Below are 54,999 nucleotides of genomic sequence, written 5' to 3' on the forward strand. Positions count from 1 at the left end.
GCACGGCATGGGCCACCGCCTCCCGCGCGATCTCCAGAAGCGTCTGTCGATCCTCTTCCCCCAGCGGGGGATCCGGCGCGCGGGCGAAGCGGATGGCCGCGTAGCCCACCACGTGATCCTTCCGCCTGTAGGGGACATCGCTGGAGTTGGCGTATTTCAGCAGGCTGGCGTGGACCGCGCCGGTGCGCCGGGCGTAGGCCATGGCGGTGCGCACGGGCCCCTCGCCGCACATCAGCGTCGCCAGCCCGGGGATCCGGCGGGCCATCCATTCCGCAATGGTGTGACGGAGCAGATCGTCGTCTAGGGAGAGGATGGCGCCGATGGCGTTGAGATCCACCTGGCGGGCGTGCTCATCCCGCGGGTAGTGGGAGAGATCGCTGCTGGCGATGACGATCGCGCGACGCCCCGCGAGGGCCCGGGCCAGGGCCTCCGCCAGGGCTTCGATGTTCTCCAGAGAAGGCTCCCCGATCATCACCGGGACGAAGCGGAGGTCCGGGAACAGGCGCTGGAGGAAGGGGAGCTCGACCTCGATCGAATGCTCCTCAAGGTGCACCTCGGGGACGAAACGGAGGGGCGGGCCGGCGGCCAGCAGGGCATGGGCCAGCTCCTCATCGATGGGGATCTCCCCCAGAGGGGTCCGCCACGCCCCCCGGGCCCAGACGGAGATCTCGTGGAAAAAGGGCTCCACGTGATTGGTGCCCAGAACCACCACCGCATCGTAGGATCGGCCCGCGAGCTGTTTGAATCCCCACGCGGCCACATGGCCCGAGTAAATGTAGCCGGCGTGGGGGACGATCAGGGCCGCGGGCTCCGGGTCGTAGCGCGGAGCCTCCGCGAGCAGGCGATCCACCATCTCGGCCAGCGCCTCTGGATCCGCCGGATAGAAGGCTCCCGCCACCGCGGGTTCCCGGATCTCCATCTTCCCGCGCGTCATGTCCGTTCCTTTCCTGGCCCAGACAAGCTCACCGGGAAGCCGGTGCGTTCAGGGCTCCCCCTTCGCGGGGGCCCTTTACATGATCGCGATCTCCCAATCCACCACCATCACATCCGGCCGATTGGTTTCGATCCAGCGGACCGCGCTTTCCAGGATCGCGTGGGTGTGCCCGGCATCCGTGGAGATCGTCGCCAGGCCCAGGCGAGCCGACTGGGGGAAGTCCTGATGGTCGATCTCAGCGGCCGCCACGTTGAAGGCCTGACGCAGATGGGCGATCAGGGACTTCATCACGCTGCGCTTGTCCTTCAGGGACAGCGCGCCCGGCAGATGCAGATCCACCATGCACGTGCCGACGACCATGAGACATATCCTCAAAAGAGTTCAGCGGACCGGACCCCCGCCTGCCGGAGAACGCTGAGGCGCTCCCGCCATTCCGGGATCCGGCGTCGCTCCTCGGGGGTCAGAGCCCCGGGCTGCGCCTCGATGGCGAGGAGGCGCCGGAACGCCGCCACGATCGCCGCGGCCGCCTCTTCGAAGGTCACGGGACGGCCGGCGGCCTCCCGAAGGGTGATGGCCCGGCGTCGAAGCCGCTCGGGGTCCGGCCCGTTCCTGAGATAGGCCGCGATCGCGCCGGGATCCCCTTCCAGAGGAAGCGAGCCGTGCTGAAGGACCACGCCGCGGTGACGCCACTGGGCGCTTCCCATGATCTTCCGCCCGCCGATCGTTACCTCGTAATCCGTCGGCGTCTCAAAACAGACAAAGCCATCCCCCCGGGCGGCCGGATCGAGGCGGGGAGCTAAGGCGACCCCCGAGATCCCCAGATCGCGCAGGGCCTGAACGAAAGCCTCCGCGAACCGGCGGAACGTCTCCAGCACCCCGCCCGCCGCGCGGGGGTCCGTCTCGGGGAAGACGAGGCTATAGGTCAGCTCCCCCGCGTGAAGGATCGCCCGTCCGCCGGTGGGCCGCCGGACCACCTCCACGCCATCCATCCGGCAGCGGGTGAGATCCACTTCATCGACCGGCTGGCGACGCCCCAGGCTCAGGCAGGGCGGATCCCAGCGATAGAACCGCAGGGTGGGCGGCGCCTCGCCCTCCGCCACCGCCTCCACGATCGCCACATCGATGGCCATGTTTGTCGCCCCATCCGCGGGGGGCGACCAGAGCAGGCGCCAGCAGGCAGTAGGGAAGCTCACGGTCGGGACAGGCGATCCTGCAACCATTCGATGAGGATCTCCTCCAGCTCCTGACGGCACTCTTCGAGGGTCCGCCCCGTGGCGTAGACCTCCGGGTAAACCTCGATCTCCCCATAGTAAGTGCCATCTTCCAGCTGGCGGTAACGCGCCCTCTCCATGGCTGCTTCAACCAGCGCAGAAAACATCGAGTGTCTCCCGGATCATGAAGATCTCATATCCATTTTAACGCACCCATCCGTTTCCCTCCGCAACAGAGCTCCCGATGTTCATCCTCTCCCGGCGTCCTGCTCAGCCCCGTAACTCCGTCATCTTCCTCTGAACCCGGGTTGCCCGATCTCCACGGGATCCAGCACGCCATGCACTAAAATACGAAGAGCAACTCCCCTGCCGGAGGTGCGGATGCGCGCTTGCGCGACCTTCTCCATCGTCGCCTTCGATCCTGCCCGCCAGGAGTGGGGCGTGGCCGTGGCTTCCAAGTTCCTGGCGGCCGGAGCGGTGGTGCCCTGGGCCCGGGCCGGCGCTGGGGCCGTCGCCACACAGTCCTACGCCAACACCCGCTTTGGGCCAGAGGGGCTCGCGCGGATGGCCCAGGGGCTCTCCGCCGAGGAGACGCTGGCCGCCCTCCTGGCGGAAGATCCCGAGCGGGAGAAGCGTCAGGTGGGCCTGGTGGACCGTCAGGGGCGTGCCGCGGCCTTCACCGGCTCCGAGTGCCTGCCATGGGCTGGCCATCGGATCGGCGAGGGGTTCTGCTGTCAGGGGAACCTGCTGGTGGATGAACGCACCCTGGAGGCGATGGCCGAGGCCTTCGTGAACGCTTCCGGGGAGCTCGCCGATCGCCTGGTGGCCGCCCTGCTGGCCGGAGACCGCGCCGGCGGCGACCGGCGCGGCCGCCAGTCCGCCGCCATCCTGGTGGTCCGCGAGGGGGGCGGCTACGGCGGCTTCAACGATCGCTACATGGATCTGCGCGTCGATGATGACCCGGACCCGGTGGTGAAGCTGAGGGATCTGGTGGAGCTGCATCATCTCTATTTCGGGACCCCTCGGCCGGAAGACCTCCTCCCTATCGACGAGGCCCTGGCCCGGGAGATCCAGCGTTTGCTGCGACACACCGGCCACTATTCCGGCGAGATCACAGGGGTTTACGATGAAGCCACACGGCGCGCCCTGGAAACCCTGTTCGGGATCGAGAACCTGGAGGAACGCTGGCAGCCGGGGGATCGCATCGATCGGGTGGCCTGGGAATTCCTCCGCCGCCGGTTCGGCATGGGATAAGATCCCGGTTCACGTCCAGAATAGGGGTGGGTCGCCTCCGGCGACCCACCCGGTCTCGAGGGGCAATCCGCGGCGTGGCTCCATGCCCCTTCGCCAAGAAGCGAGCAAGATCGGCAGCGGCCTCATTGTGTGGGATCTTCAGAACGGCTCCCCAGCAGGAACCCGCACAGGCGCAACGGGAGCGGGCACGTGCCTCCTGTGGGCCGCCAGATAGGCGTTTACCACCAGATCCATCAGACCGCTCACCCGCACGCCCAGGCCGTAATACTCACTCAGATCCCCCAGCTGCAGACGGCAGTTATCGCATGAAGCCACCACAACCCGGGCGCCCGTCTGGCGGATCTGCTCCACCTTGCGGCGCCCGGCCCGCATGCGCTTCTCATACCACTCGGGAACCGCCACCAGGCCGGCCCCGCCGCCGCAACAGAAGTTCTCCGCCCGGTTGGGGGTCATCTCCCGGAAATCCTGAACGACCGCCCGCAGGATGATCCGGGGCTCCTCCAACAGGCCGCCGTTCCGACCCAGGTTACAGGAATCGTGATACGTGACCGGCTCCGGGTTCGCCGATGGATCCAGCGGCAGGCGGCCCTGCTGGATCCACTCCGCTGCCGCCTCGATGATGCTGCGGACGCGGAAGGGGAAATCCTCGAACCAGTTCGGCGCCTCCCAGCGCAGAACCGTATACGCGTGGCCGCACTCGGCCAGGATGATCTCCTTCACGCCCAGCCGTCGCGCTTCATTCACAATTCGCTGAGCGATCGCCCGGGCGCGCTGGATATCGGCCAGGAAGTATCCATAATTGGCCGCCTCGAACATGCTCAGGGTCCAGTTCGCCCCGACCGCGTGGAAGAGGATCGCCGCCGGCAGGATGGTATGGGCACCGGAGAGGGCGACATACAGGATCTCCGCCCCTGCCTTCTCCACCGGGATGCGGGCATCCGGATCGCCGGTTTGCTCCTGCAGCTCCCGTTCCAGATCGCGGATCTGATCGATATAGAACTCCCGGAAGAACTCCAGGTTCTCCTCCCGGGCGATCGCCGCGTCGGCGAGCTGCATGAGCATCTCGGGGGCCTTTCCGGCGGCCGTCAGCATGGCACGAGCTGCCCGCATGATGAGCGCCGTATCCACCCCCATCGGGCAGTTCATTGTGCAGCGCCGGCAGAGGGTGCATGCGCCGAAGGCGATCTCTGCCAGTTCCTCCAGATCGGCCTCAGTCAGATCCTTCGCCCCCACCCACCATGGGAACCAACGGCCGATGGGGTCATGAAGACGCCGGTAGAAGCGACGGACCGCCTCGGCCTTGGCCGCGGGGGCGTGGCGAAAATCGGGCTCGGCAGCGAACACGTGGCACGATTCCGCGCAGATCCCACAGCGCGCGCAGACCTCCAGAGCGGTCAGCAGCCGCCGGTCCAAGGACCGCTCAAAAACGGCCAACGCTCGCTGCACACGCTCGCTCATTCGGGTCCTCCTATCCCAGCACCGCTCGTCGGCCATAGAAGAGGCCGAAGAAGAACCGGGAGAAAAAGAAATAGAGGCAGTGCCGGATCTTGGTAAGGGGGATAGCGATCAGGGTCAGCGCAGACAGGGCGTAGAACGCCCCCGTCCAGCGCGGATCCGCCCAGAACGCCATGCCTGCCGCCTGCCATACCGTCACCAGGGCCACCGCGGCATAGTCATCCGGGTGGCTGAGGGCCCGGAGCCGCTCATCGAAGATCCGCATCATGATCCCGATCAGGCCGCCTGCGGCTCCAATCCCGGTGAGAACCAGGCCGGCCGGGGCGATCGAGGCCGGGAGGGAGAGCCGCCAGGGGCTGATCGCCAGCGTGGCCAGCGTGGCGAAGATCCCAAGGTGGAAGAGCACTCCCCGCAGATAGGGGAGAAGATGTCGTCGGGTGCTCTCCTTCGCCCAGGGCATCATGCCCCAGGTGAACGCGTAGACGACGCCCCGCCATGCGGGGCCCCGGGGCGGGGCCCGATCCGGCCGGTAGGGACGGGCCAGCAACCCGTAAAGCCGCCAGCCCAGCCCCCCGATGCCCAGGCCCAGCGCAATGAGGACGATCCATCCCCACAGCGCGGTCGTGCTCATTTCAGCCTCCGCACCACGAAGCGAATGACCTTGTCCTGCTTCTCCATGGTCACCAGTTCGTTGCCCGTGCTCCGGCACCACGCCGGGATGTCGGCCATCACCCCCGGATCCGTCGCGTAGGCCTCGATGATCCCTCCGATGGGAACATTCTTGATGGCCTGGTTGATCTTCACCACCGGCATCGGGCACAGCAAACCTTTGAGGTCCAGGGTGAGGTCAGCTTTCACCTCCATCACGCACCTCCTGAAGAGGGATCCGGCTCTTTCGGGATGTAAGGAAACCGTCCATGGTTAGGGGGCTGTCGAGGCCAGCCCCTCAACCCCGCCCACCCCAGAGAAGGGAGAGCGTGCGCGCCAGAGGTTTCAGATGAACAGCGTGATCTTCGAACGCGAAGCCTCCTCTAGGAATGTAGCTACGCCCACCACATCCTGGACCTCGTCGATCAGATCCTCCCGACGGATCTCCATCACCTCCATGCTCATCTGGCAGGCCAGCATGCGGACCCCGAGCTCGGCGGCCAGCTGGCGCAGCTCCGGCAACGACGTCACGTTGTGCGCTTTCATCATCTTCTTGAACATCCATCGGCCCAGGCCCCCGAAGTTCATCTTGCTGGGCCCCACCCCGTTGATGTCTTTCAGGAAAACGCCCAGCATCCGGCCGAACAGGCTGCGCCCCGTGGGGGTCTGTTTCTTGATGGCCTGCAGACCCCAGAAGGTAAAGAACATCGTGACGTCCATTCCGGAGGCCGCCGCGCCCGTGGCGATGATGAACGCGGCCATCAAGCGATCCATGTCGCCGCTGAACACGACCATGGAAAGCCGATTCGGAACCTCCCGCTCCGAATGCATCGCGGCCGCCTCTGCGACCTGTTCCAGAGCCATCGAGACCTCCTCCCAGGGTTAGCCAGCCATGCGCTGGTAAAGATGGATTCGATCCATCAGGACCGCCCGCATCAGATCCAGCGCCTGGATCACCCGGTGATCCGCCAGGGCGTATTCCACCATCCCGCCCCGGCGGGTGGGGATCACCAGACCTTTGGAGGCCAGCACCCGGAGGTGACGGGCCACCGTGGACTGGGGAAGGCCCAGTGCCCGGGCCAGCGCCGTTCCGGTTTGAGGTCCGTCTGCCAGTTCGTAGAGGATCAGGATCCGCGTGGGGTCCGCCAGCCCGGCACAGATCTCGGCATGAAGCTGGTGGATCTCCTGTCGCGTCGGTCGCTCCATACCTTCTCTTCCTCCGGTTAACAGGATAACCGGAAAGCCGCCCGACGGGTTGCGGATTTCGTCACAATTTCTCGTGCATAAAATCACAGCGTCGCCTCATTTTGGATTATCGGGGATATCGAAAATCGGGCGGGCTTTTTGCCCCATGGATTTTTGGAGATGCGGGGGGACTTGCCGGGCTCTCAGGCCTCCACTATAATTCCGTATAGGCCCTGGCCCTTCAACCTCAAGCAGGAGGAGAGGAGGCTTCCATGTCAAAAAAAACACAGAGCCTGTTGCTGATCCCGGTTGTCCTCTCTTTGTTGCTGGCTGCCTGCGCGCAGCCGGCCGGACCAGCTCCCACCCAACCGGCCAAGAAAGCTTTCCGGGTCGGCCTGGTGACGGATGTCGGGAAGATCGATGACAAATCCTTCAACCAGGGCACCTGGGAAGGTGTCCAGAAAGCGGTGAAGGAGCTGGGCGCGGAGGCGAAATATATCGAGACCCAGGATCCCAACGACTATATGAAGAATATCGCCCAGTTCGCCGACGCCGGCTTTGATGTGATCGTCACTGTCGGGTTCGCCCTCGGAGAGGCCACCCGCGAGGCAGCCAAGAAGTATCCCAACGTCAAATTCATCGGCGTGGATCAGTTCCAGGAGACTCCCATTCCGAATGTGGCCGGGTTGATCTTCGAGGAAGATAAGGCCGGTTTCATGGCCGGGGCCCTGGCCGCCATGATGAGCAAGACAGGCAAGATCGGCGCCGTGCTGGGCACGGACGCCGTGCCGCCCGTCTGGCGGTTCGGCGAGGGTTACCGAGCTGGTGCCAAGTATGCCCGCCCGAACGTCGAGGTGCTGGTGGTCTATCACAACGACGTGGGGCTGGACAAGACCTTCACCGACCCCGAATGGGGGAAGTCCACCGCCCTCTCCCTGGTGGATAAGGGCGTGGATGTGATCTTCGGGGGGGGCGGCAAGACCGGAAATGGCGCCCTGATCGGCTGCGCGGAGACCAAGAAGTGTCTGGCCATCGGCGTGGACGTCGATCAGTATTACACGGTCCCCGAAGCCAAGAGCGTCCTGCTCACCAGCGCGATGAAGGATCTCACCGAGGGGACCTTCAATCTGATCAAGGCGGCTTACGAAGGGAAGTGGCAGGGCGGAAACGTCATCGGGCCAGTCCGCCTGGCGCCCTTCCATGATCTCGAGAGCCAGGTGCCCCAGGAGGTCCGCCAGAAGCTGGCGGAGATTGAGAAAGGGCTGAAGGACGGCACAATCAAGACCAACGTTCCGCCGGCGAAGCCGCAGTGAGCTGCGGGGCGATCCGCTGGGCCAGGGCATCATCGGGGCGGGAGATCATTTCCCGCCCCGATTTTTATTCGGGCTTGTATCTTCTCCTTGTATGATCATCCGCAGGTGGGCGGCAGCCCGATTTCCCCTCCCCGAAACGGGGAGGGGGTTTCTTAGGCGCCCCCTTCCCTCGTAGGAAAGGGGGCCGGGGGTTAGGTCCGAGGACCTCCTCCCCGGATGGGGGCAGACGCGCTTCCCTCGGGGCTTTGAACCGGTATAATCTCTATGGGTGAGGGGGCGGTTGGCCTCTGGTGAGGCCCCCGGTCTTCAAAACCGGTGTCGGGTCGCGGGACGGCCCGGGGTGGGTTCGATTCCCATCCGCTCCCGTCTGGAGGAGTCGGGATGCCTCACATCCCAGCCCTTCGGACCCCTACCCTGGAGGCTGAAGGCCATGCGCGCTATCCGCATTCACCAATTCGGTGGTCCCGAGGTCCTTCAGGTCGATGAAATCCCCACCCCTACCCCCGGCCCCGGCCAGGTGCTGGTCCGATTGCGCGCCATTGGGGTGAATTTCATCGACACCTATCACCGAACCGGCCTTTACCGGATCTCCCTCCCCTTCATCCCCGGCCAGGAAGGAGCAGGCGAGGTGGCCGCGGTAGGTCCGGGGGTCACCGAGTTCCGGGAAGGCGATCGGGTCGCTTACGCCGGCGTCTCCGGATCCTATGCGGAATACATCGTCGTCCCTGCGGAACGCCTCGTGAAACTTCCCCCAGCGATCGATTTCCCTCAGGCCGCCGCCGTCCTGCTGCAGGGGATCACGGCCCAGTTCCTGACCCAGAGCACCTATCCCCTGAAACCGGGCGAGACATGTCTCATCCACGCCGCCGCCGGCGGGGTGGGGACGCTGCTGGTTCAGATGGCCAAGCGCCGGGGCGCCCGGGTGATCGGCACCGTCTCCTCTCCCACCAAAGCCGATATCGTCCGCTCCCTGGGGGCCGACGCAGTCATCGTCTACACCGAACAGGATTTCGAAGCGGAGGTCAAACGCCTCACGGACGGCCGCGGAGTTGATGTCGTTTACGATTCGGTGGGCAAAGACACCTTCGAGAAGAGCCTGAACTGTCTCCGGCCGCGGGGTTATATGGTGCTCTTCGGACAATCCAGCGGCCCTGTTCCCCCGATGGACCCGCAGATCCTGAACCAGAAAGGCTCGCTCTTTCTGACCCGGCCCTCCATGTGGCATTATCTGCTCACCCGCGAGGAACTGCTCTGGCGGGCTGGAGAGGTGCTCCATCTGGTGGCCACAGGACAGTTGAAGGTCTTCATCGACTCCACGTTCCCGCTGGAACAGGCGGCGGACGCCCATCGCCGGCTGGCCTCCCGCCAGACCGTGGGCAAGGTGCTCTTGATCCCATAGAACTTGTACGGCCGGGCACGAAGGGGGAAGACGGGGATCGCCCCTCCCTCTTTCCCCCTTCCCAGGGCCTTTGAGCCACGAAGATGGGGAGATCCGCTGTGGAACTCCTGTAAAGAAAAAAGAGGGGGGCGGGTCGCCTTCAGAGGGCCCGCCCCTCGGGAGCGCTCCACAGAAAAACCATTATCATCGAATGGGATAATTGTCTTCATTCCTTATTTGGTAAGGAGAAGGATGCTCATCTTCACAGACCCCTCCGGCATCCACTGGCCCACCGGGATGGCCCTGGAAGCGACCGATGGATCTACGTGGCTTCCTTCCGCATGGCGCATGATCGGGGAATCCTCCACCGCCGGGCAGGATCTCCATGGGGCGTTTCAGGAACAGCAGGAGATCCTTCAGGCGGACGGATGGGAAGCGGTGCGGATCATGCGTCGTTACGCGGGGGCCACAGGGGTTCGGTTGCAGATCCGCCGAACCGGGAAGTCCCCTGTTTCGCTGCGCCGCATGGTGGTTCTAACCGGCGATCTCCAGGCTCCCCTCCCCCCTCCCCGCTGGCGGTTCTATCAGAACGGATTCCACTCCTGGAGCTTCAGCGGGACCACCCCCGCGGCCGCCTCAGACTCCGGTACACGATGGGGACCTCTGGGCGCGCCGATGACCTTCGATGTCGCCCTCCCCCCGGGACCTCGAGGGGTCCGCCGGAGCGATCTGGTGGCTGCCCTGATCATCGGCGAGCGCGCGCTCATCCTCGGCCAGATCACCACGGCAGACCAGTTCGTGAAGATCGAGCTGGATCTGCGAGGCGCTCCCCGGCTCCGCGTTTACGCCGAGCTGGATGGGATCCCGATCGGCCCGGATGAGGAGATCGCCTCGGAGTGGATCTGGGTGGAATGGCGGGACGCCACGGACCCGGACCCGTTCGGGGGCTATGCGGAGGCGGTCGCCCGCGAGATGCGCCCCCGGGCGCGGGCGCAGGCGCCCTCCGGCTGGTGCTCCTGGTATTTTTACTACACCGGCGTGCAGGCGAAGGATATCCTGGAGAATCTGAAAGCGTTGATTGAGCATCGCGATCGACTTCCTGTAGATCTGATCCAGATCGACGATGGGTTCCAGGCAGCGGTAGGGGATTGGACGCAGTTCAGCCCTCGCTTCCCGGAGGGAGTGGCTTCGCTGGCCCATGCGATCCAGGAGGCTGGCTTCACCCCGGGGCTGTGGCTGGCCCCCTTTCTCGCCTGGCCGGAGGCCCGGGTCGCCCGGGAGCATCCGGACTGGTTGTTGCGGGATGCCCGGGGACGGCCGGTCTCCGCGGGCTTCAACTGGTATCGCTGGCTTCGCGCTCTGGATCCCACCCATCCAGGCGTCGAGGAATGGCTCCGGGAGCTCATCCATACGGTGGTCCACCGTTGGGGGTTTCCCTATCTCAAGCTGGACTTCCTGTATGCGGCCGCGCTGCCTGGGCGTCGCTATGATCCCAGAGCCACGCGGGCCCAGGCCCTCCGGCGGGGCCTGCAGGCCATCCGGGAGGCCGCTGGCAAGGAGGCCTTCCTGCTGGGATGCGGATGCCCCCTGGGCCCGGCCATCGGTCTGGTCGACGGCATGCGGATCGGGCCGGATGTCGCCCCCCACTGGGCGCCCCGTATGTTTGGCCTGAGCTTCCCTTTCCAGCGCGAACGCAGCCTCCCCGCCGTTCGCAACGCTGTCCGCAACACGCTCACGCGGGCCTGGATGCATCGCCGCTGGTGGTGGAACGATCCCGATTGCCTGCTGTTGCGTTCGGAATCCACGCTCCTTTCCGAAGAGGAAATCCACCTGCTGATCACCGCCATCGCGATGAGCGGCGGGATGGTGATCGACAGCGATCCGGTCTTCAAACTGAAGGAAAATCGCCGGACATGGTGGTCTGCCATGCTCCCCCCTCACGGGCAGCGGCCGCAGGTGATCGATCTGCTGGAGCGGGAGTTCCCCCGGGTCCTCCTCCTGCGCCGGGAACTCGCCGGGGCGCCGATGGTATGGATCGGCCTGCTGAACCCGGAAGATCATCCGTGGCTAACGGAGATCCCCCTCCAGGCCCTGGGGCTCCCGGAGGCCGTGTGGGGGTTCGAGTTCTGGTCCCGGATAGCGCAGCGGCTGGAGGGGCGGCTTTCCATCGCGTTGCCTCCGCACAGCGCGGCCCTCTGGACCCTGCGGCCCATCCAGCCGGGATTCCAGTGGATTGGATCCACCCTCCGTCTGCCGCCGGGGGAAGAGATCATCGGGCTGGAGGAGGGAGAGGAAGGGGGATACTGGGAGCTCCTCCGGAGGCCATGGACCGAGGGAGAGATGTGGATCTACAGCCCGACGTCGGATTTCGACCTGCGCTGGGAAGGACAGCCGATGATGGCAGCCGCGGCAGGGCCCGGATTGTATCGCGTGGCGGTCGCCTTTCAGGGCCGGGGGCGCCTGGAGGCGCGGAGGGTTCGGCCGCATAATGGCATCTGATCGGAGAACTTCCCCATTCGTGAACCAGGAGAGCGCATCGATGCAGTGGAACCGGCAGAGCCCATGGACGATCGTGGTGATGGAAGGGGATCAGACGGGGCAGGAGCTCCTGGAGGAAGCGCTGCGGGTGCTGGATCCAGGGGTCGTCCGCGTTCCCCTGCGGTTTCTCCGGTTCGACCTGAGCCTGGAAAACCGGCGGCGCACCCGCAACGGGGTGGTGATCGAAGCGGCGGAGGCCATGAAGGAGACGGGGCTGGGCCTGAAGGCTGCCACCATCACGCCGGAGGATCCTTCCGATGTGGGCAGCCCCAACGCCCTCCTTCGGGAGCACATCGATGGGAAAGTGATCCTCCGGGTTGGCCGCCGCATCCCGGGGGTGCGGCCGATCGGCGGGGTAGTGGGGCCGGTGGCCATCGTGCGCATGGCGGTGGAGGACGCCTACAACGCGCGGGAATGGCGGGAAGGCGAAGGGCTGGAGGAGGTCGCCTATCGACTGGATCGCATCACCCGCGGGACATGCCGGGCGGTGGCCGAGTTCGCCTTCTGGTATGCCCGGCGCATCGGAGCGAAGGTTTTCGGGGGGCCCAAGTGGACGGTGAGCCGGGTATATGAGGGGATGTTCAAGGAGGAGCTGGATGCGGCGGCCCGTCGCTACCCGGACGTGCGCTACGAGCCCCAGCTGATCGATGCCACGCTGGCTCTCCTGTTCACTCGGGCGGCCGAGCCGCTCGTGATCCCATGCCTCAACCGCGACGGGGATCTGCTCAGCGATCTGATCCTCCAGATGTTCGGCTCCATCGCGGGGAGCGAGTCGCTGCTGCTTTCCTTCGACGATCGCCTCCAGATCCGGGTTGTGATGGCGGAAGCCCCCCACGGCACCGCCCCCGCCCTTTACCGGAAGAACATCGCCAACCCCATGGCCATGATCCTGGCGGGAGCCGCCCTTCTTTCATTCATTGAAGACGAATCCGCCCAGCGGGCCAGCCGCGCCATCTATGAGGCGGTCTTCGAAAGCGTCTACGATGGAATCGCCACGGCAGACCTGGGCGGATCGGCGACCACCACCGAGTTCACCGATGAGGTGATCCGTCGGGTGACCCGCAAGCTGGAGATCTGGGAAGCGCTACGGCTCACCGGCAGCCCCGGCATCGGCGCGCGGGAGGCGGGATAGATCCGTTCCGCTCTCCCTTCCCACAGCCCACGGGCTGCGGGAAGGGAGATCAAAAATCGCTGGTCAATCCCCATACCCTGCGCCGGGCGCCGGTTTCACGATGATCCGTCCGCGCATGCGCGGATGGATCGCGCAGAAATATTCATAGGTCCCCGGCTGCTGAAACGTGAAGCGGAACGAATCCCCTGGGCGCAGCCGACCCGAATCGAAAACCCCGCTGGGGTAATCCGGCGTCCCGCTGGTCACCGTATGCGAGGCGGATTCCTCCTGGTTGATCCATTCCACCGTGGTCCCCACCACGACTTCCAGCTCCGCCGGCCGAAAGGCGAAGTTCTTGAGGGTGACCTGCGGGGGGCCGCTGACCGGGGTAGGCGAGACCGTCCGCCTCGGAGCCGGCGTCGGGGGCCGGGAGGTCGGGGTGGCAGGTGCCGCCGGCGCCGCACAGGCCGTGATCCCCAGAAACAGGAACGCCCGGAAGAGCCATAACCGGCGCAGCATCTTTCGCCTCCTTTCCCTGCGAGCGGTGTCAACCCTGAAGAAGATACGCAAGGGGAAAGGAAAAGGATCAGCGCCGGAATCCCCCGCCCGATTGCGGTCCGATGCCCAGCCCGTATACAATCCTCCCGGGTTTCGGTCCCGACGCTGGAACCTCTCACCGACTCTCTTCCCGGAGGCCTGTGGATGCCGACCTTGTTGCTGCGCAATGCAGAGGTGCTGGTCACCATGGATGATGCACGGCGCCGCATCCCCGACGGCGGCCTCTTCGCCCGAGATGGCGTGATCGAACAGGTGGGCCCCACCCATGCGCTTCCCCCCGAAGCGGATCTCATCGTCGACGCCCGCGGGATGGTAGTGATCCCGGGCCTGGTGAACACCCATCATCATCTCTATCAGACCCTCACCCGGGTGATCGCTCAGAACGCGAAATTGTTCGACTGGCTGCGCGCCCTCTATCCCATCTGGGCGCGCATGGATGCGGAGGCGGTTTATATCAGCGCCCTGGTGGGGATGGCTGAGCTCCTCCACTCCGGATGCACCACCACCAGCGACCACCTGTATCTCTTCCCGAACGGCGCGCGGCTCGACGATGAGATCCGGGCCGCCCAGGAGATCGGGATCCGGTTTCACGCCACCCGCGGTGCCATGTCCCTGGGCGAATCGAAAGGCGGCCTCCCGCCGGATGCGGTGGTGGAGGACGAGGACGCCATCCTGAAGGATATGCAGCGGGTCATCGAAGCCTATCACGATCCCCGGCCCTATGCGATGTGCCGCGTGGCCCTGGCCCCGTGTTCCCCGTTCTCCGTCACTCCGGATCTCATGCGGGAGGCGGCGGGGATGGCCCGCCAGTATGGCGTGATGCTCCACACCCATCTGGCGGAGACCCGGGACGAGGAGGAATACTGCCTGGCGCGTTTCGGCAAGCGGCCGGTGGCTTACGCCATGGAGCTGGGATGGGAGGGCCCCGATGTCTGGTTCGCGCACGTGGTGCACGTTCGCGCCGAGGAAATCGCCTTCCTGGCCCGGGCCGGCGCCGGCGTTGCCCATTGCCCCAGCTCCAATATGCGCCTGGCCTCCGGCATCGCTCCAATCCGCGCCATGCTGGACCATGGGGTGAAGGTGGGGCTGGGGGTGGACGGCAGCGCCAGCAATGATGCTTCCCATATGCTGGCGGAGGCGCGACAGGCCATGCTCCTCCAGCGGGTCGCCCTGGAACGGCCCGATGCCCTCACGGCGGAGGAAGCCCTCTGGCTGGCCACCCGGGGCGGCGCCGCGGTCCTGGGGCGAGACGACATCGGGCAGCTATCCCCCGGGAAAGCCGCGGATTTCGCCGGATGGCGGCTGGATCGCCTGGATTACGCGGGCGCCCTCCATGATCCAGTGGCCGCCCTGGTGTTCTGCCAGCCCCGCCCGGCGGACCTCGTGGTCGTCCAGGGGAAGGTGATCATTGAGGATGGCGCGTTGCTGACGGTGGAAGAGGGACGCCTCATCGAGCGGCACAATCAGATCGCACGGCGCATCGTGCGAGGAGAATGAGGGGACCTATGGAGAGCGCCCGGGCTGCGGGGACCCCCTGGATACCCCTCGCAGCCCGGGAGATGGCCTTTCTTCTTCCCCCCTGACCAGAGAGCCGTAGCGGGAGGAGCCAGAGCTCCCTTGCGCTCTGGCCCATCCATGTCCTACACGCATCGGGAAAAACGCCTTCACTCTTCTTCTTCCTCTTCCTCCTTCTTCCCGCGGCCGATAACTTCCACCTCAGGGGTTTCAGCCGGCAGCGCCGCCTCTTCCAGAGCCTCCGCGGCCGGCGCCGTCACCAGGGCGATCAGCTCGTCCGGATCGCTCACCACCGTGATCCCGGGCGGCACCTGAAGATCCCGCACATAGATCGCCGCGTCCACACGATCCAGGCGGCTCAGATCCACCGTGATGGCCTCGATGAGATCCTTCGGGAGACATTCGATCTCCACATGGGTGAGCCCATGCACCAGAATGCCCTCCCCGCGTTCCACCGCGGGGGAAGCCCCCACAAACACCACGGGGACTTCCACGCGGATCTTCTCGGTCATCTCCACCGCCTGGAAATCGACATGGAGGATCTCCCGATGGATCGGCTCCCGCTGCACCTCCCGGATCAGGACCAGGTGGGTCTCGCCATCCACGTGGAGGGTGATCAGATGGGCGCCGCCGCGAGCCTGGGCCAGGACCCGCTGAAGCTCCTTGCCTTCCACCTGAATGGTCATCGGCTGGATGTGCCGGCCGTAAAGCACCGCCGGGATCCACCCCTGGCGGCGAAGGGCTTTCACCTGCTTTCCTGTTACCGTCCGCGGCCTCGCGTTTAACACCAGCTCCGCCATCGTTCCACCTCTCGCGATCTGAAATGGATCAGGCTTACACCGTTGGGCATGAAGGAAACGGGATGACTTCCACCTTCTCTGCGCGGCCCACTCCGTTGCAGGGGGAAAAGGACCCCGAGGGCCAGCCTCGCCGCTTCCGATCATCCCCAGCCTCCAGAAGCCCCTTGCTGGGGATCAGCGCTGCAATCGCCGGAGCAGCCAGCCTAAAAGCATACCCAGGATCACCCCGATCAGCAACCCGGCCCAGGAGGCCAGGACCCCCCTCGGTTTCCCCTCTACGGTGTGGGCGAGGATGAAACCCGCCCGCCCTCCCTCCATCCGAACGATCCGCGCGCACACCGCCCCCGCCTGGCTTTCCCTCAGCGTCGCCTCCCGGGAGGAGGCCAGACCGACCGCGCTCTGCCGGAGATCCATCTGCACGCCGCGAACGATCCCGAACGCAGAGCGTTGGGCCTGGATCCGATTGGCCGCCAGATGGGAGACCGCCGTGCCTTCACAAATCGCCTCGTTCGCGATCAGGGATCCCAGGCGGACGCCCGAGAGCGGAACCGCCCGGGCCTCGCTGGCTTCTTCCACTCGATGCTCGGATGGGCTCATGGACCACCCCTGGAACTCGAAGTGCTCGGGGGCCCATACACGCCCCGCGAGGGGACCCTGAAAGGATACCGGGTTCTGGGCAACTGCCCGGAACCCGGTCGAAACAAAAAGGATTCTATGAATAACGGAAAAGCCCGTCAAGGACCTTCCGAGCTGAGGTTTAGACATCCACAGCGCGCATTAGCGACGCGCCTCGGTCAACGCCGCCTCCACATCCGCAGTCACCTCTTCATCGCTGCGGCCCGCGTTCTGCTCCGCCAGGCGTGCCACCAGGCGGTCGAAACGGGCGAGAGCCTCTTTCTCCTCCAGTTCCTGATAGCGGTGGTCCATAGCGGACTGCTCCTTTCAGAGGGGTGAGCCATGCGTTAGAATAGCGGAGCAGCGGCCCGGAGCTGCCGCAGGAACATTCGAGGATCCAGGAGGCCATCGGTGTCCGTCCGTGGCCCTCAGGATGTGCAGGCGTTTCTGGAACGACATCTTCCCGGAACCCCGGTGCGGATTCTGGATCAAAGCACTGCCACCGCAGTGGAAGCGGCAGCGGCGGTGGGATGTCCGCTGGGGGCGATCGTCAAGTCGCTGCTCTTCATCGCGGGGGAAGATCCCCGGCTGGTGCTGGTGGCCGGGGATCGAAAGGCCGATCAGCGTCTCCTGGCCGCCCTGTGGGGGATCCCCCGCAAACGCATTCGGATTGCGGACCCGGAGACCGTGTTGCGGGTGACCGGCTATGAGGTCGGCGGGGTGCCTCCCGTCGCCCATGCGATGCCCCTGGAGGTCTGGATCGATGCCTCGCTCGCCCGTTATGAAACCCTCTGGGCAGCAGCGGGCGCCCGCAACGCCCTGTTCCCCATCGCTTTCGCGGATCTGGTGCGCATCACCGGCGGCCGGGTGGCCGAATTCACCGTGGAAGCGACGCCGGGAGAGGAGGCCCGGAAACCAGCGAACTCATGACCGGTCTTCCCTCTCCCCCCCACCTCTCCGCCTCGCGGAGAGGGAGCAGAAGGAACGCCCCGCTGGCGGATCGATCGCGCGGAGGGATCTCGACCGATGCGGATTCTGGCCATTGAGACATCCTGCGATGAAACGGCGGCCGCGGTGGTGGAAGACGGCCGCATCCTGCTCAGCCACGTGGTGGCTTCTCAGGCGGCCTTTCACGCCAAATATGGCGGCATTTTCCCGGAGATCGCCGCCCGCATGCATGTGGAGGCGATCGTGCCGGTAACCCGGGAGGCCATGGCCCAGGCCGGCCGCTCGTGGGAGGATATCGATGCGATCGCGGTGACCTACGGGCCGGGATTGCCGGGTTCCCTGGTCGTGGGGGTGAGTTTCGCCAAGGCTCTGGCCTTCGCCCGCCATAAGCCCCTGATCGCCGTCAATCACCTGGAAGGCCATCTCTACGCCCATCGGCTTCGGGTGGAAGGAAACCCCACCGAAGATCTCCCCCTTCCCTTTCTTGCGCTGATCGTCTCCGGCGGCCACACGGAGCTGATCTGGGTGCGGGATCTCCTGGATCACCGTCGGGTGGGCTGGACCATCGATGACGCCGCCGGGGAGGCCTTCGATAAAGTGGCGCGCCTCCTGGGCCTGGGGTTCCCGGGCGGGCCAGCCATCGAGCGCGTGGCCCAGCAAGGCGATCCGCGGGCGTTTCCCCTTCCGGCGCTTCCCCGGGTGGATCACCCCCTCTGGTTCAGCTTCAGCGGGCTGAAAACCGCGGTCCTCCGGATCGTGGAGCGCTTTGAAGGGCAACCGCTCCCGGTGGCAGATCTGGCCGCTTCTTTCCAGGCAGCGGTCATCGAGCAGCTGGTTACGAAAACCCTGGAGGCCCTGCGCCATTATGAAGCGCAGGCCATCCTGATCTCCGGTGGTGTCTCCGCCAACCGTCGGCTCCGGGAGGAGATGGCCCGCCGCGCCCCGGTTCCGGTTCATGTCCCCCCTCCCTGGCTCTGCACCGATAACGCGGCGATGATCGGCGCGGCGGCGGCACTGCATGCCCGGGCCGGCCACTTCGCATCCCTGGATCTCGATGTGGATCCCGATGCCAAAATCGGTTAGGAAATTTGGCCCCCCTTTGCCCCGTTGCGCAGGCCCCGGGAGTTTTATAATAACCTCATAGGAATTACGCGGCGGGCTTCCTCTTGAGGATTTCGGGGCGGAATGGCCACCCGAGGCGGATGCCCCGGCCTGGGGAATCCTCCCGGAACGGCATGGCCGATCCCTCACGGGGGGACTCCGCCGGGAACGGGTCGGATTCTGCAGGGGATGAGGAGACGATGGCTCCGCTGGTGGTGCTGATCGACGGACATTCCCTGGCCTACCGGGCCTATTACGCGCTGCTCCGTCAGGGGCTTCAGACCCGCAAGGGGGAACCCACGCATGCGGTCTATGGCTTCACATCGATGCTCCTGAAGGTGTGGCGGGAGCACCGCCCGGATTATATGGCGGTGGCCTTCGACGTCGGACGGACCTTCCGCCACGAGGCCTTCGGGGAATACAAGGCGACCCGGGCGGAACGCCCTTCGGATTTCGACGTCCAGATGGCTCGGATCCATCAGATCATCGACGCGTTCGCGATCCCGAAATTAACCGCCGAGGGCTACGAAGCGGATGACGTGATCGGCACCGTGGCGCACCAGGCCCTTCAGCGGGGCATGGAGGTCCTGATCGTCACCGGCGATACCGACGCTTTCCAGCTGATCCGGCCGGGCATTCGGGTGCTCACCTCGCGCCGCCATTTCGACGACATCGTGATCTATGATGTGGAAGCGATCCGCGAGCGCTACGGCCTGGAGCCCCACCAGCTGGTGGACCTCAAGGCCCTCACCGGCGATCCAAGCGACAACATCCCCGGGGTTCGGGGGATCGGGGAGCGGACGGCCACGGAGCTGCTGAAGCGCTACGGTTCCCTGGAGAACATCTACGCGCATCTGGAGGAGATCCAGCCGGAGCGGATCCGCCGTCTGCTGGAGGCGGGGCGGGAGCAGGCGTTCCTGAGCCAGCAGCTGGTCCGGATCCGCGTGGATGTCCCGATCACGGTGGATTGGGAGGCCTGTCGGGTCGGGCGATACGATCGGGAGGCAGTGCTGGCCCTCTTCCAGGAGCTGGAGTTCCGGAGCCTGATGAACCGGCTCCCCAACGGGACAGCCCCGCTGGGAGCCGCAGCGGCTGCTGCGGAGGCATCGGGGCCGGCCAGCCAGCTCACCCTCTTCCCGGAGCCGATGGGGCCAGCGGTGATCCAGCCCCTCGCAGTGCCCCGGTTGCGGACGGAGCATCTCCCTCGCCCGACCGCGGCGACGGTGGTCACGGATGAGGCGGGGCTGGCCGCGCTCCGGGAGGCGCTGGAACGGGCGCCCCGCTTCGCTTTCGACGTGGAGACCGACGCCCTATCGCCGATGTCCGCCGGCCTGGTTGGGCTCTCCTTCGCTGTGGAGGAGGGCCGTGGCTATTACGTCCCGGTGGGCCATCGGGATGGATCCCCCCAGCTGCCCCTCCCCCGCGTCCTGGAGGCCCTGGGGCCTGTGCTGCGGGATCCGGGGCGGCCGAAAGTTGGCCATCACGCCAAGTTCGACATGCTGGTCCTGGCCCGCCACGGGGTGGAAGTCGAGGGCCTGGCCTTCGACACGATGGTCGCCGAGTGGGTGCTGAACCCGGCCGCCTATGGCCTCAACCTCAAACATCTGGCCTGGCTCCGGCTCGGGGTGGAGATGACCACCATCGAGCAGCTGATCGGGAAGGGGAAGGGCCAGCGCTCCTTCGCGGATGTCCCGGTCTCCGCAGCGGCCCCTTACGCCGCCGCCGATGCGGACCTCACCCTGCGCATCGCGCGGGTTCAGGAAGAGGAGCTGCGCCGGCAGGGATTGTGGAACCTCTTCGCGGAGATCGAGATCCCCCTGATCCCGGTGCTGGTCCGGATGGAGCAGACGGGCATCCTGATCGACGTCCCCCTCTTGCAGCAGATGTCGAAGGAGTTCGAGCGGCGGATCCAGATCCTGGCCCAGGAGATCTACCGCTGGGTAGGCTATGCGTTCAACCTGGATTCCCCCCGTCAGCTCTCGGACGCCCTGTTCGGGAAGCTCCAGCTGCCGACCGTCAACGTCCCGCGGACCGGGACGGGGATGTATTCGACCTCGAGCGAGGTGTTGGAGAGCCTGCGGGGCGCCCATCCGGTGATCGATCTTATCCTGGAATACCGGCAGTTGGCCAAGCTGAAGAGCACCTATGTGGATGCCCTGCCGCGGATGATCCATCCGGCCACCGGCCGCATCCATCCCCTCTATCATCAGACCGGGACGGTGACGGGGCGGATCTCGGCGAGCGATCCCAACATCCAGAACATCCCCATCCGCACCGAGCTGGGCAAGCAGATCCGCCGGGCCTTCATCGCCCCGCCCGGTTCGGTCCTCCTCTCGGCCGATTACTCCCAGATCGAGCTGCGCATCCTGGCGCACATCACGAAAGATCCGGGGCTGATCGCGGCCTTCCAGGCGGGGGAGGACATCCATCGGGCCACGGCGGCGAAGGCCTTCGGGATCCCCATCGAGCAGGTCACCGATGAGCAGCGGAACTTCGCCAAGCGGATCAACTACGGGTTGATCTACGGGATGAGCGCCCATGGGCTGGCCCAGCAGCTGGGGATCTCCCGGCGGGAGGCGGAGCGGTTCATTCAGCAATATTTCGCCGCCTTCCCGCGGGTGAAGGCCTATATCGAAGCCATCAAAGAACAGGTGGCCCGGAAGGGGTATGTGGAGACCCTTCTGGGACGCCGCCGGTATTTCCCCGAGATGATGCCGGCGGCCCCCGGGCAGCCGCCGCGCCGGCTTCCGGAAGCGGTCCGCCGCAAAGCGGAGCGGGAGGCCATCAATGCCCCCATCCAGGGCAGCGCGGCGGACATCATCAAGGTAGCGATGATCCGGATCGATCGGGCCCTCCGGGCGCAGGGGCTGCGCGCCCGGATGATCATGCAGGTCCATGACGAGCTGGTCTTCGAGGTGCCGGAGGAGGAGATAGAGACCGTGCGCGCGCTGGTGGAAGATCACATGCGCCACGCCTATCCCCTGGCCGTGCCCCTGGAAGTGGAGATCCACATCGGGCCCCACTGGTCTTGATGGGACAATGGTGAGCTGCTGTCCTGCAACCGGATGAAAATGTCCCATTCTGGATTTCCTGGGTGGTTCGTTTGAAGAGGGAAGGGATGGGGCAGGCGGTGATCATCGCCACGGGAAACCGCGTCCGGTGGAGGAAACGCGATGATCCGGGATAGGGAAGCATGGCGGCGCTGGGAAGCTCGATGGCAGCGAGGGCATCCCGCGGACCCGGAGGAGAACTTCCGCGTCTTCCAGACGTTGCTGGAGATGGCGCGCGCCGTGGGCGCTTGGCCGCCCTCAAACCCGCTGGAAGGTCTGGAAGTGGACATCGCGCTGGCGCGAAAGGTCAACACCTATGTCCGGCCTCCTGGCTCAGCTGGCCAAAGCGCTTGACGAGGCACGCCTTCCCTATTGGAGGGCAGGTGGTGCTGGTGTATGGAGAGCCGCGCCTGACCCGGGATGTGGACGTCACCCTGGGCCTCACGCTGAAGGCCCTCCCTCTGGTGCTGAGCGTGGCTGATCGAATCGGGCTTCAGGTTCCGGTGGAAGATGTCGGGGCTTTCGTCCAGCAGACCTGGGCGCTCCCCACCCTTCACCCCCCCAGTGGCCTGCGGGTGGACTTCATTTTCTCCTGGACGCCTTACGAGCAGCAGGCCATGGCTCGCGCCCGTGAGATTGAGATCGAAGGCTACCCGGTGCGGTTCGCTGCTCCCGAGGACGTGATCATCCACAAAATCCTGGCCGGGCGTATGAGGGATCTGGAGGATATCCGCAGCATCCTTCGCAAGCAGGCTGTGGATACAGATTACATCCGCCAGTGGCTGAAGGCTTTTTCCGAAGCTCTGAACCAGGATGTTCTCAGCATATTCGAGAACATCTACGGAGAAGTTCAAGCTGAGCTTTGAGGTTCACGAGTCGGGAAGCCCGCGATAAGCGCGAGCTCCTGCGTTTCCCCCAGGTCAGGCCGCTGCCGGTGGCCCTCACAGGTCCCGCCGTTCGAACTGATAGGCGGCCAGGGCGAGGAGGAGGACGACGTAAACGAGGGCGTAAAGGATCATCCGGTCGCTGGGGATGGTGGCGGCGGTGAAGGGGTTCGGGCCCATGAGCCGGGCGAGGGGGCTCTGGAGCTCATACGCCGCCCGCCGCCAGAGGGCCTCGGCAGGCATGAGCAGCGAGGCCAGGATCCCCAGATCCACCACCGTGGCCTGCCCGACGAGACTGCCCACCTGTTCCGCCCACCCCCCAATGAAGGCGACCCCATACAGGCCCAGCCCCAGCGCCCCGGTCGCCAGGGTCGAAAACCGGGTCCCGGCCCACAGGGACAGGGAAAGGGGGATCAGGGCTTCCAGCCCCAGCAGGGCCAGCCCCCGGCCCCAGCCCCGGGGCGCCCATCCGGTGATCAGGGCCGTGATCCCGATCACCCCTCCGGCCATCCAGAGGACATACAGCAGCAGCCACAGCGCGTGCCCCAATCCTTTCCCGAACAGGATCTGCCAGCGGGCGATCGGTCGAGCGGCCACCGCCTGGATAACCCCCGAAGCGATCTCCCCCGCGATGGTATCGGCGGTTCCGACCACCGCCGCCATCACGATCAGGACGTTCGCCCCATACAGGGCCGCCAGCATGAAGAAACTGGCGATCTCCTCCCGCATCCGGGGATCCGGGGGACCGAAGCGGGCGAGCTCGCGGTGGATCAGAAACAGCGCCAGGCCGAAGAGGGCCAGGAAGGCAGCCCCCAGCCCGAAGGCGGCCAGCACCAGCCGCCGCCGCAACGCTTCCCGGAAGGTGAGCGCTCCGATCCATCGAATCGGGAAGAGGGCCTCGACGATCCCAGAATAAGAATAAAGGGAGCTCATGGAATCTCCCTCCGCTTCGAGCAGCGGGATCACCGCAATGGCCGCTTCTCGGGCATCCCCGGCCGGCGAGGATAGGCAGGGGGCGTCGGCGCGATTTTCTCGAAGACCAGGAGGGCGCGTCGGGAAAGATGCGGCGGCCACGCCAGATCCCGCCGCTCCCGGAGCCGCCCGCCCAGCCGCTCCAGCGCCCCTCGGGCGACCTCGATTTCCTCTTCGATCTCTGCCCCCTTCATCGCCACCGCCGCTCCTCCGACCCGAACAAGCGGGAGCAGATATTCCAGAAGAACCGGGAGATCGGCGACGGCCCGGGCGATGGCATAGTCGTAGCGCTCCCGATGCATCGGGTCCTGTCCGACTTCCTCGGCCCGCCGGGCGAGGATCCTCACCCCTTCCAGCCCGAGGGCGTGAACCACCGCTTCCAGAAAACGGGCCTTCTTCCCCACGGACTCGATCAGGGAGACCTCGAGGGTGGGCCAGGCGAGCTTCAGAACCAGGCCGGGGAACCCGGCGCCGGTCCCTACATCCGCCAGCCGGCGCGCCGGCCACTGCCCGGGCGCGGGCGGCCATCCCGGTTCCCGGAGGACGGTCAGGGCGGTCAGGGAGTCGATGAAATGACGAGCGGCCATGGCCCCGGGCTCGATGATGGCCGTGAGGTTGATCCGCTCGTTCCACTCCTGCACCATGCGAGCATAGCGGACCATGGCCTCCTGCGCCGGCTCCGGGAGGTCCCACCCCAGCCAGGCGATGCCTTCTCGCAGGACCTGCAGGAAAACCTGCTCGAAGTCCTCCATCGCCTTCACGATCCCGCCGCCCCTGCCCGAAGCCACGCCTGGCGGATCCCTTCGAGGAGCCGGTCTTCCTGATCGGGGAGCACCGTGCGCAGATCGAACCATACCGCCTCTTCCTGAACCCGGGCGATGATGGGGGGATCGGCCCGGCGCAGGGCGGCCATCATCGCTTCGGGATCCGCCGGCCGCAGCATGAGGGCAACGCTGGGGAGGGTCTCGCCGGGGAGGCTGCCGCCGCCGATCGTCGAGCGGGTGGGCCGTGCTTCCGCCGGTATCCCATCGGCGCGCAGGCGCGCCGTTAGATCCTGCGCCCGCGCCTCCAGCTCATGGAGGGAAACGGCGATCATCCGCCAGACCGGGATCTCCCGGGTGGCCTCGCCTTTGAGGTAATGGATGAGCGTGGCGCTCAGCGCGGCCAGCGTGAGCTTATCGGGCCGCAGGGCCCGCATCAGCGGATGCCGCCGCATCCGCGCAAGAAGCTCCAGTTTCCCCACGATGATCCCGGCCTGAGGGCCGCCGAGGAGCTTGTCCCCGCTGAAGCAAACCACCGCCGCGCCGGCCTCTATGCTCTCCTGCGCCATCGGCTCGTGGGCCAGGCCGAAGGCCGCCGTGTCCAGGAGTGCCCCGCTCCCCAGATCGTCCATCACCGGGATGCCGTAGCGGGCCCCCAGGGCGACCAGCTCGGCCAGAGGGACTTCGGAGACAAACCCGATCATACGGAAGTTGCTGAGATGCGCGCGGAGGATCAGGGCGATGTCTTCGCCCTGCGCGAGGGGCTCTTCGTAATCCCGGAGATGGGTTCGGTTGGTGGTGCCCACTTCGATCAGGCGCGCCCCGCTCTGGGCCATCACCTCAGGGATCCGAAAGCCCCCGCCGATCTCGATGAGCTGGCCCCGGGAGATCAGCACCCCCCGTCCCCGGGCCAGGACGGTGAGGGCGAGGAGCACCGCGGCGGCGTTGTTGTTGACCACCAGGGCGGCCTCCGCCCCGGTCAGCCGGCGCAGGAGATCTTCCACGGCCGCCTGCCGTTCCCCCCGCTCGCCGGCCTCGAGATCGAATTCCAGATCGCTGTAAGCGGCCGCGGCGCGAATGGCTTCGAGGGCGGCCTGGGAAAGCGGCGCACGGCCCAGATTGGTGTGCAGGATCACGCCGGTGGCGTTGATGACGGGGCGGGGGCGGGGGGTATGCCAGCGGGCCAGCCGGGCGGCGGCCTGCTCCAGCAGCACCGCCTCTGAAGGCGCCGGCTCGCCCTGTTGAACCCGCGCCCGCGCCTCCATCAGGACCTCCCGGAGCGCTTCGACCACCGCGTCGTGGCCGAAAGCCGACAGGAGCGACGCCGCGCCCTCGGCCTTCAACAGGCGATCCACACTCGGCAACCCTCGACGCGGATCCATCGACGCCTCGCCCAGACGCTTCGCCTCGCCAGGGATTCTATCATCGGCTCAAAAGTCCTGCCTGCGCTGGCGAATTCGTTTTGTCTTATTTATAATGAGGTGAGAAGTGAGGAGCCATGCCGTGGGCTGTGCGGGGCATCTTCCGCATCCTATCTGGTTTCCGAGCGCAGAAACGCTCTCTGGAAGGATTTCGTCATGGAGGCTTCAAGGAGGTTCGAATTCCCATCCCTGCTTCAAACGCCGGTGTTGGTGCTGAACGCCAACTTCGAGCCTCTGAATGTCTGTTCTCTCCGCCGGGCGATCGCCCTCGTGCTCGACGGGAAAGCGGAGATCCTGGAGAACGGCCGGGGCGAAGTGCGCACCCCTTCCCGGGTTTTCCCCTGTCCTTCGGTGATCCGTCTGCGCTATGTGGTGCGACGGCCGCCCCGCCGGCTGCGTCTGACCAAGCGGGAGATCCTGAGGCGGGATCAGTATACCTGCCAATATTGCGGGCGTTCCTCTCCCCATTTAACGGTGGATCACGTGATCCCGCGCCATCGGGGCGGGAAGCATACCTGGGAGAATCTGGTGGCGGCCTGTCCGGCGTGCAATCGCCGCAAGGGAAACCGCACGCCGGCTGAAGCCCATATGACGCTGTTGCGCCAGCCCTTCGAGCCGATTCCCACCATCCGTTATCTTTTCGGCGCCTATCTGCGGGAATACGCCGAGTGGCGGAAATATCTGGAGGGATGGTGAGGAGGAGCGAAATGCCGTTCCAGGAGTTCGGGCGCTGGTTCATCCTGATCGGGCTGTTCTTCCTGGCCTTCGGCCTGCTGTTCATGCTGATGGGCCGGGTGCCGGGCCTCGGCCGCCTGCCCGGGGACATCCTGATCCAGAAGGGGAATTTTGTGTTCTTCTTCCCGCTGGCCACTTCGATCCTGCTCAGCTTGCTGCTCACCCTGGTGCTGAACCTGGTGTTCCGGCTCTGGCGGTAACGCCAGGGGAAATCCGCGTGATGGTGAATTTCAGGCACGATGGGAGAAGGGCCATGGGCGGTGGTGGCGCCATCCCAAGGATGGAGGCTGCCGTGGAGGCGTTTCGAATCGAGCGGGATTCCTTAGGGGAAGTGCGGGTCCCGGCCTATGCCCTCTGGGGGGCTCAGACCCAGCGGGCGATCGAAAACTTCCCGATCAGCGGGATCCGGTTCCCCCGGGATTTCATCCGCGCCCTCGGCCTGATCAAGTATTGCGCCGCGAAGGTCAACCGGGATCTGGGCCTGCTGGATGAGCGGCGCGCGAACGCGATCATGCAGGCGGCCCGGGAGGTGATCGAAGGGAAGCTGGACGATCACTTCCCGCTGGATATCTTCCAGACGGGGTCGGGCACTTCGACCAATATGAACGCAAACGAGGTGATCGCCAACCGGGCCATTCAGATCCTGGGCGGCGCGATCGGCTCCAGGGAGATCCATCCCAACGACCATGTGAACCTGGGCCAGTCCTCCAACGATGTGATCCCAGCGGCTATCCATATCTCCGCTTATCTGGCGGTGCACGAGCGTCTGCTCCCGGCCCTGCGTCATCTCCACGAAGTGCTCCTCGATAAGGCCCGCGAGTTCGACGATATCGTGAAAACCGGGCGCACCCACCTGATGGATGCGATGCCGGTGCGTCTGGGCCAGGAGTTCTCCGGCTACGCCAGCCAGGTCGAACATGGGATCCGTCGGATCGAGTCGGCGCTGCCGCACTTGGCGGAGCTGGCCCTGGGAGGGACGGCGGTGGGCACCGGGATCAATACCCATCCGGAGTTCGGCCGGCGGATCGCGGCGGCCCTGAGCGAGGAGACCGGGTTGCCGTTCCGGGAGGCGGAGAACCACTTCGAAGCCCAGGCGGCCCAGGACGCGGCGGTGGAGCTGAGCGGCCAGCTGAAGACCGTGGCCGTCTCGCTGTATAAGATCGCCAACGATCTGCGCTGGATGAACTCCGGCCCGCAGGCCGGCCTGGCGGAGATCCGGCTCCCCGCTTTACAGCCCGGGTCCTCCATTATGCCGGGCAAGATCAACCCGGTGATCCCTGAGGCGGTGATGATGGTCTGCATGCAGGTGATGGGCAACGACGTAGTGATCAACATGGCCGGCGCCTCGGGGAGCTTCGAGCTGAACGTGGCGCTGCCGGTGATCGCCCATAATCTCCTCCAGTCCATCCATATCCTGGCGAGCGCGGCGACCGTCCTGGCCGATAAGTGCGTCTGCGGGATTGTGCCCAACCGCGAGCACATGGAGACGCTGGTCCACAAGAACGCGATCCTGGCCACCGCCCTCACGCCCTACATCGGCTACGACCGGGCCGCGGAGGTGGTGAAGAAGGCGATGGCCGAGAACCGGACCATCCGCGAGGTGGTCCTGGAGATGGGCCTTCTGCCCGCGGAGAAACTGGATGAGGTCCTGGATGTGCGGAAAATGACGGAAGGCGGCTTCGTGGCCGGGATGTCCGGGGGCGGATAGCTCCTGGATGTGGGAAAGCTTTCGCGGGTTGTGCCGGAGGGCCTCCTCCTTTCCACGCTGAGGAGCACGAGCGGACATCCGGAAAGGGGGCAAGAGGGCCAGCGTTCTGGATTGGGGGCCGTCGAAGGCGGCCCCCAATCCTGTTCCATGCCCCACGGCCCCTCGGACCGCGGGAAAGGGAAGCGGTCGTTTGCCTTCCCGATCAGCGTTCCATTGTGGGAATCCTGTCCTCAGGAGGAAGCTCATCGATGGGAGAGCGTGGTTTGCGAGTGATCCGGGAGTTCCAGAGCTATTACGACGATCTGAATGGCGTGCGGCGGGCGATTGTGAATCGGATCCCTGTCGCCCCCGGCCAGCGATGGTTAGACATCGGAACGGGGGACGGATGGTTCGCGCTGGAAATAGAGCGGGCGCTGTCCCCACGGGTGGTGATCGGGATCGATCTGGCAAGGTGTGAGGTCGAGCTGGCCCGTCAGCACGCCTGGGATTCCCACTCCCGGCTCAGCGCCTTTGTCCAGATGGACGCATATCGTCTGGGGTTTCCAAGCGGAACCTTCGATGGCGTAGGGACCTTCCTGGCCCTCCAGGATATCTGCCTGGATCTGCTGAGCATGCACCGCCTGTTTGGGGAGATCAACCGGGTGCTGCGGCCGGGCGGATGGTTCGCCCTGGCGACCACCACGCCGGAGGATGCGGAGACCCCTTCTCAGAAGCTGGCCCTGGAGATCTACCAATACATTCGAGCCGGATTTTTCACCAAGGCGGAGATCCAGGAAGCCCTGGAGCGTGTAGGGTTTCAGGTGGAGCATCTGGAATTTTATCCCACGGGGGTGAATCTGGATCCGGAGGAGGCGAAGGCGTTCATCCAGTTTGAATGCGACTGGCTGGAACGGGCCTATGGATGGCGCAACAAGCCCGACTGGCAGGCGGTTTGGGCCCGTTTTGAGCCGCGCATCCGGGCGCTGGGGGGACTGGAGGTAGATGCCAAGGTGACCTTCTTCCTGGCCCGTAAAGTGCGGATGGTGAATCCCGTTCCTGAGCTCCTCATGGAGCTCTCCCAGGAGGTCCGCGCGTGAAGAGCGGTTCCGTTCCAGTTCGCCGGGTGGCGATGATCAGCGTTCATACATGCCCTCTGGCCACCCTGGGGGGCAAAGACACGGGGGGGATGAACGTTTACGTCCGCGAATTGACCCGGGAGCTGACCCGCCGGGGCATCGGGGTGGACGTCTTCACCCGATCCCAGAACCCTCATCTCCCCCATATTGTTCATGAGCTGGGGCCCGGAGGACGCGTGATCCATGTTCCGGCTGGCCCCGAAGCTCCCATCGACAAGCATCAGATCCTCCCCTATCTGTCGGAATTCATCGAATGGGTTCGGCGTTTTGCGGAGCGAGAGGGGCTGGTCTACGATGTGATCCACAGTCATTACTGGCTCTCGGGCTTGGCGGCGCTGGCCCTGCGACCGATATGGCGGGCCCCCGTGATCCAGATGTTTCACACGCTGGGGAAGATGAAGAACCGGGTCGCCCGGCGGGCGGAGGAGCAGGAACCCCCTGCGCGCCTGGAGGCCGAGCGACGGCTGGTTCGCGAGGCGGATCATCTGGTGGCGGCCACGCCGCTGGAGAAAGCCCAGCTCTCGTGGCTATACGGCGCCACTCCGTCCCATATCACGGTCATCCCTCCGGGGGTGGACGTCCAGCGGTTCCGCCCCATCCCCAAGATGGAGGCCCGGCGGATCCTGGGGTTCCCCCCGGAGCGGCGTTATGTGTTGTTCGTTGGACGGATCGAGCCCCTGAAAGGCCTGGAAACCCTGATGCGGGCGGTCGCCATCCTGGCTCAGGATTGCCCGACCTGGACCCGGGATTTTGCGGTGGTGGTGATCGGAGGCGATCCGGATGCGACGGCGGATGCGGAGATGCAACGCCTGCAGCAGCTCCGGGAGGAGCTGGGGATCACGGATCTGATCGCCTTTCTGGGGGCCAAAGCTCAGGAGACACTCCCTTATTACTATAATGCGGCCGATGTCGTGGTCATGCCCTCGGATTACGAATCCTTCGGGCTGGTGGCCCTGGAAGCCATGGCATGCGGCACGCCGGTCATCGCTTCGGATGTAGGAGGATTGCTTTACCTGGTCCGCGATGGGGAGACCGGCCTGCGGGTACCCCGACGCCAGCCGATCGCCCTGGCGCGGGCGCTCGATCGGCTTCTGCGGGATGAAGCGCTGCGGCAACGGTTGGGGGAGAACGCCCGTCGCTGGGCGCAGGGGTTCGCCTGGTCGATCATTGCGGACCGGGTTCTGAACCTTTACGACGAAGTCCTGAAAACGAATCGAGGCCGCGCCAGGCCATCGATCTGCTATGGGCGCTGGAGCGCGCGGTTGTATTGAAGGGCACTGCAGAACAAAGCACTACTCCGATCCGCTGGAGGGATGGGTATGGTCGTGCCCCCTGAGGTTCACTGGTTCTATGCGGAGAAGCGCCCCAGCGCAGGGGCGATCGCGGAGCAGCTCCGCCAGAGCCTCTGGTTCGTGCGCCTGCAGGAAGCATGGATATCTCCGGAGGATCCCACCCGGAAAGACCCGCCCTTCCGCTATCGAGGCTACTGGCGGGAGCGGACCTTTGAGATCGAGTTCGAGCCCCGGCGCTATGTGATCCTCCGAGCAGGTGAGGATCTCCCCAAAGTCGTCGAAGCATTGCAACGTTCTCTGGGGGCGGGGCCGGCTTTCTTTTATATAGACGAGGAAAATCGTGTGGTCTACGAATGGCGCTGGGGAGATCGGGAAGCCCGCTGGCGGGAGCTCCAGGGGATCCCTCGCTATCAGCGGTTGCGCCGCCTGGACCGTCGCGGTTCGTAAGCAAAACGAAGTGGGGGCCTACCGGGCAGCGAGAGCTGGACCAGGGCCCCATGGGTCCGTTTATGATTCCGCGGGGCCGGGACGGTCGCCCCGGCCCCGCCTGTTTCGCCTGTTTCACTGGGAGGCGCGCGGTCGCCCTCCCCATCGTCATGACAGGCGTCCGGTGAGGATCGCCTGCTTGACCTCCTCGATGGCCCGGGTGATCTGGATCCCCCGCGGGCATGCCTCCACACAGTTGAAGATGGTGCGGCAACGCCAGACCCCGAACCACTCATTAAGGACCCGCAACCGTTCCGCGGCCCCCTGATCCCGGCTGTCGAAGATGAAGCGGTGGGCCTGGACGATGGCCGCCGGCCCGATGTATTCACCGTTGGCCCAGAAGGAGGGGCAGGACGTGGTGCACGCCGCGCACAGGATGCATTTAGTGGTGTCATCGTAGCGCTCGCGCTCCTCCGGCGTCTGCAGTCGCTCCCGCTCCGGCGGGGGATCGTTGTTGATCAGGTAAGGCATAATCATCCGGTATTTGGCGAAGAAGGGCTCCATGTCGACGACCAGATCCTTAATCACCGGAAGCCCCGGGAGGGGCTGAACGGTGATCACCCCCCGCCCTTCCTCCATAGCCTCACGGACCAGGACCTTGCAGGCCAGGCGGTTGCGGCCGTTGATGCGCATCGCGTCGGATCCGCAGATGCCGTGGGCGCAGGAGCGACGGAGGGTGAGGGTGCCATCGATATACCACTTGACATAGTGGAGGGCGTCCAGCACCCGATCCACCGGCTCGGCCTCGACTTCGTATTCCCCCCACCACGGCTTACGATCCTTCTCCGGGTTAAACCGCTGGATGCGCAATCGCACCTTCATGGCGTGTCCTCCGATGCGGGCTGGGTTCGAGCGGCAACCGACCAGGTCCATCCTCGCGGGGTGCGCCGGAAGCCCATGGCGTGGGCGGTTTCCCGGGCCGCCTCGATCAGCGCCCGGCCCCGCCCCTCGCGTTCCTCCAGCATGATCTCCAGATAAAACGGCTCGCCCTCCCGGACCTGCCGCCACACCTTCTCCCAGGTCTCCACCAGGATGTGGAAGTTCCCACGGGCCCGTCGATCCACTTCCCCATAGGGCACCGGCCGGGAGAACAGGACCAGCAGGTCCACATCGCTGGTATCCAGATAGTCGCCCCGCGCCAGCGAACCGAACAGGAAAACCGCCTCCGGCTCCAGTTCCCTCAGGCGGTCCAGAAAGGTGCGGATATCATGGGCCTGGGGGCTGTTCTCCCAAGTTGTGCTGCACGAACCCCATGATCCGCCCGGCATGTTCCACACACCGCTGGGCGATTTTCCGATCATCGTATTGAGCCGGATAGCCCTCAGCGAAGCGGTTCGGATAACGCGAGCCCATATCATGCAAGTCCAGCTCCCGGGCTGCCTCGAACAGCCCTTCAGGGATCGGCAGCTTTTGTGAGAGCTCCTCGAGCATGGCGACCAGGCGGTGTCCTCGATACTCCCGATGATGGAAACGAAGCAGCGCCCTCAAACCCTTCTCGGCCGCCGGATGGGCTTGGAAGGCTGCCCACTCGTAGAAGCCTCCCTCCAGCATCGAGCGGGCAGCCTGCAGATCCCGCAACCCCTGGGCCAGCCAGTCCTGGTGACGGGAGGGCATCAATACTTCCGCTCCTTCGGCGGCCATTTGGTGATGACCACGGGTTTGTAAGCGAAAGTCACCCGGCCATCCTGGCGCCAGATCAGCGTGTGCTTGAGCCAGTTCTCATCGTCCCGTTTCGGATAGTCCTCCCGATAGTGGGCGCCCCGGCTCTCCGTGCGGTTCAGGGCGCTGAAGGCCGTCGCCTCCGCCACATCCAGCAGGAAGCCCAGCTCGATGGCCTCCAGCAGATCGGTGTTGAAGCGGTAACCCTTGTCGTCGATGCGGATGTGGCGGTAGCGCTCCTGCAGCTCCCGGATCTTCTCGATGGCCGTCTCCAGGCCGCTGGCCTCGCGGAACACGCTCACATAGGTCTGCATGGTCTCCTGCAGCTCGGTCCGGAGGAGCGGGACGCGCTCCTCGCCGGTCCCGTTGCGGATGCGCTCCACCATCTCGATGGTATAAGCCTCCGGTTCCGGTGGGAGGGGGGCGAAGTCGGCCTGCTGGCAGTATTCCGCCATGTGACGGCCCGCCCGCCGGCCGAAAACCACCAGGTCCACCAGGGAGTTGGTCCCCAGGCGATTGGCCCCGTGCACCGACACGCAGGCGCACTCGCCGGCGGCGTAGAGGCCGGGGACAGGGGTGTTGCGCTCGTCACGGATCACCCGTCCGTGCACGTCCGTGGGGATGCCACCCATGGCGTAGTGGGCGGTGGGCTGGATAGGCACCGGCTCCCGCATGGGGTCGATCCCCAGGTAGACGCGGACGAACTCGATGATGTCCGGGAGCTTGTGCTCCAGGTATTCCGCCGTGACCTCCCGGCCGCCCGGCGCGCTCTTGAAGCGGTTGATGGTCTCCGGCCGCATGTCCAGATAGACGTAATCCTTTCCGCCGATGCCGCGGCCCTCCCGGATCTCCATATAGATGGCCCGGGAGATCACATCCCGGCTGGCCAGGTCCTTCAGGGTGGGGGCGTAGCGCTCCATGAAGCGTTCCCCTTTATCGTTGATCAGCACGGCCCCTTCGCCCCGGGCCGCCTCGCTGAGCAGGATCCCCAGCTTGTAGATGCCGGTGGGGTGGAACTGGAAGAACTCCATGTCCTCCAGGGGAAGCCCCCGTCGCCACACGATGGCCATGCCGTCGCCGGTGAGGGAGTGGGCGTTGGAGGTGACCTTGTAGATCCGCCCGGCGCCGCCCGTGGCGAAAAGCACCGCCTTGCTGTGGAAGACATGGATGTCCCCGGTAGCGATCTCAATGGCCACTACCCCTCGGACCACCCCGTCCTCCAGGATCAGGTCGGTGACGAAGAACTCATCGAAGAAAGTGACGTTGTGCTTGATGCACTGCTGGTAGAGGGTCTGGAGGATCATGTGGCCGGTGCGGTCGGCGGAGTGGCAGGCTCGCATGACCGGCGCCTCGCCGAAGTTGCGGGTGTGCCCGCCGAACCGGCGCTGGGCGATCTTGCCGTCGGGCGTCCGGTCGAAGGGCAGGCCCATGTGCTCCAGCTCGATGATGGCCTCGATGGACTCATGGGCCAGGATCTCCGCCGCGTCCTGGTCCACCAGCCAGTCTCCGCCCTTCACCGTGTCGTAGGCGTACCACTCCGGCCGGTCCTCCTCCATGTTCCCCAGGGGCGCGGCGATGCCCCCCTGGGCCGTCCCGGTGTGGGAACGGGTGGGGTAGAGCTTGCTGAGGACCGCAGTCTTGACCTGCTTGGAGGCGTAGAGGGCGGCCATGAGGCCAGCGCCCCCTGCGCCCACCACCACCGCATCGAATTGATGCCGATGGACTTTCATCGGGGAACTCCTTTCTGATCTGACATCGCAAGTTCGGGCGAGCGAGGACCCTGGACCTCGCTTCGCCGCATCCCTCTCACACCAGCAGCATTCGCATAGGCTGGAGGGTGCGGGTGAACGGATTGAGCACCAACCCCAGGATCTCCAGGGTCACCACCCCCAGCACGGCCTCGTCCCCGGGCTCCCCGAGGATGACCGGGGTATGCCCTTCCCCTTGGGGCAAGGCGATGTGGCATTCGGAGATCTGACGCTCGATGGTTGTGCCGTCCGCCAGGACGAACGTGGCCGAGCGTTTCGGCTTCAGCTCGATGGCCTGCCAGATCTCATAGGGAAGCAGGGTGTAGGTCGCTCCGCTGTCGACGAGAAAGCGGACGACCGCCTGTTTTCCGGTTGGGCCCGTCACCGTGCCTTCGATGTAGGTCAATCCCATAAGCCCGGCCCCCTTATCCAGGCGGAGGGCATCCCACGGGCAGCGCGGCGACCCGCACGCCGCCGATCAGGGCGATGGTCCCGATCAGGATGACCAAAGCCCCCCCGATGAAGGCGGCTCCCTTCAGCGCCTGATTCCAGCCCCGGTGGTGCACATAGTCATCGATCACATAACGCAGGCCGTTCAGGCCGTGGATGTAGGCCAGGAAGAGCAGCAGGGCATCATACACGCGCCACCAGAAGAGCACGTTCCACCGGTAATACACGAAGCAGGCATTGATGTCATGCACGTTGTTGACGATGTGCATGATCGCCAGATGGCCGAAGGCCAGAGGGATCAGCAGCACGCCCGAAACCCGCATGAAAGCCCATAGCCAGACCTCCAGGCGGGGGCGGATGGCGGGCACCGTGCGCGGGGCGACTTTCGGGATGGCCGCCATGGTTCACCTCCCCAGGATGCCTTTCTGAAGGATCGTGTTGCCCATAATGACGAATGCGGGGATATAGAGGGCAAAGAAAGCGACGACCGTCCACAGGATCAGACGGGCCTGGATCTCCGCCGCCCACAGGTGGGGGCGGAAATCGCTGATGGCGATGCGCAGCCCGTTGAGGCCATGCCAGAGCACGCAGCCCACCAGGATGAGCTCGCCGAGGCCAAAGAGGGGATGCCGATACAGGGCGAGGGCATGCTCATACCAGGTCGGAGCAAAGTAGACCAGGGAGGTGTCCAGAATGTGAATGGTGAGGAAGAGGAGGGTCCCCAGCCCCGCCACCCGGTTGGCCACCCAGGCCCACTGGTGGATCCGACCGCGATATCGGGGGATCTCCTGGAGCACCACCCGCAACCCGGCCCCGGGGGTCCAGGCCCATTCCAGGGCCCGCCATCGCTTCCGCGCCTCCTCCGGGAGGATCACCTCTGAACCGGCCATGGCAGGCTCCTTTGGGAAGGTTTTCACTTGAATTATAAAGCCAACGGGTTGAATCGCTCCACCTCGGAGAACAGGCAGGATCCCTGCCCCCCTCTCTCTGTTCTTTCTGTAAGCGATCGTCCGCCGGACCACGGTCTCCGTCGCAGGCTCTGGGGATCGGACGGGTCGCTTCCGGTGACCGCTCTGATGGATCCCTGGGCATTCAGGCGGGAGAGGCGCGGCGCGCCTCCAGGGCTTCGCGAACCAGCTCGTTCACCCGCTGGGGATCCGCCTGACCACGCGTTGCGCGCATGACCTGCCCGACGAACCATTTGAGCACGCCTTCCTTCCCCCGCAGGTAGCTCTCCACCTCTTTAGGGTTCGCCTCGATCACCTGACGGACGATCTCCCGAAGGGCCTCCACGTCCCGGATCTGGGCCAGCCCCCTGGCCTCCACGATGCGGCGGGGGGCCTCTCCGGTCTCGAAGGCCTCGCGCAGAACCAGTTTGCCGGTGTTCATATTGATCTCCCCCCGCTGGACCATGCGGATCAGTTCCACCAGGGACTCCGGGGGCACCCGCACGTCCTGGATCTCCCGATTGGCTTCGTTCATGAGCCGGAACAGCTCCCCGGTGATCCAGGCGGCCAGGGTTCGGGGCTCCACCGCCGGCTCTCCCTCGCGGGCCAGCATCACGGCGCGCTCGAAATAATCGGCGACCCGATGATCCTCCGTCAGCAGGGCGGCTTCGTATCGGGTGAGGCCGTAAGCCTGCTCGAAGCGGGCCAGCCGGGCTCGGGGCAGCTCCGGCAGCATGGCGCGGATCTCCTCCACCCACTCCCGGGAGATCATCAGCGGCGGGATGTCCGGCTCCGGGAAATAGCGATAATCGTGGGCGTGCTCTTTCCCCCGTTGGGGAACGGTGATCCCTCGCGCCTCATCCCAGCCCATCGTCTCCTGTTCCACCCGGCCGCCGGAGCGGACGATCTCGATCTGCCGTCGGATCTCGTATTCCACGGCCCGCACCAGGGCCCGGAAGCTGTTCAGGTTCTTGATCTCGGTCCGGGTGCCCAATCGGGTCTCCCCTTTCGGGCGCACCGAGACGTTCGCCTCGAAGCGGATCACGCCCTTTTCCATATCTCCCGAGTTCACTCCGAGGTAGCGGAGCAGCGTGCGCAGGGCGATGGCGAAGGCTTTCACTTCCTCCACGGAATGCATATCCGGTTCGGTGACGATCTCCATCAGGGGAACCCCGGCGCGGTTGAAGTCGACCAGCGTAGCCCCGCCGACGTGGATCAGCTTTCCGGTGTCCTCCTCGATGTGAACGCGGCGGATGCGCACCCGCCGGGGCCCATCCGGCGTATCGATCTCCAGATAGCCGTTCCGGCACAGGGGATAGTCATACATGGAGCGCTGGTATTCGGAAGGCAGATCGGGGTAGAAATAATTCTTCCGGTAAAAGAGACTGTATTCCGCGATCTCACAATTCAGGGCCAGGCCCGTGAGGATCGTCCATTCGATCGCCCGCCGGTTGGGGACAGGGAGCGTCCCGGGCATCCCGGCGCACACCGGGCACACGTAACGGTTGGGCTCGGCCGTTGTGCTATCCACAACCGGGCATGCGCAGAACATCTTGGATCGCGTCTGGAGCTCGGCATGGATCTCCAGACCGATAACCGGCTCGAATTCCACAGGGCACCTCCTGAATCGGGAAGATAGGGAGAGATGCACCGCTCAAATCGAAGAGGAAAGGCGAGATCTCCCTCTGCCTGGGGCCTTTTAAGCCGCGAGGCAGGAGGGAAAATGCCCTCCAGAGAAACCACTGCGCCGCCCCCCACAAAAAATTATAGATGGAAGGATCCGGGATGTTTAGCTAAAATAAATGAAAATCGAGAAGGCGCAGAGTGGTGGGATGGGTTGGGGTTCTGGAAGGTGGATGCTTCTGGTTTTGGGCGTACTCCTGGCGGCCTGCGCTCCTCCCCCTGGCTTCCAGCTCCCGGATGACCCTCTGGCTCGCATCCTGGGCAGGCGGGTTGGGCGAGTGATCATTGTGGGGAGCGACGGGAATCTGTATCTGACGGATCAGAGCGGCCTGCGGCAACATGCGCTCACGGAAGATGCCGGCCCAACGGCCCAGGGCCGTCGCGCGTATCGGCTCCCCACCTGGTCCCCCGACGGGCGTCGCCTGGCGGTCTTCGAGGTCTTCAGCGGAGCGGTCACGAGGATGCGGGTGATCGGCATCGACCTCTCCCCCGGGCGCTCCCCGATCCGCCATGTATGGGGGGAATGGGAGGGCGAAGAGCCCACCATGCTGAGCTGGCTGGATCCCCGCTCCCTGCTGGTCCTGAGCCGGAAGGACGCGCGTTCCACGGTTTACGCGCTGCGGCTCTTAGATCCGGAGGGAAGGCATGAAACCCTTCTGGCACAGGGCAGCCCGCTTTTCTTCAGCTGGAGCGCCGCCCGGAGGACGCTGGCCTGGCATCGGGAAGGGCGATATCTGGAGCTTCGCGGGCTGGATGAGGGGGAAGCGCGACAGCGATCGGATCACACTGCCGCTTTCAACGCGCCAGCCTGGTCGCCCGATGGACGGTGGCTGGCCTGGGCGGAACAGGAAGGATCCGCCAGCGCGCTTCGACTGGAGGAGACCGGCGATCGGGCAACCCGCACCATCCTGACCTTCACCGGAGGGATCGCCTTCGCATGGTCTCCCGCCAGCCGTCACCTGGCTCTGATCACCGACCCCACCACGACCCTCCCGCGCATCGGCCCGCTGGATCTGTATGATGCGGAGACGAATACGTTAACCCGTCTGGATGAACAATCCAACCTGGCACTGTTCTGGTCGCATGATGGCCGGAAGCTGGCGGCTTTTCGTTTATTGGAGATCGATCCGGCCTCCGGCCAAGTTCTGCTTCAGGCGCGGATTTATGACCTGCCCGGGAAGAAAGGAAGGAATCTGGTGGCCTTCATCCCCACCCCTGCCTTCCTGGAAGTCCTGGCCCTGTTCGACGTATTCCAACCATCGGCCTCGTTGTGGTCCCCCGACGATCGTTTCCTGCTGATCTCGGCGATGGAACCGGAGGGGAAGGCCGGGATCTATGCGCTGCATGTCTCGGGCTGGTTGGAGCCTCGCCGGCTGGGGGATGGGGTGCTTGCCTTCTGGTCTCCGCGTTAACGCACCAAATTGTGGAAGGAGGGGAGCGCCTGGCCCTCGGCCCGGAGAACCAGGGCAGGCCCCTTGCGGTGGAGGCCTCAATGAGGAGATGAGGAGGGAGAAGCAGGCGCAGGGGTGGGGACAGGGAGGAGCGGGCTGGCGCGGGCGGCCTCGATGAGGGCGATCACCTCATTCCCCGACAGATCGTGGCGCTCCAGCAGGGCCTGGGCAACCGCTTCCACCTCGCTGGCGTGCTCCCGCAGGAGCCGTTCTACTTTCTCCTCGCACTCCGTCCAGAAGCGCTCGATGATCTCCTGGTAGCGCTCAGGCTCATCAGGCCTCATGGGGTGAAAGCCGAAATACCCCAGGTCCAGCAGCGTCAGGATCCGCTGGCGGACATGCTGGAAATCCGCTCCCGCGCCCGTCCAGTATTCCCCCATAAAGATCTTCGTCGCCACGTGGCCGGCGAGGGAGACCATGATCTCCGCCACCAGGCGCCGCAGGGGCACGGTGTAGAGCTCCTGCTTGGGGGCGCTGTGAACATATCCCAGGGCGCCGGGCATGTTGGTGCGGCGGATCAGCGAGGCGCGGATGATCCGCTCGTCCGGCAGCAGATAATACTGAGCCACGGCGTGGCCGGCCTCGTGATAGGCTACCTGACGGCGCTGGAGGGGATCCATCTCGGCGATGGGGTTCTCCAGGCCCATGGCCTGCTCCTGGAGGGCCAGCTCGATATCTCGCTGGGTGATGTAATCCCGCCCGTTGAACAGGGCGATGCGCACCGCGTCCTTGGTGATGGCGGCCATGATCTTGGCCGGCGTCGCCCATGCGGTGTCGGCCACCAGGGATTCGATATCGATGTTCGGATCGTGCTTGACTTTGGAAAGGTATCCCTTGATGATCTCCCGACGCCCTGCTCGATCTGGAAGATCCACGTAAATGATGCGATCGAAGCGCCCTGGCCGCACCAGGGCCGGATCCAGGGCGTCGGGGCGGTTGGTCGCGCCCATGAACAGCACATGCCAGCTGCGGGGCGGGGGGCGTTTCCCCAGAAGCCGATAGATCCGCCCCCTGATGCGCTCCCAGCGGGTGAGCTGGGTGATGCCATCCATCTCATACAGGAGACGGGTCAGGGCTCCGGTGCCTCCCCAGCCGAACCAGCCCAGCGGGCCGGCGCGCTCGCCGCCCAGCACGCCGCCTCGGCTGGCGCCCACCGCGTCGATCTCATCGATGTAGGCGATGCAGGCCCCATATTCCCGGGCGAGCTTGCGGGCTTTTCCAACGAACCACATCATCTTGAGGACATCCACTCCCCAGAACATCGAACGGAAGCTCGATCCCTCGATGGAGATGAAGGGAATGCCCGCCTCGCCGGCGATGGCCTTGGCCAACATGGTTTTCCCGGTCCCTGGCGGCCCGGCCAGCAGGATGCCGTTAATGAACTGGCCGCCCATTTTCACGAACCGTTCCCGGTTGGAGAGCAGATCGATCCACTGGCGGACCAGGCGCACCAGGTTCTCCTGGCCCCAGTAATCCGCCAGCGTGACCTGTTTGGGGTCGCCGGGTTTGATCACCTCTACCCGGCTGCGGGACATAAACCAGAAGATGGCCACGAACTGGATGATGACGAAGGTGATGGCGAAGAGGAGCTGGAGGGCGAAGCGCAGCAGCAGGATCAGCGCGTTCAGGACGACCGGTTCGATGTAGGCCCAGTAGCCCAGCCCCCCCAGGCCGGCGATCAGAATCCCCCGACGCCACCAGCTGTGCCAGCCCCGGGCCAGGATCCGCCGCACACGCCATCGCAGGGACCGCCGGGAGCTTCCCATAACTGCCTCCGTTCTGCTTTTCCATCGCGGGCGATCCAGAGAAGGCGAAGGGGCTTGGTCAGAGGGCTGTTTCGAGGAGGCATCTGGTGGGATTGGCCCCGCGTGGATCGCCCAGGCGACGACCTCGCTTTTCCATGATAAGTTTAACACAGACGGGTCTCCAGAGCCCGCTCACTCGCGCATGGAGAACTCCATGCGATGGATCCGCACGCTCTGGACGAGGCCAATGCCCAGGCACAGGGAGAGGAGGGCGCTTCCTCCGTAACTGATGAAGGGCAGAGGCAGGCCGGCGACCGGCATCAGTCCTACGTTCATCCCGATGTTGACCATGGCCTGGAAGGCGATCCAGGTGCCTACCCCTACGGCGATCAGCCGGCCATAGGTGTCTTCGGCCCTCCAGGCGGTCCGGAAAATCCGCTCGAGGATCCAGAGGTAGAGGATCAGAACGCTCAACGCCCCCACCAGGCCGAACTCTCCGGCCAGGACAGCGAAGATGAAGTCCGTGTGGCGCACCCGAAGGAACCCCCATACATTCTGCGGGCTCTGCCCCCATCCAGCCCCCCACAGGCCTCCGCTGCCGATGGTGATCAGCGCCTGCGTGAGATTATAGGACGTGTTGGGATCGGGCTGGAGGCCCAGAAAATGCAGGAGGCGTCCACGCATATAAGGCAGCATGATCGTCCAGGCCCCGAGGGCCAGAGGGGCGCTCATCAGGCCGACGGTGAAAAGATGGCGAAGGCGGATCCCCCAAGCGAAGAGCATGCCGGTGCCGATGGCCAGGATCACCACGGCCGTGCTCAAATTGGGTTGCAGGAAGATCAGCGCGGCCGGCAGGAGCAGATAGATAAAGGCCAGCAACACAGTGCGGAAGGAATCGCGTTCCTCCTCCCGATCGGCCAGGAAGCGGCCCAGGCTGAGGATCAGGAGGGGCTTCGCCAGCTCCGCAGGCTGGATGTTGAAGGAGGCGATCTCCAGCCAGCGGCGGACCGGGGCGATCTGGCTGCGGCCGGCGAGGAGGGCCAGGATCAGCAGGAGCAGGATGGCCATGTAGAGGAAGCGCTGAAAGGCCCCCCAGATCCGGTAGTTCACGGAGGAGGTCAGGAAGATCAACGCGATCCCGATCAGGCCGTAGAGGGCCTGCCGGCGGGGCGCATCCGCCAGATCCGGCGAGCGCAGCACCGCGCTGGCGATCGTGATGACGCCAAGGCTCATGAGCGCCATCACCCCGAGCAGCAACCCGCCGTCGAAATGGCGCCATTCCCTCAGCGGTCCCTGGAGCCGCCGGATCATGATCGGCTATGCCGGTTCCCGAGGGGGATATCCGCCACCAGCCGGCATTCCCACGCATCCTGGGTGACCGTGACCCGCACCTCTTCGGCGATGATGGGGACATGGCGGGAGAGGACGGCGATGATCTCATCCTTGATGACTTCCAGCAACCCGGGGGAGAGGTCGCTACGGTCGTGCACCAGGATGACTTGAAGGCGCTGTTTCGCGGTCTCGCGGGGCGAGGGCTGCCCCCGCAATCGATCCAGCCAGCTCATCGGCCACCTCCGCTGCGAACCAGCCGGCGCAACCAGCCCAGAACCCCCTGGCCGTCCTCCGAGAGGAAGAGGGGAACGGCCTCGCCCATCAGACGCCGGGCGATGGCCCGGAACGCCTGCCCCGCCGGCGATCGCTCCTCCAGCACAACCGGGGTGCCCCGATTGGTCGCCACAATCACCTGCTCGTCCTCCGGGATCACCCCCAGCAGCTCGATCGCCAGGATCTCCAGAACATCGGAGGTGTCCAGCATGTCCCCCCGGCGGACCATATCGGGCTTCAGGCGGTTGACGATCAATTTGGGGGCGGGCTTTCCCATCGCCTCCACCAGACCGACGACCCGATCCGCATCGCGAACGGCCGCGACCTCCGGGTTGGTGACCAGGAGGATGAGATCGGCGGGGGCCAGGGCGGTTCGGAATCCTTCCTCGATGCCCGCTGCGGAATCGATGAGGATGTAATCGAACTCCGGGCGCAGCTCCTCGCAGATGCGGACCATATCCTCGGGCTTCACAGCGGATTTGTCGCGGCTCTGGGCGGCCGGCATCAGGTAAAGGTCAGGGACCCGCTTGTCGCGGATGAGGGCCTGGCGGGTGCGGCAACGGCCTTCGACGACGTGCACGATATCGTAAACGATCCGGTTCTCCAGGCCCAGGACCACATCCAGATTTCTCAAGCCGATGTCCGCATCAATGCACACCACCTTCTTCCCGGCCATGGCCAGGGCCATCCCCACGTTGGCCGTCACCGTGGTTTTGCCCACCCCACCTTTGCCAGAGGTCACTGTAATCACCTGCGCGCCCATCGCGATCCTCCTTTTGCGGAAAAACCAGGAGACATGCCCTCGAAGGATGCGCTTCCCCCGAAAGCTACACCGCTCGTTCGCCCAGGAAACGCCCCAGCCAGTGTTCCCATCGGGAGAGAGGGCGCCATGGCTCGACGACGATCTGCCCGTTCTGGACCCTGGCCTGCTCGGGGATCGGCCGGCGATGCCCCTCCGGGGAGCGCGCGATGTAACGCCCAATGCGGAGCTGGATGGGGCGGAGTTCCAGGGCGTAAACGGCCGCTTCATCATCCCCTTCACAGCCCGCATGGGCGGTGCCCAGCAAGCGCCCCCACACGATGATATCGCCCGTGGCGGCGATCTCCGCCCCGGGGTGGATGTCTCCGATCACGCAGAGATGGCCTTCCACCTGCAGGTAATGGCCCGCCCGCAGGGTTCGATGGATCACCCAGGCGGGCTCCAGGGGAAGCTCCCGGGTTTCAGGGGCCCGCTCCAGCGCCGGGGATGGCTGCAATGGAAGGCCCAATCGTCGCACCAGCGCCTGGGTCACCGGATGATCGGTCAACACCCCGGTGAGCGTGAGGCCGAATCGGTTTAGGAGGGCCAGCAAGTTCAACAGATCAGCCTCCTCCAGCATCCGATCCCCCAGGACGACGACAGCCCGGCCGCCGGCGAAGAAACCCGGGTTCGCGGCCAGACGGGCTTCTAAAGCGCTCAGCATCTCCGGCCATGGCTCCGGGCCGAAAGAGAACCATAACGCATCGCCGATCCCTTTGATCGCCACCGGCTCTCTGGACATCACGGATCCATCGCCACAGGTGGTAGGACTTCTTAGCTGGGGCTCTGATCGGGAAGGCCGGCCTCCCAACCCCCCGGTGGCACAAGGATCCCGGGGAAGAGGAAGGGACAAGCCTTTCCCCACGCAGCCCACCTTCATTGAAAGCCCAGTTGAGTTATATTGCAAACGAATTGAAAAGGCAAGCCTTCGTAGGGAACGGCAAATGCACGGATTGGATTCCAGTGAGGGATATGTCGCGCGCCATGTTTGGAGGAATCCGAGAAGGTAGACATGAAGCTCTCCTGGAAGGCGGTAGAGGCCAGGGCAGACGTTACAAGCGATGGCCCTCCCCGCGCTCCTCTGGGCCAGTGGGATTGGCCATGGGGTCTCCCTGACGCCCATTCCATCGCGCCAGTCATGGTTATAATGAAGAAGGCGGCCCCTTCGGTTTCCATCCCCCTCGGGAGAGAAAGGCAATGCGCAGCTTGATCGCCCAACGTGTCGCTTCCATCCCGCCTTCCGGGATCCGCCGCTTCTTCGATATCGCGGCGACGATGAAGGATGTCATCAGCCTGAGCATCGGTGAGCCCGATTTCGTCACCCCCGAGCCGATCCTCCGGGCCGGCGTGGAATCGCTGTTACGGGGGGAGACCCATTACACCAGCAATTCCGGGCTGCTGGAACTGCGGGAAGCCCTGGCGGAGCATCTCGATCGCCTCTACGGCGTCTCTTACGATCCGGAGTCGGAGCTCCTGATCACCGTGGGGGTATCCGAGGCCCTCTACCTCGCCGTCAACGCCATCCTGGATCCGGGGGATGAAGTGATCATCCCCCAGCCTTGCTTTGTCTCTTATGCGCCGGAGGTCATCCTGGCCGGCGGCGTGCCGGTCACTTTCGCTACGCGGGTTGAAGAGGATTTTCAGGTCAATCCTGTCGATCTTGAAGCTCGCATTACGCCGCGCACCAAGGCGATCCTGATCGGCTATCCCAACAACCCGACCGGGGCGGTGATGCCGCGGGAGAAGCTCGCCGCCATCGCCGCCCTGGCGGAGAAATACGATCTTCTGGTGATCTCCGATGAGATCTATGACCGCCTGGTTTACGATGGAACCCATACGTGCTTCGCGTCGCTTCCCGGGGCGCGGGAGCGCACCATCTTGCTGGGCGGCTTCTCGAAGGACTATGCGATGACGGGATGGCGGATCGGGTATGCGGCGGCCCCGAAGGAGATCATGGCCGCGATGCGCAAGATCCATCAGTATACGATCATGTCCGCCCCCACCCCCTCCCAGTATGCGGCCCTGGCGGCCCTCCGGATCGGAGAGGAGTATGTGGAGCAGATGCGCCAGGAATACGATCGCCGCCGGCGGTTGATCGTGAAAGGGCTCAACGAGCTGGGCCTGACGTGTTTCGAGCCCAGGGGCGCCTTCTATGCCTTCCCTTCCATCTCCCGCACGGGAATGAGCGATGAGGAATTCAGCGAGCGCCTGTTGATGGAGGAGAAAGTCGCTGTGGTGCCAGGCAGCGCATTCGGCCTGGGGGGCGCGGGGCATGTGCGATGCTCTTATGCCACCGCTTACGAAAAAATCGAGGAGGCCCTGGAGCGTATCGCCCGCTTCATGAAGCGCTATGGTTGAGCATGATCCGTATCTGCGCCCGCGAGCCCCTGAAATCCGTAAGAGCAGTCGGTGGGGGGTTTTGGGAACGGAACGCCCGATCGAGCCGAGCGAGACGACGGGTTAACCCGCCTCCCGATGGATCCCCACATCGCGCCCCCGGATCTCCCGTCACCGCCCGATCGGGGATCCGGGGGCATCGGTGGGACTTCCAGGCCGCTCCGCCACAAAAATGGCGTCAAAAAGGGATGTGATGCCGGGACGCTCGAGGCAGCTCCCTTTTCGCCTCTGGATCACCAATCCTCTTCTTCTTCGTCCTCCTCCAGGGTGAGCTCCTCCCATTCTTCCTCTTCGTCGAAGCCCAGCTCCTCCTCTTCCTCCAGGACCTCTTCTTCCTCTTCCTCCCACTCTTCCTCTTCGGCCTGGGTATAGGTCAGGCAACCCATCTCGGGATCCAGCTCGATTTCATCGGCTGTGCACATGCCGGCTTCCAGATAAACGCAATCGACATAATGACATCGAATGCGCGGCATAGGCTCCTCCTGATCGGTAGAGTGATGTTCGATCAAATCAGTGTCCGATAGAGGCGGAATCCACACACCCCCAGCAGCAGGGTGATGAGGATCGCCGAGGTCACGCACCAGCTGCACCACGCATGGAGGACGAAGGCCTCAACGGCGGTGAGATACATGGAAAACAGCCAGCCTCCCAGGGCGATGGCGAAGGAGAACGCAACAGTCCACGTCTGGAGGGTGGCATGGCTTCCCCAGAAGGGAAGCGCAAGCGCGGCGAGAACCAGATAGGCCCCCAACCCCCAGGCGGCTACCGGGATCCCCAGGAGCTCTGCATAGGGGCTGTTGTTCACCACATCACAACCCCGGAAACCGATGCAGATCAGGCCCTCTCCGCGGACCTTGCTCCACGTGAGATACCCAGCCACCCCTGCCCCGGCCAGGGCCAGGGCCAGCTGAATGAGGGAGAGGGCATCCTTTCGCGCCGTTGCGACGTGTGGTGCCATGGTCCCTCCGCCGGGTCGAAGCTACGGACCCTGTCGCAGCAGGGTGTCGATATAGGTCTCGTAGAACGTCACATCGTAGAGCCCTTCAATCTTCTCGCCGTTGATGAAGAGGGTAGGCGTGGCCCGCACGCCCCGCTGGCGGCCGGCGTCGGCGGCGCTGCGAATGAAATCCCGGTATTTGCCGGAAAGCAGACAGCGCTCAAAGGCCCCGCGATCCAGCCCCACCCGGGTCGCAAAGCCGATCAGCCGGTCGTCGGAGAACCAGCCCAGGTTCTCCCCGCGCTGGTTGGCGAACACCATGTGCTCATATTCCCAGAACTTCCCCTGTTCCGCGGCGCAGGCCGCGGCCTCCGCCGCGCGGAACGATTCCGGCCCCAGGAAAGGGAAATACCGGAAAATATAGTATACCTTCCCGGCTTTCACGTATTTCTCATCCAGGCGCGGCGCCACCTCCCGCGTGTAACGGGCGCACACCGGGCACTGGAAGTCCGAATATTCCTCGATGATAATTTTGGCCTTGGAATTCCCCTTGTAGGGATAGCCATCCGGCGTCAAACCGGTCGGATAATCGACCGCCGCGACGGTTGCCCCCGGCCGGCTGGTCCATAGCTGGTATCCGATGAGGGCCGCAACCCCAAGGACCACCGCGGCGATGAGCAGCGCGAGCAGCGGGGGCGAGGGGGAAGCACGGATGGCTTTCGGATCCCGTTTGCTCATCAAGCCCTCCCCGGAGCAGCAGGTGGTGGAGCCTCCGACGCCCCAATCAAATCCTGCAAATCAACCCAGAATTCCGCCATGACGGTTGAGCCCGCAGGAAGCGTTCGAACGCCCTCCGGCAGGATCACCAGCCCGTTCGCCCGGGCCATGGCGCTCAGAATATGGGAACCCTGAAGCCCGCTCAGGCGGGCCTGGAACTGGCCGCCCTCATAAGTGATCCGCGCCCGGAAATAGGTCTCCCGCCCGTCGCTGGAAACGGGCTCGGCCAGGCGCACCGGGATGCGCGGGCGCTCCCAGCGAGGATAGCCGCCCATCCGGCGCAGAACAGGGCGGACGAACTGATCGAAGGTGATCATGGCAGAGACCGGGTTGCCCGGCAGCCCGAAGAACGGAATCCCTCGATAATGACCGAAGGCGAAAGGTTTGCCGGGGCGAATGCGGACTTTCCAGAGGCGGATCTCGCCGTGGCGCCCCACCACTTCCTTCACCCAGTCATAAACACCGACGGAAGCCCCCGCCGAGGAGACGATCAGATCCGGGCGGTGCACAACGGCTTCGTCCAGCCACCGTTGCAGATCCTCCGGGTCATCCCGGGCGATCCCCAGCACAATGGGCTCCGCTCCCGCCTCCAGCGCCTGGGCGGCCAGGGCGGTCCGGTTCGTTTCATAGATGCAGCCGGGCGGAAGCGGCCGGCCGGGCTCGATCAGCTCATCGCCGATGGCCAGCAGGGCCACTCGCGGGCGGCGATGGACCGGGATTTCGAAGCGGCCCAGGGCAGCCAGCAGGGCCAACGCGCCCGGCGTGAGCACCGTCCCCGGCTCCAGCGCGATGGTCCCTCGCGCCACATCCTCCCCTGCCGGGCGAACGAACTCGCCCGGTTGAACAGCCCGGAAAATCGTGATCGCGGGCGGAAGCGGGCGGCCCGGGCCCCCTGGATCATCGGTGTCCTCCACCGGGATCACGGCATCCGCTCCAGAAGGGAGCGGCGCCCCCGTCGCAATCCGCACCGCCGTTCCCGGTTCAATCCCTCCAGAGAACGGGCGGCCCGCGGCGGCCTCCCCCAGCACCCGAAGGCGGATGGGATGCTCCCGCCGGGCCCCCTTTGTGTCCGCCGCGCGAACGGCGTAGCCATCCATGGCCGAGTTGGGGAACGGTGGCAGGTCGTGCTCCGCCCGGATCGCTTCGGCCAGAACCCGTCCCATGGCTTTCGGCAGCGCGATGGATTCTGGAGGAAGCGGCCGGAATCCCTCCAGGATCATCTGGCGGGCTTCATCCACCTGCACCCATTCCTGAACAGCGGCCATCGGGCTCGCCTCCAACGGTTCCCGGACCGGATTCCCAACGATCCTGAGGGAAAAACGTCGGAGAAAACGCTTCGCGGTTGTCCAGCTCCAGGGCCGGCAGAGCGAATCCCCGGGGAAGATCCGCGACGCGGAGAGGCTGTTCGTCCCCGGCGTGCCGGATTTAGTGTAACGAGGGAGGAAAGGCCTGTCAACTATCCCGGGGATTTGGGCAGGGCTTTCCCGCTGCAGGAGCCGCTTGAGCGGCGACGGAGGGGGCGGATCCGAGCGGAGAGCGGGAGGGGCCGTGACCTAAGAGGATACCCTCACTCCCTTGCCAGGCTCGAGCCGGGCTCCAGATCTCACAGCGCGAATATGCATTCCAGCAACCGGCGGGTTTCCCCCTTCAGATCCGGCATCTCCCCCGGAGGCCCGACACACGCCGGGCATCCCCGCTCACACGGGCAGCGCTTCACCACCTCCAGGGCCGCTTCCAGCAGGGCCCTATGGACGGCCCAGAGATGGGCGGCGAACCCCACGCCGCCGGGAACGTCTTCATAGAGCAGGACGGTGGGGCCACTGGTTTCCTGGCCCGCTGGATCCACCAGGAGGCCGAGATCCGCCGGATCACTCATCAGGAAAATCGGGGCGAGGCCATGGAGCAGATGGGCCAGGCCGGAGAGGGCGCTGCGCGTCCCCAGCCTCTGCTCCAGACGCCGGTGGCAGCGCCGGCAGACGGTGATCAGGTTCTCCAGGGCATGGGCCTCCGCAGGATCCCGGAAGGCCCGCAGGGGCCGCAGGTGATGGACATCGTGGGCATGCCCCGGCGGCTCCGGAGCGCCGCACACCCGACAACGGTAGCCATCCCGGGCCCGGACCTGGCGGCGGACCGCTTCCCATTCCGGCCCGTAATCGAGGGGGCCGATATGAATCCCCTCTTCCTTCAGACGCTCCACCAGCGCCAGCTCGATGGTCAGCCACCACGCGGCCGTGGGCAGGATCACCTCCGGGGTTTCCACTTCCGCCCACCCCAGGAGCTCCCCGCCCGGCCATCGCAGGCGCCGATAGCCCACCACCTGATGCACGATGGTCACCTCGCCCCACGCGCAGATCCCCCAGGGCTCCACGCGGCGCGACCGCTCCGCATCGAGATGCCAGCGCGCCTCCACGATCGGCTCGGTGACCTCATCCCCTTCGAAGGGCTCCGCGATGGCTTCCCCCTGCTCCCAATCCACGGAAACGATCCGGTAGGCCGCACCCTCGTGCAGATACACGGCGCCCGGATGGACCAGCCGGGGGGCCGAGGGGCGGTCCATCTCGCCGATGATCCCCCCGCCCTTCCCCGCGCCCAGCCGGATCCTCACCCGATCCCCCGTGCCGGTCCGCAGGTTGACTTCCTGCGCCGGGTAACGGTCCGCCGCAAAATATACGCGCCCGTCCGTGGGGTTGCGGTAGAGGGGCTCTCCATCGGCGATCAGCCGATCCACGACCCAGCCCGTATCCAGCGTGCGGGCGAAGGGCTCATCCGGGCCCAGGGGCCACTCGAACGCGGCGCAACGCAGATGATCGGCCAGGATCGCCAGGTTGTCCGGATCAAAGCGGGCGGCCTCGGGGGGATTTCGCAGGAGGAATTCCGGATGGCCCGCGAGGTATTCATCGAGGGGAGTGGCCGTGAGGACCATGAGGGCGACGCTCAGGGGCGCCCGCCGGCCCGCCCGCCCCGCCTGCTGACGGACCGAAGCGATGGTCCCCGGATACCCGACCATCACACAGGCCTCCAGGGTTCCGATGTCCACCCCCAGCTCGAGGGCGTTGGTGGCGATGACCGCGCGGATCCGTCCTTCCCGCAATCCCTTCTCGATGGCCCGGCGCTCCTCCGGGAGATATCCCCCCCGATACCCGTGGACCTCCTCCGGATCCCCGCCCCGCTCCGCCCAAGCGGATCGCACCATGCGGAGGAGGCGCTCGACGGCCATGCGCGAACGGGCGAAGGCGATGACCGGGATCCCATGCTCGAGGAACGTCTGGATCAGGCCGGCGGCCGCCGTCAGGGCGCTCTGGCGCAGGCCGCTGGCCGCATCGAGAAGCGGCGGGCGATACAGGATGAAATGGCGCTCGCCATAGGGGGCCCCGTCCTCCTCGATGACATGGACCGGCCCCTCGACCAGCCCTTCAGCCAGCTCCCGGCCGTTGGCGACGGTCGCGGAGGCCAGGAGGAACTGGGGAGAGGCGCCGTAAGCGGCGGCCAGGCGCCGCAGCCGCCGCAGCACGTTCACCATGTGGCTGCCGAACACCCCTCGATAGACGTGGGCTTCATCGATCACCACAAAGCGCAGATGGCGCAGAAACGTCCCCCAGCGGGGATGCTGGGGAAGGATCCCCAGGTGGAGCATATCGGGGTTGGTCAGCAGCAGACGCCCGCGCTCCCGGACGAACCGGCGGGCCTCGCCGGGCGTGTCGCCATCGTAAGGGAGCGCGGCGGCCGGAAGCCTCATGGCGGAAAGCCAGGCGCGGAGCACCGCGAGCTGGTCATGGGCCAGGGCTTTGGTGGGGTAGACCAGCAGGGCCGTGGCCTGGGGATCCTCGCAGAGGGCCTGCAGGATCGGGAGCAGAAAGGCCAGGGTCTTCCCGGAAGCGGTGCCGGTGAACAGGGCCACGTGGGCCCCCGCGCGGGCCGCGCGATAGGCCTCGGCCTGATGGGTGTAGAGGGCGGAACACCCGGCCTGCCGGAGCGCCTCCCGCCATCGGGGATGGAGGTCCTCCGGGATCGGCGCCCACTGGGCCTCCCGGGCCGGCGCCCAGGCCCAGGCCGCAACCCGCCGGCGGAACGCCGGGTCCTGCCGCCAGCGTCGCAACAGGGCGGCCAGAGGCGTAGTCTCTTCATTCCGCCACAAGCGGCGCTCCCTCCAGATGCAACAGCCATCGCTTGAGATGACGGCCCCCGGTGTAGCCGCCCAGACGGCCATCGGCGGCGACCACCCGATGGCAGGGGATCAGGATGGGCAGCGGATTGGCCCCCAGGGCCTGGCCCACCGCCCGGGCCGCTCCGGGCTGTCCGATCCGACGGGCCAGCTCCCGGTAGGTGAGGGTCTGCCCATAGGGGATGCGGGCCGTCTCCATCCACACCTTCCGCTGGAACGGCGTGCCCTCGGGATCCAGCGGCACGGTGAACGCCCGCCGCTTGCCCTGCAGATACTCCAGGATCTGGGCCACGGCCTGCGCTGCCAGTCCCTCTTCCCGGCGCTCCATCTCCGGGTCGAGCGCCCGCACCCTCGCCCACTCCGCCTCCCCGTTTTCGCCAAAGATCACCCGGCGAACCCCGCGGGCGCTCGCCACCACCCATAACGTCCCCAGGGGGGTCCCCTCGGCCATCGACCAGTGCATGCCTCCCTCCGAACCCAGAACTCCAGGCGACGGTGGCTCTCCTCTTTATGATAATCCCAAGGATCCCGGAAGACGCCGGATGGGATCTCCACAGCGGGCCTTCTCTTCCTGAAGCCATGGCATGGGCTTCTGGAAGCCGCCTTACAATCGGCGGGCGGAATCCCGGATTTCCGTCCCTCTTCCCATGTTTGCTAAAATGCCCTCTGCGCTGAACCTCATCTTGGGGCATCCTTTAGACCGCAAGGAGGATCCATGCGCAGAATCGGCGGCTGGCTGCTGGGAGGCGGGATCGGATTGTTCCTGATGGGCATGGCGATGGGGAGCCTCCCATGGCCCGGGCCCCACGCCCTGGCGCAGGCGCAGGTCACCGCCACGCCCCGCCCGGATGGCTCCATCGTCCACACGGTGGAAGCGGGCGACACGCTCTTCGGCCTGGCCATGCTTTACGGGACCACCGTGGAGGAGATCAAGGCCCTCAACGGCCTGGAGTCCGATTTGCTGGTGGTGGGCCAGGAGCTCCTGATCCGCCCTCCCCAGCAAAGCGCCCCCTCGCCCGCTTCGACCCCGACCCCAGCATCAGGGGAGCGGCGCCTGGGAACGCTGTGCACCGGCGCCTTTGAGGACCGGAACGGCAACGAAACGAAAGACGAGGGGGAGCCCTGGATCGCGGGGATCCCCATCCATCTGATCGATGGCCATGGATGGAAGACGACGCTGATCTCAGAGGCCGGCCAGGCGACATGCCTTCGGGATCTCGAGCCAGGCTATTACGTGCTCGCGCTGGAGAGCCCGACCGGCTATGCGCCTTCCGGGCCCACTCGACGGGAGATCTGGTTGCCGTGGAACGCGGAGACGACCGTATGGTTTGGATTCCAGCCCTCCGCCGGGCCTGCCACGCCCACCCCCTCCCCGACCCGCGCGCCGTCCGCGCCCGCGGGACCGGATCTCTCGGCGCTCGGGCAAGGATTGCTCATGGCTGCCGGATTCCTGGGGTTGCTGCTGCTGGGCGTCTTCATCGGCTATCAGGTGGGGCAGCAACGCGCCCGGGAGCGTTAATACGACAGCCGCACCCGGCCTTCAAGTAGGGCAACTGCTTGCAGTTGCCCTACTACGGGAACGGGGAGGAAAGGGGGTAGCGTATGACCTGGACGGCGATCGTTCTGGCCGCAGGGCGCAGCACCCGGTTTCAGTCCGAGCGGCCGAAAGTGGTGCACCCTCTGGCGGGCCGCCCGATGATCCGGCACGTCCTGGAGGCCCTGCAGACGGCCGGATGCTCCACCCCACCGGTCGTGGTGATCGGCCCGTCCGCTTCGGAAGTGCGGGAAGCTGCCGGACCCGGTGCCCGGTTTGCGACCCAGCCCGAGCCCCGGGGCACCGGCGATGCGGCGCGCTGGGCGGAGCCGATCCTCCGGGGAGAGGTCGACCATATCCTCATCACCTATGGGGATCTGCCGCTGGTGCGCCCCGAGACCTTCCGCCGGCTGATCGAAGCCCATCAGGCCCGCGGGGCGACCCTGACCTTCCTGACCGCCCATCGAGCGGACCCCACGGGCTACGGGCGGGTGATCCGGGATCCGGAAGGGAGGGCGCTCCGGATCGTGGAAGAGGCGGAAGCCGACCCGGAGGAACGACGCCTCCCGGAGATCAACGTCGGCGTTTACGTCATCCGCGAGCCGTGGCTCTGGCCCGCCCTCGCCCGCCTGCAGCCCAGCCCGGCGAAAGGGGAGATCTATCTCACCGACCTGGTCGCCCTCGCCGCCGCGGAGGGGGCACAGGTGGAGACCGTCGCCCTGGAAGATCCCGACGAAGCGCTGGGGATCAACACCCGGGTGCAGCTGGCGGAGGCCGAGCGCATCATGCGGCGGCGGATCAACACCCGATGGATGCTGGAGGGCGTCACCCTCCTGGATCCCGAACGGGTTTACATTGAAGCCGGCGTGCGCATCGGGCCGGACACGGTGATCTACCCCGATACCTATCTGGAGGGGGAAACCCGGATCGGCCGCCGATGTCGCATCGGGCCCAACACCATCCTGCGGGACGCGGTGCTGGGCGATGATTGCATCGTGGAGGCCTCGGTCGTCGAAGGCGCCGTGCTGGCCGATCGCGTCCACGTGGGGCCCTTCGCCCATCTGCGACCGGGGACCCGGCTGGCGGAAGAGGTGCATGTGGGGAATTTCGCGGAGATCAAGAACAGCGTCGTCGGCCCGCGAACGCGGATGCATCACTTCGGCTACCTGGGGGACGCCACGGTCGGCGCGGACGTGAACATCGGCGCGGGGACCGTCACCTGCAATTACGATGGGGTGCGCAAGCATCCGACGGTCATCGAAGATGAGGCGTTCATCGGCAGCGACACCATGCTCGTGGCGCCGGTGCGGGTGGGGCGGAAGGCCAAAACCGGCGCCGGGTCCGTGGTGACCCGCGATGTGCCCCCGGAGACCTTGGTTTACGGCGTCCCGGCCCGCCCCCGCCCCTCCCCGTAGCCGCAGGCGAGGCATCCCTGCGCCCCGCCTTCCCTCCGGGTTGCTTCCCGCCGATGGCCGCATTACAATGGTTTACAACATCCGCCAGCACCCTGGCGAGCGGGGTTGGATTGATGAAGCGCCACCCGATCGTCTCCCTACCGATGATGAGGAGATCCCCTCTACGGTCGGGGGCCTGAGGCCCCCCCGACGAGCGGGTTGCCCTTTGCCCGCAGACCGCCGGCCTCGGCCGGCGGTCTTTGTTTATGGAGCAGGCGGATTTCGACTCCATGGAGGAGGTGCCGGATGGCGGAAAAGGTCCTGGTCTGCGTGGCATGGCCGTATGCGAACGGCCCGCTGCATCTGGGCCACATCGCCGGAGCCTACCTTCCGGCCGACATCTTCGCCCGCTATCACCGCCTGAAGGGCAACCGGGTCCTGATGGTCTCGGGGTCGGATTCCCATGGAACCCCCATCACCGTTCAGGCGGATCGGGAGGGCGTGCCGCCCCGGACGCTGTTCGAGCGCTATCATCAGGTCTTCCTGGAGACCTGGCAGAAATACGGCATCTCCTTTGATCTTTTCACCCACACCGATACGGAAAACCATCACCGGGTCGCCCAGGACATGTTCCTGCGCCTTCTGGAGAAGGGCTATCTCTTCAAGCAAACCCAGCGCCAGTTCTACTCGGAGGTCTCGCGGCGCTTCCTGCCGGATCGTTAC

Annotated in this window: 57 protein-coding genes and 1 tRNA gene (1 of these 58 only partly in view); 23 read left to right on the forward strand and 35 right to left on the reverse strand. The window is 65.6% G+C overall.

Going from position 1 to position 54,999, the window contains the following annotated elements:
• From amrB to VAE54_RS00020, 4 genes are all read right to left on the reverse strand, one after another.
• A partial coding sequence (amrB, locus tag VAE54_RS00005) for an AmmeMemoRadiSam system protein B (protein WP_322799870.1) occupies positions 1 to 934 on the reverse strand: 934 nt, incomplete at its 3' end.
• Positions 935 to 1,009: 75 nt separating this feature from the next.
• Positions 1,010 to 1,294 (reverse strand): DUF503 domain-containing protein, encoded by a 285-nt coding sequence (locus tag VAE54_RS00010; protein ID WP_322799871.1) that lies wholly within the window; start codon positions 1,292 to 1,294, stop codon positions 1,010 to 1,012.
• Between the two features lie 11 nt (positions 1,295 to 1,305).
• Positions 1,306 to 2,154 carry a lipoate--protein ligase family protein gene (locus VAE54_RS00015; RefSeq protein ID WP_322799872.1) on the reverse strand — a complete coding sequence of 283 codons (849 nt, stop codon included), beginning with the start codon at positions 2,152 to 2,154 and terminating at the stop codon, positions 1,306 to 1,308.
• The gene (locus tag VAE54_RS00020; protein WP_322799873.1) at positions 2,124 to 2,312 is read right to left on the reverse strand and encodes a type II toxin-antitoxin system HicB family antitoxin; all 189 of its coding nucleotides are present in this window, start codon (positions 2,310 to 2,312) and stop codon (positions 2,124 to 2,126) included. The genes VAE54_RS00015 and VAE54_RS00020 overlap by 31 nt, the downstream gene beginning before the upstream one ends.
• Positions 2,313 to 2,526: 214 nt before the next feature.
• Between VAE54_RS00020 and VAE54_RS00025 the strand changes: the two genes are divergently transcribed.
• Positions 2,527 to 3,399, forward strand: a complete 873-nt coding sequence (locus VAE54_RS00025) for a DUF1028 domain-containing protein (RefSeq protein ID WP_322799874.1) — start codon at positions 2,527 to 2,529, stop codon at positions 3,397 to 3,399.
• A gap of 138 nt (positions 3,400 to 3,537) precedes the next feature.
• Here VAE54_RS00025 and VAE54_RS00030 read toward each other — a convergent pair whose 3' ends face one another.
• The 5 genes from VAE54_RS00030 to VAE54_RS00050 form a co-directional block, all read right to left on the reverse strand.
• Positions 3,538 to 4,857 (reverse strand): (Fe-S)-binding protein, encoded by a 1,320-nt coding sequence (locus tag VAE54_RS00030; protein WP_322799875.1) that lies wholly within the window; start codon positions 4,855 to 4,857, stop codon positions 3,538 to 3,540.
• A 10-nt stretch (positions 4,858 to 4,867) separates the two neighbouring features.
• On the reverse strand, positions 4,868 to 5,485 hold the full coding sequence (locus VAE54_RS00035) for a hypothetical protein (RefSeq protein WP_322799876.1): 618 nt from the start codon (positions 5,483 to 5,485) through the stop codon (positions 4,868 to 4,870).
• A complete protein-coding gene (locus tag VAE54_RS00040) occupies positions 5,482 to 5,718 on the reverse strand; it encodes a sulfurtransferase TusA family protein (RefSeq protein WP_322799877.1) in 237 nt (78 codons plus the stop codon). Before VAE54_RS00040 ends, VAE54_RS00035 begins: the two co-directional genes overlap by 4 nt.
• Before the next feature lie 129 nt (positions 5,719 to 5,847).
• The gene (locus VAE54_RS00045) at positions 5,848 to 6,366 is read right to left on the reverse strand and encodes a DsrE/DsrF/DrsH-like family protein (protein WP_322799878.1); all 519 of its coding nucleotides are present in this window, start codon (positions 6,364 to 6,366) and stop codon (positions 5,848 to 5,850) included.
• 18 nt (positions 6,367 to 6,384) lie between these two features.
• Entirely contained in the window at positions 6,385 to 6,708 is a 324-nt protein-coding gene (locus tag VAE54_RS00050; protein ID WP_322799879.1) for a metalloregulator ArsR/SmtB family transcription factor, read from the reverse strand.
• Between the two features lie 251 nt (positions 6,709 to 6,959).
• On the opposite strand from VAE54_RS00050, the gene VAE54_RS00055 reads away from it, so the two are divergent.
• From VAE54_RS00055 to VAE54_RS00075, 5 genes are all read left to right on the forward strand, one after another.
• Positions 6,960 to 8,000: a BMP family ABC transporter substrate-binding protein gene (locus tag VAE54_RS00055; RefSeq protein ID WP_322799880.1), complete on the forward strand. Its 1,041-nt coding sequence runs from the start codon at positions 6,960 to 6,962 to the stop codon at positions 7,998 to 8,000.
• 272 nt (positions 8,001 to 8,272) lie between these two features.
• Positions 8,273 to 8,366, forward strand: a tRNA-Sec gene (locus tag VAE54_RS00060).
• A gap of 64 nt (positions 8,367 to 8,430) precedes the next feature.
• Complete coding sequence (locus VAE54_RS00065; protein WP_322799881.1) at positions 8,431 to 9,399, forward strand: quinone oxidoreductase; 969 nt, start codon at positions 8,431 to 8,433, stop codon at positions 9,397 to 9,399.
• A 231-nt stretch (positions 9,400 to 9,630) separates the two neighbouring features.
• Complete coding sequence (locus VAE54_RS00070) at positions 9,631 to 11,877, forward strand: glycoside hydrolase family 36 protein (protein WP_322799882.1); 2,247 nt, start codon at positions 9,631 to 9,633, stop codon at positions 11,875 to 11,877.
• A 40-nt stretch (positions 11,878 to 11,917) separates the two neighbouring features.
• The gene (locus tag VAE54_RS00075) at positions 11,918 to 13,048 is read left to right on the forward strand and encodes an isocitrate/isopropylmalate family dehydrogenase (RefSeq protein ID WP_322799883.1); all 1,131 of its coding nucleotides are present in this window, start codon (positions 11,918 to 11,920) and stop codon (positions 13,046 to 13,048) included.
• A 63-nt stretch (positions 13,049 to 13,111) separates the two neighbouring features.
• Here the strand turns inward: VAE54_RS00075 and VAE54_RS00080 are convergent, their stop codons facing one another.
• Positions 13,112 to 13,546 (reverse strand): cupredoxin family copper-binding protein, encoded by a 435-nt coding sequence (locus VAE54_RS00080; RefSeq protein ID WP_322799884.1) that lies wholly within the window; start codon positions 13,544 to 13,546, stop codon positions 13,112 to 13,114.
• Between the two features lie 183 nt (positions 13,547 to 13,729).
• On the opposite strand from VAE54_RS00080, the gene VAE54_RS00085 reads away from it, so the two are divergent.
• Positions 13,730 to 15,082, forward strand: coding sequence for an 8-oxoguanine deaminase (locus VAE54_RS00085; RefSeq protein WP_322799885.1), 1,353 nt, complete (start codon positions 13,730 to 13,732; stop codon positions 15,080 to 15,082).
• Between the two features lie 167 nt (positions 15,083 to 15,249).
• Here the strand turns inward: VAE54_RS00085 and VAE54_RS00090 are convergent, their stop codons facing one another.
• The 3 genes from VAE54_RS00090 to VAE54_RS00100 form a co-directional block, all read right to left on the reverse strand.
• Positions 15,250 to 15,900, reverse strand: coding sequence for a 50S ribosomal protein L25 (locus tag VAE54_RS00090; protein WP_322799886.1), 651 nt, complete (start codon positions 15,898 to 15,900; stop codon positions 15,250 to 15,252).
• A gap of 174 nt (positions 15,901 to 16,074) precedes the next feature.
• Positions 16,075 to 16,497 (reverse strand): hypothetical protein, encoded by a 423-nt coding sequence (locus VAE54_RS00095; RefSeq protein WP_322799887.1) that lies wholly within the window; start codon positions 16,495 to 16,497, stop codon positions 16,075 to 16,077.
• A gap of 180 nt (positions 16,498 to 16,677) precedes the next feature.
• On the reverse strand, positions 16,678 to 16,827 hold the full coding sequence (locus VAE54_RS00100; RefSeq protein ID WP_322799888.1) for a hypothetical protein: 150 nt from the start codon (positions 16,825 to 16,827) through the stop codon (positions 16,678 to 16,680).
• Between the two features lie 99 nt (positions 16,828 to 16,926).
• On the opposite strand from VAE54_RS00100, the gene VAE54_RS00105 reads away from it, so the two are divergent.
• The 5 genes from VAE54_RS00105 to VAE54_RS00125 all read left to right on the forward strand — a co-directional run bounded on the left by VAE54_RS00105 (position 16,927) and on the right by VAE54_RS00125 (position 22,480).
• Complete coding sequence (locus VAE54_RS00105; RefSeq protein ID WP_322799889.1) at positions 16,927 to 17,445, forward strand: YbaK/EbsC family protein; 519 nt, start codon at positions 16,927 to 16,929, stop codon at positions 17,443 to 17,445.
• Between the two features lie 96 nt (positions 17,446 to 17,541).
• A complete protein-coding gene (tsaD, locus tag VAE54_RS00110) occupies positions 17,542 to 18,546 on the forward strand; it encodes a tRNA (adenosine(37)-N6)-threonylcarbamoyltransferase complex transferase subunit TsaD (RefSeq protein ID WP_322799890.1) in 1,005 nt (334 codons plus the stop codon).
• Positions 18,547 to 18,764: 218 nt separating this feature from the next.
• Entirely contained in the window at positions 18,765 to 21,596 is a 2,832-nt protein-coding gene (polA, locus tag VAE54_RS00115; protein ID WP_322799891.1) for a DNA polymerase I, read from the forward strand.
• A 141-nt stretch (positions 21,597 to 21,737) separates the two neighbouring features.
• Positions 21,738 to 21,968 carry a hypothetical protein gene (locus VAE54_RS00120; protein WP_322799892.1) on the forward strand — a complete coding sequence of 77 codons (231 nt, stop codon included), beginning with the start codon at positions 21,738 to 21,740 and terminating at the stop codon, positions 21,966 to 21,968.
• A gap of 32 nt (positions 21,969 to 22,000) precedes the next feature.
• On the forward strand, positions 22,001 to 22,480 hold the full coding sequence (locus tag VAE54_RS00125) for a nucleotidyl transferase AbiEii/AbiGii toxin family protein (protein ID WP_322799893.1): 480 nt from the start codon (positions 22,001 to 22,003) through the stop codon (positions 22,478 to 22,480).
• Positions 22,481 to 22,555: 75 nt separating this feature from the next.
• On the opposite strand, the gene VAE54_RS00130 is transcribed toward VAE54_RS00125, so the two are convergent.
• From VAE54_RS00130 to selA, 3 genes are read right to left on the reverse strand one after another with little or no spacing between them, the layout of a single operon-like run.
• A complete protein-coding gene (locus VAE54_RS00130; protein WP_322799894.1) occupies positions 22,556 to 23,431 on the reverse strand; it encodes an ABC transporter permease in 876 nt (291 codons plus the stop codon).
• Between the two features lie 29 nt (positions 23,432 to 23,460).
• Positions 23,461 to 24,258 (reverse strand): 16S rRNA (guanine(527)-N(7))-methyltransferase RsmG, encoded by a 798-nt coding sequence (gene rsmG, locus VAE54_RS00135; RefSeq protein ID WP_322799895.1) that lies wholly within the window; start codon positions 24,256 to 24,258, stop codon positions 23,461 to 23,463.
• Positions 24,228 to 25,613 carry an L-seryl-tRNA(Sec) selenium transferase gene (selA, locus tag VAE54_RS00140; protein WP_322799896.1) on the reverse strand — a complete coding sequence of 462 codons (1,386 nt, stop codon included), beginning with the start codon at positions 25,611 to 25,613 and terminating at the stop codon, positions 24,228 to 24,230. The genes rsmG and selA overlap by 31 nt, the downstream gene beginning before the upstream one ends.
• A 195-nt stretch (positions 25,614 to 25,808) precedes the next feature.
• Between selA and VAE54_RS00145 the strand changes: the two genes are divergently transcribed.
• The 6 genes from VAE54_RS00145 (at position 25,809) to VAE54_RS00170 (ending at position 30,949) form a co-directional block, all read left to right on the forward strand.
• Positions 25,809 to 26,348, forward strand: coding sequence for an HNH endonuclease (locus VAE54_RS00145; RefSeq protein ID WP_322799897.1), 540 nt, complete (start codon positions 25,809 to 25,811; stop codon positions 26,346 to 26,348).
• An 11-nt stretch (positions 26,349 to 26,359) separates the two neighbouring features.
• Entirely contained in the window at positions 26,360 to 26,587 is a 228-nt protein-coding gene (locus VAE54_RS00150) for a DUF2905 domain-containing protein (protein ID WP_322799898.1), read from the forward strand.
• A gap of 80 nt (positions 26,588 to 26,667) precedes the next feature.
• On the forward strand, positions 26,668 to 28,095 hold the full coding sequence (locus VAE54_RS00155) for a class II fumarate hydratase (RefSeq protein ID WP_416223742.1): 1,428 nt from the start codon (positions 26,668 to 26,670) through the stop codon (positions 28,093 to 28,095).
• 248 nt (positions 28,096 to 28,343) lie between these two features.
• The gene (locus tag VAE54_RS00160; protein ID WP_322799900.1) at positions 28,344 to 29,171 is read left to right on the forward strand and encodes a class I SAM-dependent methyltransferase; all 828 of its coding nucleotides are present in this window, start codon (positions 28,344 to 28,346) and stop codon (positions 29,169 to 29,171) included.
• Positions 29,168 to 30,481 (forward strand): glycosyltransferase, encoded by a 1,314-nt coding sequence (locus VAE54_RS00165; protein WP_322799901.1) that lies wholly within the window; start codon positions 29,168 to 29,170, stop codon positions 30,479 to 30,481. The genes VAE54_RS00160 and VAE54_RS00165 overlap by 4 nt, the downstream gene beginning before the upstream one ends.
• Before the next feature lie 42 nt (positions 30,482 to 30,523).
• Complete coding sequence (locus VAE54_RS00170; RefSeq protein WP_322799902.1) at positions 30,524 to 30,949, forward strand: hypothetical protein; 426 nt, start codon at positions 30,524 to 30,526, stop codon at positions 30,947 to 30,949.
• A gap of 147 nt (positions 30,950 to 31,096) precedes the next feature.
• Here the strand turns inward: VAE54_RS00170 and VAE54_RS00175 are convergent, their stop codons facing one another.
• From VAE54_RS00175 to gatB, 8 genes are all read right to left on the reverse strand, one after another.
• Entirely contained in the window at positions 31,097 to 31,810 is a 714-nt protein-coding gene (locus VAE54_RS00175; RefSeq protein ID WP_322799903.1) for a succinate dehydrogenase iron-sulfur subunit, read from the reverse strand.
• Positions 31,807 to 32,256: a nucleotidyltransferase domain-containing protein gene (locus VAE54_RS00180; RefSeq protein ID WP_322799904.1), complete on the reverse strand. Its 450-nt coding sequence runs from the start codon at positions 32,254 to 32,256 to the stop codon at positions 31,807 to 31,809. Before VAE54_RS00180 ends, VAE54_RS00175 begins: the two co-directional genes overlap by 4 nt.
• The gene (locus VAE54_RS00185; RefSeq protein ID WP_322799905.1) at positions 32,195 to 32,602 is read right to left on the reverse strand and encodes a HEPN domain-containing protein; all 408 of its coding nucleotides are present in this window, start codon (positions 32,600 to 32,602) and stop codon (positions 32,195 to 32,197) included. The genes VAE54_RS00180 and VAE54_RS00185 overlap by 62 nt, the downstream gene beginning before the upstream one ends.
• Positions 32,602 to 34,377 (reverse strand): succinate dehydrogenase flavoprotein subunit, encoded by a 1,776-nt coding sequence (gene sdhA / locus VAE54_RS00190; RefSeq protein ID WP_322799906.1) that lies wholly within the window; start codon positions 34,375 to 34,377, stop codon positions 32,602 to 32,604. The genes VAE54_RS00185 and sdhA overlap by 1 nt, the downstream gene beginning before the upstream one ends.
• Positions 34,378 to 34,453: 76 nt before the next feature.
• On the reverse strand, positions 34,454 to 34,807 hold the full coding sequence (locus VAE54_RS00195; RefSeq protein ID WP_322799907.1) for a retroviral-like aspartic protease family protein: 354 nt from the start codon (positions 34,805 to 34,807) through the stop codon (positions 34,454 to 34,456).
• Positions 34,808 to 34,820: 13 nt separating this feature from the next.
• Positions 34,821 to 35,246 carry a hypothetical protein gene (locus VAE54_RS00200; RefSeq protein ID WP_322799908.1) on the reverse strand — a complete coding sequence of 142 codons (426 nt, stop codon included), beginning with the start codon at positions 35,244 to 35,246 and terminating at the stop codon, positions 34,821 to 34,823.
• A gap of 3 nt (positions 35,247 to 35,249) precedes the next feature.
• Positions 35,250 to 35,735, reverse strand: coding sequence for a hypothetical protein (locus VAE54_RS00205; protein WP_322799909.1), 486 nt, complete (start codon positions 35,733 to 35,735; stop codon positions 35,250 to 35,252).
• Positions 35,736 to 35,937: 202 nt separating this feature from the next.
• On the reverse strand, positions 35,938 to 37,404 hold the full coding sequence (gene gatB, locus VAE54_RS00210; RefSeq protein ID WP_322799910.1) for an Asp-tRNA(Asn)/Glu-tRNA(Gln) amidotransferase subunit GatB: 1,467 nt from the start codon (positions 37,402 to 37,404) through the stop codon (positions 35,938 to 35,940).
• 244 nt (positions 37,405 to 37,648) lie between these two features.
• Here gatB and VAE54_RS00215 point away from each other — a divergent pair, with 244 nt between their 5' ends.
• Positions 37,649 to 38,887, forward strand: coding sequence for a hypothetical protein (locus VAE54_RS00215; RefSeq protein ID WP_322799911.1), 1,239 nt, complete (start codon positions 37,649 to 37,651; stop codon positions 38,885 to 38,887).
• 77 nt (positions 38,888 to 38,964) lie between these two features.
• Here the strand turns inward: VAE54_RS00215 and VAE54_RS00220 are convergent, their stop codons facing one another.
• The 5 genes from VAE54_RS00220 to minC form a co-directional block, all read right to left on the reverse strand.
• Positions 38,965 to 40,692, reverse strand: coding sequence for an AAA family ATPase (locus tag VAE54_RS00220; protein WP_322799912.1), 1,728 nt, complete (start codon positions 40,690 to 40,692; stop codon positions 38,965 to 38,967).
• Between the two features lie 171 nt (positions 40,693 to 40,863).
• Complete coding sequence (locus VAE54_RS00225) at positions 40,864 to 41,982, reverse strand: FtsW/RodA/SpoVE family cell cycle protein (RefSeq protein WP_322799913.1); 1,119 nt, start codon at positions 41,980 to 41,982, stop codon at positions 40,864 to 40,866.
• Entirely contained in the window at positions 41,979 to 42,236 is a 258-nt protein-coding gene (gene minE / locus VAE54_RS00230) for a cell division topological specificity factor MinE (RefSeq protein ID WP_322799914.1), read from the reverse strand. The genes VAE54_RS00225 and minE overlap by 4 nt, the downstream gene beginning before the upstream one ends.
• On the reverse strand, positions 42,233 to 43,039 hold the full coding sequence (gene minD / locus VAE54_RS00235) for a septum site-determining protein MinD (RefSeq protein WP_322799915.1): 807 nt from the start codon (positions 43,037 to 43,039) through the stop codon (positions 42,233 to 42,235). The genes minE and minD overlap by 4 nt, the downstream gene beginning before the upstream one ends.
• Positions 43,040 to 43,103: 64 nt before the next feature.
• Positions 43,104 to 43,817, reverse strand: coding sequence for a septum site-determining protein MinC (minC, locus tag VAE54_RS00240; RefSeq protein WP_322799916.1), 714 nt, complete (start codon positions 43,815 to 43,817; stop codon positions 43,104 to 43,106).
• A 455-nt stretch (positions 43,818 to 44,272) separates the two neighbouring features.
• Between minC and VAE54_RS00245 the strand changes: the two genes are divergently transcribed.
• Positions 44,273 to 45,433: an aminotransferase class I/II-fold pyridoxal phosphate-dependent enzyme gene (locus VAE54_RS00245; protein WP_322799917.1), complete on the forward strand. Its 1,161-nt coding sequence runs from the start codon at positions 44,273 to 44,275 to the stop codon at positions 45,431 to 45,433.
• Positions 45,434 to 45,705: 272 nt separating this feature from the next.
• Here the strand turns inward: VAE54_RS00245 and VAE54_RS00250 are convergent, their stop codons facing one another.
• From VAE54_RS00250 to VAE54_RS00275, 6 genes are all read right to left on the reverse strand, one after another.
• Complete coding sequence (locus VAE54_RS00250) at positions 45,706 to 45,945, reverse strand: hypothetical protein (RefSeq protein WP_322799918.1); 240 nt, start codon at positions 45,943 to 45,945, stop codon at positions 45,706 to 45,708.
• Positions 45,946 to 45,977: 32 nt separating this feature from the next.
• Positions 45,978 to 46,430 (reverse strand): vitamin K epoxide reductase family protein, encoded by a 453-nt coding sequence (locus VAE54_RS00255; protein WP_322799919.1) that lies wholly within the window; start codon positions 46,428 to 46,430, stop codon positions 45,978 to 45,980.
• 21 nt (positions 46,431 to 46,451) lie between these two features.
• A complete protein-coding gene (locus VAE54_RS00260; protein ID WP_322799920.1) occupies positions 46,452 to 47,147 on the reverse strand; it encodes a DsbA family protein in 696 nt (231 codons plus the stop codon).
• Positions 47,147 to 48,451, reverse strand: coding sequence for a gephyrin-like molybdotransferase Glp (glp, locus tag VAE54_RS00265; protein WP_322799921.1), 1,305 nt, complete (start codon positions 48,449 to 48,451; stop codon positions 47,147 to 47,149). The genes VAE54_RS00260 and glp overlap by 1 nt, the downstream gene beginning before the upstream one ends.
• A gap of 338 nt (positions 48,452 to 48,789) precedes the next feature.
• Positions 48,790 to 51,321: a DEAD/DEAH box helicase gene (locus VAE54_RS00270; protein ID WP_322799922.1), complete on the reverse strand. Its 2,532-nt coding sequence runs from the start codon at positions 51,319 to 51,321 to the stop codon at positions 48,790 to 48,792.
• On the reverse strand, positions 51,308 to 51,811 hold the full coding sequence (locus VAE54_RS00275; protein ID WP_322799923.1) for a methylated-DNA--[protein]-cysteine S-methyltransferase: 504 nt from the start codon (positions 51,809 to 51,811) through the stop codon (positions 51,308 to 51,310). The genes VAE54_RS00270 and VAE54_RS00275 overlap by 14 nt, the downstream gene beginning before the upstream one ends.
• Positions 51,812 to 52,063: 252 nt before the next feature.
• On the opposite strand from VAE54_RS00275, the gene VAE54_RS00280 reads away from it, so the two are divergent.
• The 3 genes from VAE54_RS00280 to metG form a co-directional block, all read left to right on the forward strand.
• Positions 52,064 to 52,867, forward strand: a complete 804-nt coding sequence (locus VAE54_RS00280) for a LysM peptidoglycan-binding domain-containing protein (RefSeq protein ID WP_322799924.1) — start codon at positions 52,064 to 52,066, stop codon at positions 52,865 to 52,867.
• A gap of 83 nt (positions 52,868 to 52,950) precedes the next feature.
• On the forward strand, positions 52,951 to 54,297 hold the full coding sequence (gene glmU / locus VAE54_RS00285; protein ID WP_322799925.1) for a bifunctional UDP-N-acetylglucosamine diphosphorylase/glucosamine-1-phosphate N-acetyltransferase GlmU: 1,347 nt from the start codon (positions 52,951 to 52,953) through the stop codon (positions 54,295 to 54,297).
• 285 nt (positions 54,298 to 54,582) lie between these two features.
• Positions 54,583 to 54,999, forward strand: partial view of a methionine--tRNA ligase gene (gene metG / locus VAE54_RS00290; RefSeq protein ID WP_322799926.1) — the 5' portion only. Its footprint extends 1,356 nt past the window's final position; the window shows 417 of its 1,773 coding nt (coding positions 1-417); its start codon is at positions 54,583 to 54,585; its stop codon lies off the right edge, out of view.

The sequence above is a fragment of the Thermoflexus sp. genome (assembly GCF_034432235.1).
Taxonomy (GTDB): Bacteria; Chloroflexota; Anaerolineae; order Thermoflexales; family Thermoflexaceae; genus Thermoflexus.

Coding starts and splice junctions, on each gene's coding strand:
- VAE54_RS00010 (WP_322799871.1), bottom strand. CDS start 1,294: ATGGTCGTCGGCACGTGCATGGTGGATCTGCATCTGCCGGGCGCGCTG.
- VAE54_RS00015 (WP_322799872.1), bottom strand. CDS start 2,154: ATGGTTGCAGGATCGCCTGTCCCGACCGTGAGCTTCCCTACTGCCTGC.
- VAE54_RS00020 (WP_322799873.1), bottom strand. CDS start 2,312: ATGTTTTCTGCGCTGGTTGAAGCAGCCATGGAGAGGGCGCGTTACCGC.
- VAE54_RS00025 (WP_322799874.1), top strand. CDS start 2,527: ATGCGCGCTTGCGCGACCTTCTCCATCGTCGCCTTCGATCCTGCCCGC.
- VAE54_RS00030 (WP_322799875.1), bottom strand. CDS start 4,857: ATGAGCGAGCGTGTGCAGCGAGCGTTGGCCGTTTTTGAGCGGTCCTTG.
- VAE54_RS00035 (WP_322799876.1), bottom strand. CDS start 5,485: ATGAGCACGACCGCGCTGTGGGGATGGATCGTCCTCATTGCGCTGGGC.
- VAE54_RS00040 (WP_322799877.1), bottom strand. CDS start 5,718: ATGGAGGTGAAAGCTGACCTCACCCTGGACCTCAAAGGTTTGCTGTGC.
- VAE54_RS00045 (WP_322799878.1), bottom strand. CDS start 6,366: ATGGCTCTGGAACAGGTCGCAGAGGCGGCCGCGATGCATTCGGAGCGG.
- VAE54_RS00050 (WP_322799879.1), bottom strand. CDS start 6,708: ATGGAGCGACCGACGCGACAGGAGATCCACCAGCTTCATGCCGAGATC.
- VAE54_RS00055 (WP_322799880.1), top strand. CDS start 6,960: ATGTCAAAAAAAACACAGAGCCTGTTGCTGATCCCGGTTGTCCTCTCT.
- VAE54_RS00065 (WP_322799881.1), top strand. CDS start 8,431: ATGCGCGCTATCCGCATTCACCAATTCGGTGGTCCCGAGGTCCTTCAG.
- VAE54_RS00070 (WP_322799882.1), top strand. CDS start 9,631: ATGCTCATCTTCACAGACCCCTCCGGCATCCACTGGCCCACCGGGATG.
- VAE54_RS00075 (WP_322799883.1), top strand. CDS start 11,918: ATGCAGTGGAACCGGCAGAGCCCATGGACGATCGTGGTGATGGAAGGG.
- VAE54_RS00080 (WP_322799884.1), bottom strand. CDS start 13,546: ATGCTGCGCCGGTTATGGCTCTTCCGGGCGTTCCTGTTTCTGGGGATC.
- VAE54_RS00085 (WP_322799885.1), top strand. CDS start 13,730: ATGCCGACCTTGTTGCTGCGCAATGCAGAGGTGCTGGTCACCATGGAT.
- VAE54_RS00090 (WP_322799886.1), bottom strand. CDS start 15,900: ATGGCGGAGCTGGTGTTAAACGCGAGGCCGCGGACGGTAACAGGAAAG.
- VAE54_RS00095 (WP_322799887.1), bottom strand. CDS start 16,497: ATGAGCCCATCCGAGCATCGAGTGGAAGAAGCCAGCGAGGCCCGGGCG.
- VAE54_RS00100 (WP_322799888.1), bottom strand. CDS start 16,827: ATGGACCACCGCTATCAGGAACTGGAGGAGAAAGAGGCTCTCGCCCGT.
- tsaD (WP_322799890.1), top strand. CDS start 17,542: ATGCGGATTCTGGCCATTGAGACATCCTGCGATGAAACGGCGGCCGCG.
- polA (WP_322799891.1), top strand. CDS start 18,765: ATGGCTCCGCTGGTGGTGCTGATCGACGGACATTCCCTGGCCTACCGG.
- VAE54_RS00120 (WP_322799892.1), top strand. CDS start 21,738: ATGATCCGGGATAGGGAAGCATGGCGGCGCTGGGAAGCTCGATGGCAG.
- VAE54_RS00130 (WP_322799894.1), bottom strand. CDS start 23,431: ATGAGCTCCCTTTATTCTTATTCTGGGATCGTCGAGGCCCTCTTCCCG.
- selA (WP_322799896.1), bottom strand. CDS start 25,613: ATGGATCCGCGTCGAGGGTTGCCGAGTGTGGATCGCCTGTTGAAGGCC.
- VAE54_RS00145 (WP_322799897.1), top strand. CDS start 25,809: ATGGAGGCTTCAAGGAGGTTCGAATTCCCATCCCTGCTTCAAACGCCG.
- VAE54_RS00150 (WP_322799898.1), top strand. CDS start 26,360: ATGCCGTTCCAGGAGTTCGGGCGCTGGTTCATCCTGATCGGGCTGTTC.
- VAE54_RS00155 (WP_416223742.1), top strand. CDS start 26,668: ATGGAGGCTGCCGTGGAGGCGTTTCGAATCGAGCGGGATTCCTTAGGG.
- VAE54_RS00160 (WP_322799900.1), top strand. CDS start 28,344: ATGGGAGAGCGTGGTTTGCGAGTGATCCGGGAGTTCCAGAGCTATTAC.
- VAE54_RS00170 (WP_322799902.1), top strand. CDS start 30,524: ATGGGTATGGTCGTGCCCCCTGAGGTTCACTGGTTCTATGCGGAGAAG.
- VAE54_RS00175 (WP_322799903.1), bottom strand. CDS start 31,810: ATGAAGGTGCGATTGCGCATCCAGCGGTTTAACCCGGAGAAGGATCGT.
- VAE54_RS00180 (WP_322799904.1), bottom strand. CDS start 32,256: ATGCCGGGCGGATCATGGGGTTCGTGCAGCACAACTTGGGAGAACAGC.
- VAE54_RS00185 (WP_322799905.1), bottom strand. CDS start 32,602: ATGCCCTCCCGTCACCAGGACTGGCTGGCCCAGGGGTTGCGGGATCTG.
- sdhA (WP_322799906.1), bottom strand. CDS start 34,377: ATGAAAGTCCATCGGCATCAATTCGATGCGGTGGTGGTGGGCGCAGGG.
- VAE54_RS00195 (WP_322799907.1), bottom strand. CDS start 34,807: ATGGGATTGACCTACATCGAAGGCACGGTGACGGGCCCAACCGGAAAA.
- VAE54_RS00200 (WP_322799908.1), bottom strand. CDS start 35,246: ATGGCGGCCATCCCGAAAGTCGCCCCGCGCACGGTGCCCGCCATCCGC.
- VAE54_RS00205 (WP_322799909.1), bottom strand. CDS start 35,735: ATGGCCGGTTCAGAGGTGATCCTCCCGGAGGAGGCGCGGAAGCGATGG.
- VAE54_RS00215 (WP_322799911.1), top strand. CDS start 37,649: ATGCTTCTGGTTTTGGGCGTACTCCTGGCGGCCTGCGCTCCTCCCCCT.
- VAE54_RS00220 (WP_322799912.1), bottom strand. CDS start 40,692: ATGGGAAGCTCCCGGCGGTCCCTGCGATGGCGTGTGCGGCGGATCCTG.
- VAE54_RS00225 (WP_322799913.1), bottom strand. CDS start 41,982: ATGATCCGGCGGCTCCAGGGACCGCTGAGGGAATGGCGCCATTTCGAC.
- minE (WP_322799914.1), bottom strand. CDS start 42,236: ATGAGCTGGCTGGATCGATTGCGGGGGCAGCCCTCGCCCCGCGAGACC.
- minD (WP_322799915.1), bottom strand. CDS start 43,039: ATGGGCGCGCAGGTGATTACAGTGACCTCTGGCAAAGGTGGGGTGGGC.
- minC (WP_322799916.1), bottom strand. CDS start 43,817: ATGTCCAGAGAGCCGGTGGCGATCAAAGGGATCGGCGATGCGTTATGG.
- VAE54_RS00245 (WP_322799917.1), top strand. CDS start 44,273: ATGCGCAGCTTGATCGCCCAACGTGTCGCTTCCATCCCGCCTTCCGGG.
- VAE54_RS00250 (WP_322799918.1), bottom strand. CDS start 45,945: ATGCCGCGCATTCGATGTCATTATGTCGATTGCGTTTATCTGGAAGCC.
- VAE54_RS00255 (WP_322799919.1), bottom strand. CDS start 46,430: ATGGCACCACACGTCGCAACGGCGCGAAAGGATGCCCTCTCCCTCATT.
- VAE54_RS00260 (WP_322799920.1), bottom strand. CDS start 47,147: ATGAGCAAACGGGATCCGAAAGCCATCCGTGCTTCCCCCTCGCCCCCG.
- glp (WP_322799921.1), bottom strand. CDS start 48,451: ATGGCCGCTGTTCAGGAATGGGTGCAGGTGGATGAAGCCCGCCAGATG.
- VAE54_RS00275 (WP_322799923.1), bottom strand. CDS start 51,811: ATGCACTGGTCGATGGCCGAGGGGACCCCCCTGGGGACGTTATGGGTG.
- VAE54_RS00280 (WP_322799924.1), top strand. CDS start 52,064: ATGCGCAGAATCGGCGGCTGGCTGCTGGGAGGCGGGATCGGATTGTTC.
- glmU (WP_322799925.1), top strand. CDS start 52,951: ATGACCTGGACGGCGATCGTTCTGGCCGCAGGGCGCAGCACCCGGTTT.